Below are 57,671 nucleotides of genomic sequence, written 5' to 3'. Positions count from 1 at the left end.
GTTGCCGCACAGCTCGCTGGAGCACCACCGGCGCCGGTGGCCGCGGGAGGTGTCCAGGTAGACGCGGGTGCAGCCGTCCCCCGCGCAGGCCCGCAGGAGGGCGCGGTCGCCCGGGTCGGTCAGCAGCTCGACGGCGTCGCGGGCGACGGCGGCGAGCAGCGCGCCGCATTCGACGCCGCCGCACAACTCCCGCACGAGGTGACCTTCTTGGTCCCGTACGGCGCACAGACCCGGGGGTGGTCCGGCGGCCAGCGCGTTGACCCGGGCCAGGGCGCTCTCGTCCGGCTCGGTCCCGGACAGCTCCGCCCGTACGAGGGCCTCGACGTCGGCGCGCAGGGCGCGGAAGGCCTCGGCCCAGTCGGCGCCGACCCGGGCCAGCGGCGTCCGGTCGGGCACGAGCCCCGCCCCGGCGAGCCACAGCCTCAGCTCGTCGCCGTCCGGGATGCCCTCGCGCGGGGCGAAGGTGGCCACCAGGTCCAGGCAGACCCGCCCGGAGTCGAACCGCATGTCCGTCACCGCCTCGCGTCGTGGGGCGCCTCCCCAGAGTGCCGGTCCGCCGCCCGCGGGGGAAGCCCCCGAACCGGTACCTCCGGTGGCGGGTGCCGCCCGTTCCGGGCCCGGCCGCGATCCGCCGGACAGCCCTTCAGGCGGCGGGCGGGTCGTCGTGCAGGATGCGCTGGAAGAGGCGGTGGTCGCGCCAGGCGCCGTCGATGTGCAGGTAGCGCGGCGCGAGTCCGTACTGCTCGAAGCCCGCCTTCGCCAGCACCCGCTGCGAGGCCAGGTTGTCGACCAGGGTGCCCGCCTCCACCCGGTGCAGCCGCAGCTCGTCGCGGGCGATCCGGCAGACCTCCTGGGCGCCGGCCGTGGCCAGCCCCCTGCCCCGGCACGTCTCGTCGACCCAGTAGCCGAGCCCGCCGCTGCTCAGCGGCCCGTGCTGGATGTTGCCGAGGTTGATGGTGCCCAGCGGCGTACCACTGGCGGCGTCGACGAACACGTACGGCAGCAGCCGCCCGGCCTCCCGGGACTCCAGCTGCTGCGCGATCCGCTCCCGTTGCCCCCGCTCGGTGTAGAAGGCGTCCGGCCGGACCGGCTCGTACGGCGCCATGTACGCCCGGTTCCGCGCGAACGCCTCGGCCAGCGCGGCGGCGTCGTCCGGCGTGACGCCCCTCATCTCCACCCCGTCAATGATCATCATTCCGGCACGCTAGCCCAGGCCTCCCCCGGCCGTCACCGCCGCGTCGCGCGGGAGCCCGCCGTACTTGTCCTCGCCGCCCGCGTCCAGCGACAGCCGGTAGCCCCGCTTGACCACCGTCTGGATGAGGTTCGGCGCCCCCAGCGCCGCCCGCAGCCGGGCCATCGCCGTCTCCACGGCGTGCTCGTCGCGCCCCGCGCCCGGCAGTGCCCGCAGCAGGTCCGCGCGGGCCACCACCCAGCCGGGCCGCCGGGCGAGGGCCCGCAGCAGGGCCATGCCGGCGGGCGGCACCGCCCGCAGGGCGTCGTCGACGAGCACCGCGTGCCCGCGGATCTCCAGCCGGTGCCCGGCCACCGGCAGCACCCGGGCCCGGCCGGGCAGCTCCCGGCACAGCAGCTGCACCAGCGGGCCCAGCCGGAACCGCTCGGGCTGCACGGTGTCCACGCCGAGCGCCTGGAGCGGCACCGCGGTCACCGGCCCCACGCACGCGGACAGCAGGCCGCCGCGCAGCGCGTCCAGTACGGCCTCCCGCATCCCGCGCTCCTCGGCGCGGGACAGCAGCGAGGCCGCCGCCGGGGCGGAGGTGAAGCTGACGGCGTCGACCCCGCCGACGGCGATCGCGTCCAGCAGCCGGTCCAGCGGCGCGAGGTCCTCCGGGGCCATCCACCGGTACACCGGGACGCCCACCACCTCGGCCCCGCCGGCCCGGAGCGCCTCGACGAAGCCGGGGAGCGGCTCCCCGTGCAGCTGGAGCGCGATCCGCCGGCCGGCGACCCCCGCCGACAGCAGCCGCTCCAGCACCTCGGCGAGCGACTCCGACTGCGGGGACCACTCCTCCACGAGCCCGGCGGCCCGGACGGCACCCTTCACCTTCGGTCCGCGGGCGAGGAGTTCGGTGGAGCGCAGTGTCGCCAGGAGTTCCTCGCCGACCCCCCACCCGTCGGCGGCCTCGATCCATCCGCGGAAGCCGATGGCGGTGGTGGCGACGACCACGTCCGGCGGGCGGGCGACGAGCTCCTTGGTGGCGGCGAGCAGTTCGGTGTCGTCGGCGAGCGGCACGATCCGCAGTGCCGGCGCGTGCAGCACCGCCGCCCCGCGCCGCCGCAGCAGCGCGATCAGCTCGTCCGCCCGCCGGGCGGCGGTGACCCCGACGGTGAAGCCCGCGAGCGGGCCGGTGTTCGTGTCGTCCATCGTGACCTGCCTACTGACGCATGGGGGGCGGTACGGGTGGACCGAGCCTGCCAACTCGGCGTGTCGGACTCGGTTCACCCGTATTTCGCCCCGGTTACACCGACGTGAGCTGCGGTTTCGCGGGGGCCCCGGCGGCCTCTGCGGTGACCGCCGCCGGGCGGCGAAGGTATACCGACCACGTGACCGCGCAGCACAGCGCGTAGAAGCCCAGGAAGGTGACGAAGGCCGCCGTGCCGGATCCGGAGGTGCGGAACGCCTCCCGGAAGGCCAGGTTGATGCCCAGTCCGCCGAGCGCGCCGACCGCGCCGATGAGGCCCATGGAGGCCCCGGAGAGCCGCCGCCCGTACGCCGCGGCGCCCTCGCCGCTCATCCCGCGGGCCAGTGCCTTCGCCTGGAAGATGCCGGGGATCATCTTGTAGGTCGAGCCGTTGCCGAGTCCGCTGAGCACGAACAGGGCCACGAACCCGACGAGGAAGACCGGCAGCGAGGCGCCCTGCGAGGCGAGGACGACCACCCCGGTCGCGGCGGCCATCGCGACGAACGTGCCGAGGGTGATCCGCGCCCCGCCGTAGCGGTCCGCCAGTGCCCCGCCCACCGGCCGGATCAGCGAGCCGAGCAGCGGGCCGACGAAGGTCAGCGAGGCGGCCTGCAGCGGGGTGCGCCCGAACTGGGTCTGCAGGACCAGTCCGAAGGCGAAGCTGTAGCCGATGAAGGAGCCGAACGTCCCGACGTACAGGAACGCCATGATCCAGGTGTGCGCGTCCTTCAGGGCCTCGCGGACCGCGCCGGTGTCGTTGCGCACGGGCGCCAGGTTGTCCATGCGTACGGCCGCCAGTGCGGCGGCGAGCACGACCAGCGGGATGTAGGCGCCGAGCAGCAGCCGCGGGTGGCCGGCTCCGGCGGTGGCGATGACCAGCAGGCCGGCCAGCTGGACGACGGGTACGCCGATGTTGCCGCCGCCGGCGTTCAGGCCGAGCGCCCAGCCCTTCTTCCGCAGCGGGAAGAAGGCGTTGATGTTGGTCATGGAGGACGCGAAGTTGCCGCCGCCCACCCCCGTGAGGGCGGCGACGAGCAGGAAGGTCCCGTACGAGGTCCCCGGTTCCATGACGACGATCGCGGCGACCGTCGGCGCGAGCAGCAGCAGGGCGCTGAAGACGGTCCAGTTCCGGCCGCCGAAGCGGGCGACGGCGAAGGTGTACGGCACGCGGACGAAGGCGCCCACGCACGTCGCGGTCGCGATCAGGAAGAACTTCCCGGCCGGGTCGATGCCGTACTCGGGTCCCATGAAGAGGACCATCACCGACCACAGGGACCAGACGGAGAAGCCGATGTGCTCGGAGAGCACGGAGTACAACAGGTTGCGGCGGGCGATGCGCTCGCCGGTCTCCTTCCAGAAGGTCTCGTCCTCGGGATCCCACCGCTCGATCCACCGGCCCCGCCTGCGCGGTGCGGTCGTACCGGTCATCACACGCCTCCACAGCTGTCGCGTCCGTGGTGACGACCGTAGGAAGGGCGCGTTTCGGCCCCGGTCCCCGCCGGATGACCGCCGGGAAACCTTGCTCTCACCCGCCGCCCGGGCCGTGTGTGAGCGGGGCGGGCAGCCAGCTGTCGGCCGGTGGCGCGAGCCAGCCCCGTTCGGCCGCCAGGGCGGCGGCCGCGGCGTGCAGGGCGTCCAGGCCGGGGTGGGCGAAGCCCTTGCGCCACACCATCGACAGCGGCGACAGCGGGACCGGGTCGGTCAGCGGCAGCTTCACGCAGCCGGGCATGTCCAGGAAGCCGACGGTCGCCAGGACCGGATGGCCGGTCTTGACCATGACCCGGCGGAACTCCTCCTTGCCCATCGCGACCGGCGCGGGCGGGGCCATCAGGATCCCCCGCCCGGCGAACAGTTCCCGTGCGAGCCCGGTCCACTCCAGCGTCCGGGGGTTCCCGGCGCCCGCGTACACGGTCTCCCCGGCCAGCGCGTCCAGCGGTACGGACTCCTGGCCGGCCAGGGCGTGTCCCTCGGGCAGCAGCACGGCGAGGGGCTCGTACCGTACGGGCCGCTGCGCGAGCGGTGCCCGCAGGACGGGGTCGAGGCCGTCGGCGTACCCGAAGGCGACGTCGAGCCGGCCGGCCGCGACCTCGGCGGCGGCGTGGGTGAGGCCGCTCTCGAAGCGGGCCATCAGCTCGCAGTCCGGGGCGAGTTCGCGGGCCCGTTCCAGCACGGTGCGCGCGGTGCCGGGTCCGTCGGTGTTGAGGTCGACGAGGAGCGGCCGGGGCGCGGCGCCGGCCGCCGTACCGGCTCCGAAGGCGCCCGCCAGCTCCGCGTGCGCGGCCAGCACGCGGCGGGCCAGGGGCAGCAGCCGGTGCCCGTCGGCGGTCAGCTCGACGGCGCGGGTGGTACGGACGAACAGGGTGGCCGTCAGGGCCTGTTCGAGCCGCCGTACGTCACGGCTCAGCGCCTGCTGGGCGACGTAGAGGCGGGTGGCGGCACGGGTGAAGTGCAGCTCCTCGGCAACGGCGACGAACCCGCGCAGCAGCCGGGGGTCCACATCACGGGGCATCACCCCCGGAGACTAACAACAGGAACGGGTGAATGGCTCCGGAACAGGTGTTGGACGGCGGCACCCGCCCGCGCCGAGGGTGGTGCCATGCCCCTCATGACCGTCACCGGCAGCACCCTCGTCCTCACCCCCGCGGACACCGGCACCGGCACCGCCTCCGGCACCGGCACCGCCCGGGGCACCGCTCCCGGCACCGCACCCGCCCGCACCCGTGCCGCCGGGCGGGCACCGGGCCCGTACCGCCGGCTGTTCGCGCTGCCCGGCACCCGGGGGTTCACCGCCGGTAACCTCCTCGCCCGCCTGCCGATGGGCATGTTCGGCGTCAGCGCGGTCATGATGATCGCCGGCCAGCGGGGCTCGTACGCCCTGGCCGGCGCGGTCACCGCGACGGGACTGGCGGCCACGGCGGTGGTGGCACCCCTGACGGCCCGCCTGATCGACCGCCACGGCCAGGCCCGGATCGCCGTGCCGGCCACCCTGATCGCGGTCCTGGGCTCCCTGTCCCTGGTCCTGTGCGTCCGCACCGGCGCCCCCGCCTGGACCCTCTTCGCCTCGTACGCCCTGACCGCCACCACTCCCAACATCGGCGGCATGTCCCGCGCGCGCTGGACGCACCTGCTGCGCGGCTCCCCGGCCGCGCACCACACGGCGATGTCCTTCGAACAGGCCGCGGACGAGCTGTGCTTCATGCTCGGCCCGGTCCTGGCGGCCTTCCTGTGCGGGGTGGTCCTCCCGGAGGCGGGCACCCTCGCCGGGGCGGCGCTGCTGCTCACCGGGATGCTCGTCTTCACCTCCTGCCGCGCCACCCAGCCCCCCGTGACGGCGGCGCCGCGACGCGGATCGCCGCTGCGCGCCCTGGGCCCGCTGCTCCCGCTGTTCCTCGTCACGGGCGTGGTCTTCGGCTCGATGGAGGTCGCCTCGATCGCCTACCTCGACCACCAGGGCCTGGGCGCCGCCTCCGGCCTGGTCCTCGCCCTCCAGGCGGCGGGCTCCTGCGCGGCCGGCCTGCTCTACGGCACCGTGCGCGCCCGCTCGCTGAAGGCCTGCGTGTGCACGCTGGCCTTCCTCATGACCCTGCCCTGGGCCGCGGCGGCCACCGGCTCCGTGGCCGCCCTGGCCGGCGCCCTCGTGCTGGCCGGCATGGCCACGGCCCCGACGATGGTCACCGCGATGTCGCAAGTCCACGACCGCACCCCGGAGGGACGCCTCAACGAGGGCATGACCCTGGCGGTGACCGCCATCTTCGCGGGCATCGCGGTCGGCTCGGCGAGCGCGGGCTCGGTCGTGGAGGGCGCGGGCCCGGTCACCGCCTACGCGGTCCCGGCCGCGGCCGCCCTGATCGCCCTGGCGATCGCCCTGACATCCCGACCGACCCGGTGACCGTGGCGGCGCCCCGAGATCCTCAAGGCCCGCCACCCCTCCTCGGACTGACAGCCCGGCCGCACCCCGAGCCGGGACCCGGGCATGACGAAGGCCCCGCAGCCTGGGCTGCGGGGCCTTCGCCCACATGGGATGAGTGGAGATGGCGGGAATCGAACCCGCGTCCAACGGTGCAGAAGCAGGGCTTCTCCGAGCGCAGTCCGCTGCGCTTTTCTCGGCCCCGGAGATCACACGGACAAGTCTCCGACGGGCTCAGTCACTGTTTGGTTTCCCTCCAACCCCCGTGACCGGGGCTAGAGGTTTAGATCCCTAGTTGACGCCAGGATCCGGACCGGGACCACTTCCGGGCTGACGCTCCTCACAGAGGCTTCAGCTCACTGTTATTAGGCAGCGAGGGTGAAGCGGGAGTTATCGCTCTTGGAGTTGGCGATTATTTTTTGCGACATGTGGTTAGCGAGATCATTGCCGCTTCCTCGGCTCGCTTCCCCTGCATCGACATCCGCTGTCGAAACCGATCATCCCCATGTTGTGTTAACAAGCTGCTCCACCCCGGAGGGCGGTGCTGACGCCATGGTACGCGAAGTGGACCACCGCGTGCCAGGAGATTAAACCGTACCGCGCTGCTTGCGGCGGATCGCCGAGATCGCACGGTTCGTCTCGCGGGTGTCCTGCTTCTCCCGCAGCGTCTGCCGCTTGTCGTACTCCTTCTTGCCCTTCGCCAGCGCGATCTCCACCTTCGCCCGGCCGTCCTTGAAGTACAGGGACAGGGGCACGATCGTGTGACCGGACTCGTCGGCCTTGCGCTCCAGCTTGTCGATCTCCTCCCGGTGCATGAGGAGCTTGCGCTTGCGGCGGGCACTGTGGTTGGTCCAGGTGCCCTGGCTGTACTCCGGCACGTGCACGTTGTAGAGCCACGCCTCCCGGCCCTCCACCGACACGAACCCGTCCACCAGCGAGGCCCGGCCCTGGCGCATGGACTTGACCTCGGTACCGGTGAGCACGAGACCGCACTCGTAGGTGTCGAGGATCGCGTAGTCGTGACGCGCCTTCTTGTTCTGGGCGATCAGCTTGCGCCCTTTTTCCTTAGCCATAGTGCGGTCATTTTCGCACTACGGACCCACCCCGAGGCCACCCAATACCGTGACCGCCCGTTCCTCGACCCGGTCGCCCGCCGGTACGTCCGGGGTGATGCCGTCTCCGTCGAGGCTGCGGCCCGCCGGGGTGCGGTACGTGCCCACCGTCAGCTCCGCCACCGACCCGTCCGGGAAGCCGGTCGGCATCTGCACCGAGCCCTTGCCGAAGGTCCTGCTGCCCACCGCCAGCGCCCGGCCCCGGTCCTGGAGCGCGCCCGTCACCAGCTCGGCGGCGCTCATCGTGCCGCCGTCGACGAGGGCCACCAGCGGCCGGGTGGTGTCCCCGCCCGGGGCGGCGTTCAGGACGCGCTGCTCGCCCCGTACGTCGTAGGTCGCCACGAGCCCGCCGTCGAGGAAGGCGGAGGCGGTCGTGACGGCCTCGTCGACCAGCCCGCCCCGGTTGCCGCGCAGGTCGAGCATGACCCCGCCGCCGGGCGGCGCCGCGCGGACGGCCGCCCTGACGCGCTCCCCGGAGCCACGGGTGAAGGAGGTGACCTTGATGACGGTGACGTCGCCGGCGAGCTGCCGCACGGTCACCGGTTCGGTGCGCAGCCGCTGGCGCAGGACCGTCTCGGTGAGGTCGGCGCCGTCCCGGCTGAGGTTCATCACGACGGGGGTACCGGCGGTGCCGCGCAGCAGGGCGACCACGTCGGCGACGGCCAGCCCGGTGACGGGGTGCCCGTCGACGCTCAGCAGCCGGTCCCCGGCGCGCAGGCCCGCCCGGGCGGCGGGGCTGCCGGGCTGGACCTCGTCGAGCGTGATCACTCCGTCGTGGGCGCGCCCGGCCCAGACGCCGACGCCGGTCCAGTGCCCGTCGAGGCCCTCGGCGAAGGCGGCGTACTCGCCCTGGTCGTAGACGGTGCCCCAGCGGTCGCCGCTGCGGCTCACCACTTCCTGCGCCGCCTTCTTGCCGGACTTGCCCTCGGCGACGGCCTCGGCGGCGGCCCGGGCGACCGCCTCGCGGTCGGCGGTGCCCTCCGTACGCGGGGCCCCGGGCGCGGCGGCGTCCGTGCGGGCGGCGGCCGCGGCGCCGTCCTCGGGCACCCAGCAGCCGGTGAACGCGCCGACCGCGACGACGGCGACGAACGTTAACGTCAAAACGGCCCCGCGACGTGGGTCGCGGGGCCGCAGACAGAAGGCGGGAATACTCGGCAAGCCCAGCATGGCGCCGAGTCTAGGACAAGCCCCGCGCCGGTACGGATGGTTGACCGGACCGCTCACGGGGCGCTTGTCACACCTTCAGGTACTTGCGCAGGGCGATGAAGGCCGCCATGGAGGGCATCAGGAGGCCGATGAACAGCACGTACGGGAGCTTGGCCAGCACCGATCCCCAGCCCATGAAGTCGATGAGCTGGATCTTGTCGCGCAGGCCGACGCCGTGGTCGATGACGAAGTACTGGCCGGAGACGAGCATGACGCAGGCGAAGAGCGCGCCGATGAGGCCGGCGACGGCGGCCTCCATGATGAAGGGGACCTGGATGTAAAAGCTGGAGGCACCCACGAGGCGCATGATCCCGGTCTCCCGCCTGCGGCTGAACGCCGAGACGCGCACGGTGTTGACGATCAGCAGCAGCGCCACGATCAGCATGATCGCCATGATGCCCACGGCGGCCATGTTGAGGTAGTTCAGGATCCGGAAGAGGTCGTCGATCGCCTGGCGCTGGTCGTCCACGGTGTGGATGCCGTCCCGCCCCGCGAAGGCCGAGGTGACCACCTTGTACTTCTCCGGGTTCTTCAGCTTGACCCGGAAGGACTCCTGCATCTGGTCGGGGGTGATGGAGGAGGCCAGGGCGGTGTGTCCGTACTGCTCCTGGTAGTGCTTGTACGCCTCGTCCGCCGACTCGTAGGTCACCGACTTGACCAGGGACATCGCCTTGAGTTCGGACTCGATCTGCTTCTTCTGCTCGTCGGTCACGGCGCCCTTGCGGCAGGTGGCGACACCGCCGGCGCCGCCTCCCCCGCTGTTGGCGGCCGCGCCGGCCTCCTGGGCGTCCTGCTTGTTGCAGAGGTAGATCGAGACGTTGGCCTTGTCGTACCAGTAGCCCTTCATCCTGCCCACCTGCTCGCTCATGAGCAGGGAGCCGCCGAACAGGGCCAGGGACAGGGCCACGGAGATGATGACCGCGAAGGTCATGGTGAGATTGCGGCGGAGGCCGACGCCGATCTCGGACATGACGAACTGGGCGCGCATGACTCTCAAGGGCCTTTCAGTGCTGGTAGCCGTAGACGCCGCGCGACTGGTCGCGCACGAGTCGGCCCTGTTCGAGTTCGATGACGCGCTTGCGCATCTGGTCGACGATCTGCTGGTCGTGCGTCGCCATGATCACGGTGGTGCCGGTCCGGTTGATCCGGTCCAGCAGCTTCATGATCCCGACGGAGGTCTGGGGGTCGAGGTTGCCGGTGGGCTCGTCCGCGATGAGCAGGGCCGGGCGGTTGACGAAGGCGCGGGCGATGGCCACGCGCTGCTGCTCACCGCCGGAGAGCTCGCCGGGCATGCGCTCTTCCTTGCCGCCGAGGCCGACCAGCTCCAGGACCTGCGGAACGGCCTTGCGGATCTCGCCCCGGGGCTTGCCGATGACCTCCTGCGCGAAGGCGACGTTCTCGGCCACCGTTTTGTTGGGCAGCAGGCGGAAGTCCTGGAAGACGGTTCCCAACTGGCGCCGCATCTGCGGGACCTTCCAGTTGGAGAGCTTGGCGAGGTCCTTGCCCAGGACGTGCACCTGGCCGTGGCTCGCCCGCTCCTCGCGCAGGATGAGGCGCAGGAACGTGGACTTGCCGGAGCCGGACGAGCCGACCAGGAAGACGAACTCGCCCTTCGCGATGTCGAGGGAGACTTCCCTGAGTGCGGGACGGCTCTGCTTCGGGTAGGACTTGGAGACGCTGTCGAATCGGATCACGGGTGCACCACGGTCGCCGGGAGTAGGTGTGCGTGACCATACGCGAACGGGCGCGAGGTGGGGACCCGGCATCCGGACTTGTCCGCTTTATCCCGTGGTCAGGGGGGTACCGACCGCGATTGCCCGGAGGGGCCGCGCCGAATGTCGGCGAAGCTGGCACAGTGGTAGGGGGAACGGTCCGGTTCCCCACGCCGTTATAGGCAGTGGAAGACGAGGGGACGAGAGGAGGAGCGCATGACATATGACCGGCTCGTGTGCGCGAACTGCGCCGCTCCCGTCAGCCAGGGCCGCTGCCCGGTGTGCCGGGCGAACCGGGAGCGCCTCCAGCAGGAGGGCCCCTTCTCCGGCCTGAACCCCGTGGCGCTCATCGTGCTCATGGTGGTCCTCGTGGCAGCTCTGGTCCTGGTCGCCCAGCAGACCGCCTAGCGGGCGCTCTGCGGGCGGGCGGTGGTCGACGCCGGTGCTCGTCGGTGCCCGCGCCGCGTACCGATCACATGCAGCGGAAGGGCCCGGACACCTCGTGGTGTCCGGGCCCTTCCCGCGTGCCGGGGTGATCCTAGGCGGTCTGCTCCTGCTGCTTGCGCCAGCGGATACCGGCCTCCAGGAAGCCGTCGATCTCACCGTCGAGGACGGCCTGCGGGTTGCCGACCTCGAACTCCGTGCGCAGGTCCTTGACCATCTGGTACGGGTGCAGGACGTAGGAGCGCATCTGGTTGCCCCAGGAGCTGCCGCCGTCCTTGAGGGCGTCCATCTTCGCCTGCTCCTCCTGGCGGCGCCGCTCCAGCAGCTTGGCCTGGAGGACGTTCATGGCGCTGGCCTTGTTCTGGATCTGCGAGCGCTCGTTCTGGCAGGAGACGACGATGCCGGTCGGGATGTGCGTGATGCGCACGGCCGAGTCGGTGGTGTTGACGCCCTGGCCGCCGGGGCCGGAGGCACGGTAGACGTCGACGCGCAGCTCGGACTCGTCGATCTCGACGTGGTCGCTGGTCTCGACGACCGGGAGCACCTCGACGCCCGCGAAGGAGGTCTGGCGGCGGCCCTGGTTGTCGAAGGGCGAGATGCGCACGAGGCGGTGGGTGCCCTGCTCGACGGAGAGGGTGCCGTAGGCGTAGGGGGCCTTGACGACGAAGGTGGTCGACTTGATGCCGGCCTCTTCCGCGTACGAGGTCTCGTAGATCTCCGTGGAGTAGCCGTGCCGCTCGGCCCAGCGCAGGTACATGCGCTGGAGACGCTCGGCGAAGTCGGAGGCGTCGACGCCGCCGGCCTCGGCACGGATGTTGACCAGGGCCTCGCGCTCGGCGTACTCGCCGGAGAGCAGGGTCCGGACCTCCATCTCGTCCAGCGCCTTGCGGACGGACGCCAGCTCGGTCTCGGCCTCGGCCAGGGTGTCCGCGTCGTCCATCTCCTGGGCGAGCTCGAAGAGCACCCCGAGGTCGTCGATGCGGCCGCGCAGGGTCTCGGCCTTGCGGACCTCGGCCTGGAGGTGCGAAAGCTTGCTCGTGATCTTCTGGGCGGCGTCCGGGTCGTCCCACAGGGACGGCGCGGCGGCCTGCTCCTCGAGCACGGCGATATCTGCCCTCAGCTTGTCGAGGTCCAGGACGGCCTCGATCGACCCCATGGTCGAGGAGAGGGACTTCAGCTCTTCGGAAACATCGACGACTGCCACGGGTCCAGCGTAGCCGGTCCCCGGGCAAGCCCGTCCGGGCAGGCCGGATCACCCGTTCTGATGAAGGCTCGTACGGGCGTACGCTCACCGTATGACCGTTCTCCTCGTCAAGCGCCGCCATGTGGACTACATGCGCGTCACGACGACGAGCTGTCAGCCGCCGGACCTCACCCAAGCCTGATCCACCCCGATCCGACTTGGTCCTGTAACGCGGCCCCAGCGGTCCCGGCGCCAACCCTGCCGGCGACCCCGCCCCACCCGCGGCCCCGCCACCTCTGGGGAACAGGACCCCGTGACATCCGAAACGGAGCCGTCATGCCGTCCGCGCACTCCCTCCCCGTCCTGGACCTCTCCCAGGCCGACGACCCGGCCCAGCGGGCCGACTTCCTGAAGCAGCTGCACGCGGCCGCCCGGGACACCGGCTTCCTGCACCTGACCGGGCACGGCGTCACCGCCGCCGAGAGCGCCCGCATCCTGGAGCTGACCCGGGCCTTCTTCGCCCTGCCGGAGGCCGACCGGCTCGCGGTGAGCAATCTGAACTCCCCGCACTTCCGCGGGTACACCCGGATCGGGCACGAGCTGACCGGCGGCGCCTCGGACTGGCGCGACCAGCTGGACGTGGGCGCGGAGCGGCCGGCACCGGTGGTGGGCCCGGACGACCCGGCGTACCTGTGGCTGGAGGGCCCGAACCAGTGGCCCGCGGCCCTCCCCGAGCTCCGTACCGTGGTCCTCGACTGGCAGTCCCGCCTGGCGGCGGTGGCGCACCGGCTGCTCCAGGAGCTGCTCGTCTCGATCGGCGCCCCGGCGGACTTCTTCGACGCGGCCTTCGACCGCCCCCACCTGCACACCAAGCTGATCCGCTACCCCGGATCCGCCCCGTCGGGTGCCGACCAGGGCGTGGGCGCGCACAAGGACTACGGCTTCCTCACCCTCCTGCTCCAGGACTCGGTGGGCGGCCTCCAGGTGGTCCGGGACGGCGCGTACGTGGACGTGCCGCCGATGCCCGGGGCCTTCGTCGTGAACCTGGGCGAGCTGCTGGAGATCGCGACCGAGGGCTACCTGACGGCGACCGACCACCGGGTGGTCAGCCCGCCGGGGGCGGTGGAGCGGTTCTCGGTGCCGTTCTTCTACAACCCGCGGCTGGACGCGGTGGTGGAGACGGTGCCGGGCGAGTACCTGCGTTCGGCGCCGGGCGTCGCCCACGACGCGTCGAACCCGCTGCACGCCGAGTACGGCCGCAACGAGCTGAAGGGCTGGGTCCGCGCCCACCCCGCCGTGGCACGTCGCTGGCACCCGGAACTGGCCGCGGCGTAGGCCCTCCCGGGCGGGGCGGCAGGGTCGGGGCGGTCTCCCCGGGCTCCGCCCGGACCCGCGGCCCCACACGCCGGAGGGGCCGGCATGGCGCTGGTCCGGCGGCAGCGCCCCCGGCTACGGGTGCCGCGGGCCCGACTGCTTGTTGTCCTGGCGGGGCTGCGGCTCGTCGCCCCCGGAGAAGGCCAGCCAGCCGCCCAGCCCGACCGCGGCCGCCACGGCCACGGCGACCGCCGACAGGGTCAGGCGCCGCTTGCGGGCGGCTTCGGCGCGGTGGCGGGCCGAGCCGGGCCGGTGACCGCCGGCCGGCCTCGGGACGCGGGCCGTGCCCAGCGCCCCGCCGGCCAGCTCGTCCGGCCCCGGCACCCGCATCGAGGTGTGGGTGTCCCGGTTGGAGTCGGTCGCCGACCCCGGTACCAGCGGGACCACGCCGCGCCGCCGCACCGGGTCGGCGGACGGCTCCTCCGAGGCCTCCGGCTCCGGCTCCGCGTCGTCCGGCTCGTCCACGTCCAGCGGCGGCATCCCGGCCAGCATCGGCAGCAGGTCCCGCAGCCGGACCGACAGCTCCGAGGCCCGCAGCCGCGAGGCCGGCCCCTTGGCCAGGCACTGCACCATCAGCTGCCACAGCTCGTCGGGGATCCCGGGCAGCGGGACGACCGTCTCCGTCACGTGCCGCCGCAGCACCGCGCCCGGGTGGCCGCCGCCGAAGGGGGTGAACCCGGCCAGCAGCTCGTACAGGACGGTGGCCAGGGCGTATATGTCCACCGCCGCACGCGGGGGCAGTCCCTCGACGATCTCCGGGGCCAGGTAGTCCGGGGTGCCGATGATGCGGGTCGTGGGCGCCGATGCCCGGCCCGCGGAGGCCCGCCGCGGGGAGTCGATCAGCTTGGCGACGCCGAAGTCGGTCAGCAGGGCCGGGTGCGCGCCGCCCGGGCCGAGCGGGCCCTGCATGTCCAGCAGGACGTTCTCCGGCTTGACGTCCCGGTGCACCACGCCCGCCGCGTGCGCCGCGGCCAGCGCGTCGGCCACGTCCGCGACGATCGCCACGGCCGCCTCGGGGGCGAGCCGACGCTCGCGGTCGAGCCGCGTGCGCAGGTCCGTACCGCGGACGAGGTCCATGACGAGGGCGAGGTCGTTGCCGTCCACGACCAGGTCGCGGACGGAGACGACGTGCGGATGCTCCAGGCCGAGCAGGGCGCTGCGCTCCTGGACGAAGCGTCCGACCAGCTCCTGGTCGGACGCGAGGTCCTCGCGCAGCAGTTTCACGGCGACGGGCCCGTCAGGCCCCTCGCCCAGCCACACCGTGCCCGCGCTGCCGCGCCCCAGGATCTGGTGCGCGGTGTACCGGCTGCCGATTTTCCGTGCCACGACTGCTCCCTCAGTGGCTGGCGTACGCCCCAAAGCTACGCGGCCGCGTGGGCTTCGGAGGCCAGCAGGGGGCCCGATTCGCGACGACCTTCACTTCTGGGGACGAAATCACGTCCTGGATGTCGACAAATCCACGAAGTCGGCGTGACTGGGCCCTCCTCAGGGAGCGGACGAGCCGCCCGAGGCGGGTGCGGAGTCGCCGATGCCGGTCACCCAGTCGACGATGTCCGTACCCCAGGTCCACACCTGGTCCCACCAGCCGCGGCCGGTGCCGATCCACTCCTGGAGCGGGGTCAGCTCCCAGACGAGCCAGCCGGCCACGAAGAACACCAGGATCAGCACCAGGCAGCCCTTGAGGCAGCCGAGGCCGGGGATCCGCACCGGGTTGGCGCTGCGGCGGCGCGGCTCGCGCGGCTCGCGCGGGGCCGGCGGCTGCGGCGGGGCCTGCTGCGGCTGCTGCGGCTGCCGGTACTGCGGCTGCTGCTGTTGCGGCTGCTGGTACGGCTGGGGCTGGCGCTGCTGCGGCTGGTAGTGCTGCGGCGGGGGCGGCGGCGCGTACTGCTGCTGCTGCGGCTGCTGCTGCTGCTGCGGCTGGCGGTACTGGGGCTGCTGCGGCTGCTGGTACTGCTGCTGCTGCGGCGGGCCCTGCCGGTACTGCTGCGGCCGGTGCTGCGGCGGCGGGGGCGCCTGGCGCTGCGGACGGCGGCGCAGCGGGTCGTCCTCGGGGGTGAGGTGCTGGATCTGCGTCTGCTCGTTGCGGTCGCGGGCGGCCCGCATCTGCGACTGCCACGGGTGCGGCGCGTCGGGCTGCTGCACGGGCGGCATGACCGAGGTCGGATCGGCCCCGGGGCCCCCGGTGCTCGGGAGCACCGACGTGGCGTCGGCCGCGCCGACCGGCGGCATGACGCTGGTCATGGCGTTCGGGTCGTAGGCACCCGCCGGGGAGCCCGCCCCGGAGGGCAGCACCTGGGTCGGGTCCGCGGCGCCGGGGGTCTCGGGGACCGGGGCCGGCGAGGGGTCGGGGGCGAGGAGGGCGCCGACGCCGAGCGCGGCCTCCACCTCGGCGCCCGTGGAGTGCACGCCGATGCCGGCGGCGACCACGCGCAGGCCGCGGGCCAGGTTCACGGCGCTGGGGCGCTCGTTCGGCTCCTTGCGCAGGCAGCGCTCGACGACCGTCCACAGCGGTTCGGGCACGTTCGAGGGGCGCTGCGGCTCCTCGCTGAGGTGGCGGTGAAGCACTTCGAGGGCGGTGCCGCCGGCGAACGGCGGGCGGCCGGTGAGCAGCTCGTAGAGCAGGATGCCGGCGCCGTAGATGTCGACGGCGGAGGTCTGCGGGCGGCCCTCTGCGGACTCGGGGGCGACGTAGGCCGGGGTGCCGACGAACTCGTGGGTGCGGGTCAGGCCCGGGGAGTCGGCGAGGCGGGCGATGCCGAAGTCGGTCAGCATCGGCTTCATCTGCCCGTCGCGCTCGTCGAGGAGCACGTTGGCCGGCTTGAGGTCGCGGTGCACGACGCCGTCGGCGTGGCTGGCGGCGAGGGCGTCCGCGATCTGGGCGGTCAGCAGGCTCGCGGCGACGGGCGAGAAGGGGCCGTTCGCGCGCAGGTACCGGTGCAGGTCCGGCCCGTCGATCAGGTCCATGACCAGGGCCAGCAGATCGCCCTCGACGACGAGGTCGCGGGTGCGCACGATGTTGGGATGGGTCAGGCGCAGCAGGACCGAGCGCTCCCGCAGGAAGCGCATGACGATGTCGGCGTCCTGGGCCAGCTCCTCCTTGAGGACCTTGATGGCCACGGTCTCGCCGGGCTGGCCCGCCACGGCGGCCTCCGCGCCGGCGGTCTCCCGCTGGCGGGCACGCCAGACGGTGCCCGTGGCGCCGCGCCCGAGCGGCTCCTCGAGCAGGTATTTACTGCCGACTGGCCGCACGTCTCGCGCTCCCCTGCTGTCGTCTGCTGTGGTCGTTCCGTCGAGTGGTTTTTCCGGCCCACTCTAGGGGGTGTCCCCCGGGAAGACGCCGGTCCGCGGAGGTTGGTTGCCGCACATATGTACGGAGGGTGACGTTTTCGGGGTATGCCGGAGGCGATTTTCCCCTTCTTTCCCCCGCTCGTGGTCCGCTTTCGGCCGGGCCCCGGTCCGGCCCGCGGCAGATCAAGATCATTTATTGCCGGGTGCCGGGCGTGTTGTCCGCGACAGGTGCGAGGATGCACCCGTACGGAACGGCACGGGACGGGAGCCGCGCCTTCCGGGCAGACCTGACCGGACGACGCGTCCGTGCCGGGCGGGGGCGATCGGACCGTCGTGTCACGACGATCCCCTGCCGGGCGCACACACCGCGCACCGCGCAGAAGGGACCGCTGACGGCGATGCAGATCCGGCTGACCGTCCTCGGGTCGCGCAGCGGCCACCAGACCGCGACCGCCCCCGCGAGTTGTGACGTGCTCGTCACCGCGCCCGCCGGCACCGCCCTGGCCGCGGTCGCCTCCGGCCTCGCAGCCACCGTCGGCGGCCCCGACACCGGGGGCACGGTCGTGCTGTACGCGGGTTCCGAGCGCCTCGACCTCCAGCGGCGGGTGCTGGGCGAGCCGCCGCTGGTGGACGGCGCGGTGGTGGCACTGCACGCGCCGATGCCGGACGTGCTGCCCGAGGACGGGCTCGGCGCACCCCAGCTGCACGTCGTGGCCGGGCCCGACGCGGGCGGCGTGCACCTGCTGCACGACGGGCAGATCCGCATCGGCCGGTCGGGCGACGCCGACGTACCGCTGGACGACCCCGACGTGTCCCGGATGCACTGCGCGGTGACGGTGATCCGCGACGGCCGGGTCGCCGTCGCCGACCTGGACTCCACCAACGGCACCACCCTCGACGGCACCCCGGTCGGCACCCAGCCCGTCGCCCTGCCCCCGGGGGCCCTGCTGCGGGTCGGCGAGTCCACCCTGCGGCTGGCGCCCGCCGGGGCGCCCGCGCTGCCGGTGACCCCCGACCAGGAGGGCCACCTGGCCCTCGCCGCCCCCACCGGTCCCACCGGGCCCACGGGTGCCTCCCCCGACGGCCCGGAGACGGCCGCGGGCGCCCGCGGCCCGGCCGGCCCCGGCGCCGCGCCGTACGGGACCCCCGGGGCGCCCGCGCCGACCGCCGTCCGCGGCGCGGCGCCGGGCGCCTCCGGCACCGCCGCGGACACCGCCGGGCCGTACGGACCGGCCGGCGCGACCGGTCCGGCCCACCCGGGCGCCCCCGGGCCCGCCGCCGGCGCCCCGGACGGGGCCCGGACCGGATCCGGCCGCCGCAAGGGCCTCGGCGCCTGGGCGCGCAAGTGGGTGCGCGGGGAGGACGTCGTGCACGCCGCCCCGGAGACCGTCGCCACCGCCGCCGCGCCGCACCCCGACGACCCGGCCGCGCTCCTGCTGGCCGCGATGGGTCCCACCGGGCGCCTGTGGTCCCGTACGTCCGCACGGGACGGCGGGGCCGCGCTGCTGGAGGTCGGGCTCGGCGCCGGGAGCCGGGTGTCCCTGCCGGCCGTCGGCGCCCTCGGCGTCGCCGGCCCGCGGGCCCGGCTGGCCGGGGCCGCGCGCTGGGTGGTCGCCCAGCTCGCGGGGCTGCACGCGCCGGGGCAGCTGGAGATCGTGCTCGTCTGCGCCGACCGGGCGCGGCCGCTCGCCGACCGGCGGCGCGACTGGGGCTGGCTGGGCTGGCTGCCCCACGTGCGGCCCGGGCACGGCCAGGACTGCCGCCTGCTCCTCGCGTACGACCGCGACCAGGCCGCCGCCCGCACGGCCGAGCTGACCCGGCGCCTCGACGACGGCCCGCTCGGCACGCACTGGGCGAGCGCCGACCCCGAGCGGGTCCGGGAGGCCGCCGCGGCCTACGCGGGCCCCTACACGCTCCTCGTCCTCGACGGCGATCCCGGGACCGGCGCGCTGCGCGACATCACCGGCCGGCTGGCCTCGCACGGCCCGGCCGCCGGGATCCACGTCCTGGCGCTCGCCGAGGCCCCGGCCGCCACCCCCGCCTCCCCGGTCACCGAGACGTACGAGACCGCCTGCGCGGCCACTCCCGCCTTCCGGGACTGCGGTGCGGTCGCGCTGCTCAGCGGGGACGTGGCCACGGCCGTACGGACGTTCGCGGTCCGCGGCGGCCTGCCGGTCCCCTCCGGGGGCACCGCCGTCTCCGACGCCGTCTCCGCCGCCTGGGCCGAGCGGTTCGCCCGGGCCCTGGCACCCCTGCGGCCCACCGACGGCGCGGTCGGCGGCCCGCGCCGGACCGCGGCCGCCACGCTGCCCGCCATGGCGCGGCTGCTGGACGAACTGGGCCTGGCCCGGGCCACCCCGGCCTCCCTGATGGCCCGCTGGGCGGCCGCCACCGACCAGGGACAGGGCCAGGGCGGCCTCGCCGAGATCGTGCTGGGCAGCGGGCGGCGCGGCCCCGTCGGCACCGAACTGGTCCACGACGGCCCGCACCTGATCGTCGAGGGGCCCGCCGGGAGCGGCCGTACCGAGCTGCTGCGGTCGGTGGCGGCGTCGCTGGCCGCGGGCGCCCGGCCGGACCGCCTCGGGCTGGTCCTCCTCGACGGGGCGGGCGGCGAGCGCGGCGACGGGCTGCTGTCCTGCACCGAACTCCCGCACGTCTCCGCCCACCTGGTCGCCTCCGACCCGCTGCGCATGCGCGAGTTCGCGCAGGCGCTGGGCGCCGAGCTCAAGCGGCGCGCCGAGCTGCTGGACGGCGTGCCCTTCGCCGAGTGGCACGCGCAGCGCGAGGTGTCCGGCCGGATGGTCGCGCCCCGCCGGCCCGCCCCGGGCGAGGTGCGCGGCGACGGCGGCCCGCCCTCCGGTGCGCCGGGCCACGGTGAGCCCGTGCGGACGGGGACGCTCCGGCTGCGCGCCTCCGCCACCCGTACGGATCCGGTCGGGCCGAGCCCGCTGCCGCGCCTGGTGGTACTGGTGGACGACCTCGACGCGCTGGTCGCGCCCGGTCTGGGCAGCGCCGGCCGCGCCGCCGGTTCGGTGGTCCGGGCTCTGGAGGCGGTGGCCCGCGACGGTGCCCGCCTCGGCGTGCACCTGGTGGCGAGCACGTCCCGCCCGGACCGCACGGCCGACACGGGCCCGGCCCGGCTGGCGGCCCTGCGGGTGGAACTCGAAGCACCCGACCAACCGGGGCCCGGCCGGGGCGTGCTCCGCTTCGCGGACGGCCGGACGGTGCCGTTCCAGGCGGGCCGGGTCACGGGGCGGATCCCGCGGACGGCGACCCTGCGGCCGACGGTGGTCCCGGTGGAGTGGGAGCGGATGGGCGACCCGCCGGCCCGCCGGCCCGTGCGCGAGCTGGGCAACGGCCCGACCGACCTCGCGCTGCTGGCCAGCGCCCTGGACCGGGCCGCGCACCTGGTCTCGGCGATACCCGTGCTGTTCCCGCCGGCGCCCTGACGGGGCGGCAGGTCCCGGCGCCCGTCCCCCCGACGCGGTATTGCGGGGCCGCGCGGGTCGGCGTAGACCTTGTGGTCCGGGACACACCACGGGTATCGGGGGCAGAGCCATGCGCGAGCACGGAACGGGCCGTACGCAGCTGAAGTGGGCGACGCTGGCCGTCGCGGGCGCGCTGGCGCTCACCGCCTGCGGGGGCGACGCCGGCGAGGAGCCTGCGGCGCCGCAGGGCGGCACGGCCGCGCCCGGGGTGGAGTTACCGAAACTGGACGGGGAGAAGCTCCAGGTCGCGGCGGTCTGGACGGGCCCCGAGCAGGAGAACTTCACCAAGGTCCTCAAGGAGTTCGAGAAGCGGACGGGCGCCACGGTCACCTTCGTGCCGGCCCAGGACCCGATCGTCACCTTCCTCGGCACGAAGATCGCCGGCGGGGCTCCGCCGGACGTCGCGCTGCTGCCGCAGGTCGGGGCGCTGGTCTCAGCGGTCCAGAACAAGTGGGCGCAGCCGGTGGGCCCGGAGGCGCAGGCGCAGCTCGACAAGAACTACTCGGCCGGCTGGAAGGCGCTGGGCGCGGTCGACGGCACCCAGTACGGCGTCTACTACAAGGCCGCCAACAAGTCGCTGATCTGGTACAACGCGAAGGCCTTCGAGGCGGCGGGCGTCAAGCCGCCCACCACCTGGAAGGAGCTGATCGCCGCGGCCGACACCCTGTCGGCGTCGGGCACCCCGGCGGTCTCGGTGGCGGGCGCGGACGGCTGGACCCTGACGGACTGGTTCGAGAACATCTACCTCTCCCAGGCGGGCCCGGAGAAGTACGACCAGCTGGCCAAGCACCGGATCAAGTGGACCGACGACAGCGTCAAGCAGGCCCTGACCACGCTCGCCGAGCTGTTCGGGCGCAAGGACTTCCTCGCGGGCGGTACGAGCGGGGCGCTGGCCACCGAGTTCCCGAAATCGGTGACGCAGACCTTCACGGGCGGCGACCGGCCGGCCGCCGCGATGGTCTTCGAGGGCGACTTCGTCGGGGTGAACATCGCGCAGACCGAGGCGAAGATCGGCGAGGACGCCCTGGTCTTCCCCTTCCCGGCGGTCGGCGCGAAGGCGCCGGTGGTCTCGGGCGGTGACGTGGCCGTCGCCCTGAAGCCGTCGAAGGGCGCGCAGGCGCTCATGACCTTCCTGGCGTCCGCGGACGCGGCGCAGATCCAGGCCCGCGAGGGCGGTTTCGTCTCCCCGAACAAGGCGGTCGACCCGGCGGCGTACCCGAACGACATCCAGCGGGGCATCGCCAAGGCGCTGATCGCGGCGGGCGACGACTTCCGCTTCGACATGTCCGACCAGGCACCGGCGGCCTTCGGCGGAACCCCGGGCGCGGGCGAGTGGAAGGCGCTGCAGGACTTCCTGGCGAACCCGTCCGACGTGGCGGGCACCCAGGCGAAACTGGAGGCGGACGCGGCCAAGGCCTACGGGAACTGAGCCGGTGACGGCCCCCGCCGCGCGCGGGCTCTCCGCCGAGGCCCGGCGCCGCCGTCTGGTGGCGGCGGCGTTCCTCCTGCCGGCCCTCGTGCTGCTCGGCGCGCTCGTCGTGCACCCGATCGGCTACTCGCTCTACCGCAGCTTCTTCGACCGCTCCGGCGACGTGTTCGTCGGCGCCGGCAACTACCGGGAGATCCTCACCGACGACGGCATCCGCACCGCCCTGAAGAACACGGCGGTGTGGGTGGTGCTCGCCCCGGTCACGGCGACCGCGCTCGGGCTGATCTTCGCGGTGCTCACCGAACGGGTGCGCTGGGGAACGGCGTTCAAACTGCTCGTCTTCATGCCGATGGCGATCTCGATGCTGGCGGCCGGCATCATCTTCCGGCTCGTCTACGACCACGACCCCGACCGGGGCGTCGCCAACGCGGTCTGGGTCGGCGTCCACGACACCTTCGCGCAGTCCTCGGCCTTCCCCAAGGCCCGTCCGGGCCGGGACTCGCCGCTGGCCGACGCCGGCGGGGGCGCCTTCGTGACCCGCGAGCCGGCCCGCGCGGGCAGCCCGGTGCTGCTCCCGCTGGTCGGCGTGGCTCCCGAGGCGCTGCCGGAGGGCACCCGTACGGCGGGCACCGCGGAGCCGGAGCCGGGGAAGGTGACGGGCACCGTCTGGCAGGACTTCACCCGCGGCGGGGGCGGCGCGACGAACGTGGTCGACAGAAGCGAGCAGGGCTTCTCCGGGATGCGGATCGAGGCGGTCAAGGACGGCCGTGTGGTGGACGCGGCGACGGCCCGCGCCGACGGCACCTTCACCCTGTCCGCGAAGGCCGACGGGGCGCTGCTGCGGCTGCCCGCGGCCAACTTCCGGGAGGCGTACGGCGGGGTGGAGTGGCTGGGTCCGGCGCTCGTCACGCCCGCGGTCATCGGCGCGTACGTATGGATGTGGGCGGGCTTCGCGATGGTGCTGATCGGGGCCGGGCTGGCGGCCGTACCGCGCGAGCTGCTGGAGGCGGCGCGGGTGGACGGGGCGAACGAGTGGCAGGTGTTCCGGCGGATCACCGTCCCGCTGCTGGCGCCCCTGCTGGCGGTCGTGCTCGTCACGCTCGTCATCAACGTCATGAAGATCTTCGACCTGGTCTTCGTGATCGCACCGGGCGCGGTCCAGGACGACGCGAACGTCCTCGCGCTCCAGCTGTACCGGACGTCCTTCGGCACCGACGCCGATCCGGGTCTGGGCAGCGCCATCGCCGTCCTGCTGCTGGTGCTGGTGGTGCCGGTGATGCTGGTGAACATCCGCCGTCTGCGCAAGGAGGGGGCCCGATGAGCCGTTCCGACGCGGCGCCGGACGACCGGGCGCGGCGGCCCCGGCGGGGGCCGGGCAGGGCATCACGGGCCGCGGGCCGTCTGGCCGGCGGGGCCGTGCGCGTGTTCCTGGTCGTGGCGGCGCTCTTCTGGCTGCTGCCCGCCCTCGGGCTGCTGATCTCCTCCCTCGTCGCCCCGACCGACCTGAACGACGGCGGCTGGTGGCAGGTCTTCGGCGCGCCCTCGCGGCTGACCGCCGACAACTACGAGCGGCTGCTGGCCAACGACACCATCACCGGCTCCCTGCTCAACACCTTCGCCATCGCGGTGCCCGCCACCCTGCTCGTGCTGGCCCTCGGCGCGTTCGCCGGATACGCCTTCGCCTGGCTGGAGTTCCCCGGCCGGGACTGGCTGTTCCTCGTCGTCGTCGGGCTGCTCGTCGTGCCCGTGCAGGTGGCGCTGATCCCGGTGTCGGAACTCTTCGGCACCATCGGCCTGTTCGAGACCACGGCGGGCGTGGTGCTCTTCCACACCGCCTTCGGGCTGCCCTTCGCCGTCTTCCTGCTGCGCAACTTCTTCGCGGAGATCCCGCGCGAACTGCTGGAGGCGGCCCGCCTCGACGGCGCTGGGGAACTGCGCCTGTTCACAAGGGTGGTGCTGCCGCTGGGCGGCCCGGCGATCGCCTCGCTCGGCATCTTCCAGTTCCTGTGGGTGTGGAACGACATGCTGGTGGCGCTCGTCTTCGCCGACTCGGCCAACCCGCCGATCACGGTCGCGCTCCAGCAGCAGGTGCGGCAGTTCGGGAACAACATCGACGTACTGGCGCCCGGCGCGTTCCTGTCGATGGTGGTCCCGCTCGTCGTCTTCTTCGCGTTCCAGCGGCAGTTCGTCACGGGGGTGATGGCCGGCGCGGTCAAGTGAGCCGTCTCCGGTGCACCTGACGTGCGGCGTTGACGCTGCGTAACCCGAATGCCGCGTACGCCGTAACCCGATCGCCACGCCGGGGGTTCCTGGGCCATATGCCCGCGCCGACCCCTGGATGTGCCGTGCCCCGGTTCAGCGTCATCGTGCCCGCGTACAAGGTCCAGGCCTACCTCCAGGAGAGTCTGGACTCGGTCCTGAGCCAGTCCTGCCCGGACCTCGAACTGATCGCCGTCGACGACGCCTCCCCCGACGCCTGCGGCGCGATCATCGACGAGTACGCGGCGCGCGACCCCCGGGTGACCGCGGTGCACCTGGCGCACAACCTGGGTCTGGGTCCGGCCCGGAACGCGGGCCTGGCCCGGGCCACCGGCGACTACCTGATCTTCCTCGACGGCGACGACACCCTCACCCCCGGCGCCCTGCAGGCGATCTCCGACCGGCTGAAGGCCACCGGCTCCCCCGACGTCCTCGTCTACGACTACGCGCGCGCCTACTGGTCGGGGGACGTCGTCCGCAACCGGCTCTCCCACCGGCTGTCCGAGGAGGGCCCGGCCAGTTTCCGGCTCGCCGACCGGCCCGCCCTGCTCGCCCTGCTGATGGTGGTGTGGAACAAGGCGTACCGCCGCGAGTACGTCGAGCGCGAGGGCCTCGCCTTCCCGCCCGGGCTCTACGAGGACACCCCCTGGACCTACCCGGCGCTGCTGGCCGCGGAGTCCGTCGCCGTCCTGGACCGCGTCTGCGTGCACTACCGCCAGCGGCGGACCGGCTCGATCCTGACCACCCGCACCTCCCGCCACCTGGAGATCTTCGACCAGTACGACCGGGTCTTCGGGTACCTCGCCGGGCGGCCGGAGCTGGAGCGCTGGCGCTCCACCCTGCACCGCCGGATGGCCGAGCACTTCTGCGCCGTCCACGCCGACCCGCGCCGCCTCCCGCGCGCCGCCCGGGCCGAGTTCTTCGCCCGCGCCTCCGCCCTGCTGCGCCGCTACCGCGCCCCGGGCGGGCGGAGTTCGCCGCCGCTGTCCCTGTCGCGCACCGACCGGATCCGGCACGCCCTGATGCGGATGGGCACCCGGCGCACCTACCGCCTGCTGTCGGTGCTGCGCCGGGCGGGTCTGGCCCTGGGCCGGGCCGCCACGGCCCTGGGGCGGGGCCTGCGCGAGACCTCGCTGCGGCTGCACTACCGGATCCAGCGGCTGCTGCCGCTGCGCCCGGAGCTCGCGGTCTTCTCCGCGTACTGGCACGGCGGTTACGCCTGCAACCCGGCGGCGATCGAGGCGAAGCTGCGGGAGCTGGCGCCCCGGATGCGGACGGCGTGGATCTGCGACCCGGCACACGCCTGGACCCTCCCCCGCCAGACGGTGGCGCTGCGCCCCGGTTCGGCGGCGTACTGGAGCGCGCTGGCCCGGGCCGGGTACCTCGTCACGAACGTCAACTTCGACCGCGCCCTGGTCAAGCGGCGCGGCCAGGTGCTCCTGCAGACGCAGCACGGCACCCCGCTCAAGCGGGTCGGTCTCGACCTCCGGGACCGGCCGGCGGCGACTCCGACGGCGGACTTCGCGGGCCTGCTGCGCGGCGCCGACCAGTGGGACTACCTGCTCTCCGCGAACCGGCACTCCACGCTGGTGTGGGAGAAGGCGGTCCCGTCCTCGTACACGACCCTGGAGTACGGCTACCCGCGCAACGACGTCTTCCACCGGGCGACCCGCTCGGAGGTGCTGGAGCTGCGCGAGCGGCTGGGCATTGCGGCGGGCTCGACGGCGATCCTGTACGCGCCCACCCACCGCGACTACCGCCGCAGCCGGCCGGACCACCTGGACTTCGAGCGGTTCCTGCAGGAGCTGGGCCCGCGCTTCACGGTGCTGGTCCGCACGCACCTGACGTACGCGGACGCCGGCCGCACGTGGGAGCCGCACCCGCGGCTCGTGGACGTCTCCGCGCACCCGTCGGTGGAGGAGCTGTGCCTCGCCTCCGACGCGCTGGTCACGGACTACTCGTCGCTGATGTTCGACTACGCGGCGCTGGACCGGCCGATCGTGATCCACGCCGACGACTGGGAGGCGTACGAGGCCGCCCGGGGCACGTACTTCGACCTGCGGTCGTGTCCGCCGGGCGCGGTCGCCCGCACCCAGGACGAGTTGGTGGACATCTTCACCACGGGCCACTGGCAGGGCTCCCGCTCGGCGCAGCTGCGCTCGGCCTTCCGCGCCCGCTTCTGCTCCTACGACGACGGGCACGCGGCGGAGCGCGTGGTCCGCCGGGTCTTCCTGGGCGACCCGGTCCCGACCCCGCCCGTCGTCCCCCTCCCGGACCGCGCCCCCGCCCCCTCGGCCCCCGCCCCGTCCCCGGAGCCGGCACTGGCGCGCGTCTGGCCGTAGGCGGGGCCGGTGTCGGGCCACGGACCCGTCAGGTGGCGGCGGAGGCCGATTTCAGGCCGGCCACCACCTGGTGGGCCAGGGTGTCCAGGTGGGTGGGGGTCACCGCGTCGCGGACGACGACCTGGCGCCAGTAGAGGGGGCCGATCAGCAGGTCCAGGGCGTGGTCGGGGCTGATGTCCGCCGGGAGTTCGCCGCGGGCGACGGCGTCCGAGACGATGCCCTGGGCCATGCGGTGCTGGCCGTCCAGGAGGGCGCCGCGGACCGCGTCCGCGATCTCGGGGTTGCGGGAGGCCTCGACCAGGAGGTCCGGGATCACCGCGGAGGCCACCGGGTGCCGCAGCACGTGCGACATGACCTCCAGCAGGGCGCGTACGTCCCCGTACAGCGAGCCCGTCTCCGGCACGGGCAGGCCGTCCACGGCGAAGGCGCCGACCAGGTCGAGCACCAGGTGCAGCTTGGACTTCCACCGCCGGTAGACGGCGGTCTTGCCGACCCCGGCACGTCGCGCGATGCCCTCGATCGACATCCGGGAGAACCCGACCGCGGCCAGCTCCTCCAGCACCGCGTTGCGGATCGCCTCCGTCACGTCCTCGCGCAGGACGGCGGCGCCGGCGGGAGCGCGGCGGGCGGAGGCGGCGGAGGTGGCGGGATCCGTGGTCATGCACAGAGCATAGCCGCGGCACGTCACGACGATACGGTTGCGTTCCGACGGCACGCGCCCTAACCTCGCCGTAGCGACGATACGGACCCGTCCCGACCCACGTCGAAAGCGAACCCAGTGACCACCGCGACCGCATCCAAGACAGCGCCCGCCGCCTCCGCGGACCTCGCGCAGCTGGCCGCCGCCCACGGCCTCACGCTCAGCGGCGCCCGCCCGACGCTCCCCCGCTACATCGCGCAGCTCTGGCAGCGCCGCCACTTCGTGTCCGCGTACGCGAACGCCCGCATGCAGGCCACGTACAGCACCGCGAAACTCGGCCAGGTCTGGCACCTGGTGACCCCGCTGCTCAACGCGGCGGTCTACTACTTCATCTTCGGCATCGTGCTGAAGGCCAGCCACGGCGTGCCGGACTACGTCCCCTTCCTGATCACCGGCATCTTCGTCTGGGACTTCATCAGCAGCTCCGTCAACACCGGCACCCGCGCCGTCCACAGCAACCTCGGCCTGGTCCGCGCCCTGCACTTCCCCCGCGCGAGCCTGCCCATCTCCACCGTCGTGCAGCTCTTCCAGCAGCTGCTCGTCTCCATGGCCGCCCTGGTGATCCTGCTGCTCGCCTTCGGCCAGCGGCCCGGCGCCGCCTGGCTCCTGGCCGTACCGGCGCTCCTGCTGACGGCCCTCTTCGCCGCCGGCTGCGCCATGGTCATGGCCCGCATCGGCAGCAGGAGCCCCGACGTCAGCCAGCTGATGCCGTTCGTCCTGCGGACGTGGATGTACTCCTCGGGCGTCATGTGGTCCATCGACCAGATGATCGGCAAGAACGACCTCCCGCACTGGGTCCTGACGGCCCTCAAGGCCAACCCCCCGGCCGTCTACATCGACCTCATGCGCTTCGCACTGATCGACAGCTTCCCCGCGCACGCACTGCCGCACCACGCGTGGCTGCTGGCCGCCGGCTGGGCGCTCCTCGCGGGCGTGGGCGGGTTCATCTACTTCTGGAGGGCAGAGGAGGCGTACGGACGTGGCTGACGACACCCGGGTACCCACCGTGATCGCGGACGGGGTACACGTCATCTACCAGGTGCACGGCACCGGAGCCCGCAAGGGCGGCGCCACCGCCGCCCTCAGCCGGATCTTCTCCCGCGGGGCCACCCCCGGGATGCGGGAGGTGCACGCGGTCAAGGGCGTCTCGTTCACCGCCTACGAGGGCGAGGCCATCGGCCTCATCGGCTCCAACGGTTCGGGCAAGTCCACGCTGCTGAAGGCCGTCGCCGGCCTCCAGCCGGTGGCCCGCGGCCGGATCTTCTCGCACGGCCAGCCCTCCCTGCTCGGCGTGAACGCCGCCCTGATGAACGACCTGACGGGCGAACGCAACGTCATCCTCGGCGGCCTCGCCATGGGCATGTCCCGGCAGCAGGTCCGCGAGCGCTACCAGGACATCGTCGACTTCTCCGGCATCAACGAGAAGGGCGACTTCATCTCCCTGCCGATGCGGACGTACTCCTCCGGCATGGGCGCCCGCCTGCGGTTCTCCATCGCCGCCGCCAAGGACCACGACGTCCTGATGATCGACGAGGCGCTCGCCACGGGCGACGCCGCCTTCCAGCGGCGCAGCCAGGCCCGCATCGAGGAACTCCGCGAACGCGCCGGCACCGTCTTCCTGGTCAGCCACGCCATCAACACGGTCCGCGAGACCTGCGACCGCGCGATCTGGCTGGACTCGGGCGTCCTGCGCATGGACGGCCCGGCGGACGAGGTCTGCGCCGCCTACGAGAAGTCGACCCGCTGACGCCCCGCCGGCGTGCGAGGCGCCCTCCCGGCCCCGCCGGCGTCTGAGGCGCGGGGGCCCGGGGGCGGAGCCCCCGCAACGGCACCGCACCCGCGGACAGGACGGAACACGAACGGGCCGGGCCCGGGACCACTTCGGTCCCGGGCCCGGCCCGTTCGGCTACGCAGGGACGATCAGCTGTGCGCGCGCAGCAGGCTGCGCATCGTCCGCATCGCCACCGACAGGTTCGCCAGGTCGAAGTCGTCCGAGCCCCGGATCTCCTCCAGGGTCGTCCGGGCCCGCCCGATGATCGCCGCGTTCTTCTCCTCCCACGCCTTGAAGCGCTCCTCGGGAGTCGAGGCGCCGTTGCCCACGGACAGGACGTCCGCCGTCAGGGCCGCGTGCGCCGCGAACAGGTCCTCACGGATGGACGCGCGGGCCATGGACTGCCAGCGGTCGGCCCGCGGCAGCTCGATGATCCGGTCCATCAGCTGCGTGATGTCCAGGCGGTCGGCGAGGTCGTAGTACACCTCGGCCACACCCAGCGGGTCCACGCCCGTCCGGTCCGCGATCGCGACGATGTCCAGCGTCGGGAAGGCCGAGGAGAATCCGGCGACCTTCGCCGCCAGCTCCTGCGGCACGCCCTCGCCGGTCAGCTCGTCCATGACCAGCTGGTACCACTCCAGGTCCGCACCGCGCACCAGCTTCGGCAGCTCCGCCCACACCCCGGCGACCCGCTCCCCGAAGAAGGCGATGGTCTCGGTGATCTGCAGCGGCTGCGGCCGGTTGTTCAGCAGCCAGCGGGTACCGCGCTCGACCAGGCGGCGCGAGTGCAGGCGCACCCGGGTCTGGACGTCCGCGGCCACCTTGTTGTCGAGCGCCTCCACGGCGTCCCACACGTCGGCGAGGCCGAAGATCTCGCGGGCCGCCAGCTGCGCCCGGACGATCTCCTCCGTCGAGGCCCCGGTCTCCTCCCGCAGACGGTGCAGGAAGGTCGAACCACCGGTGTTGACGGTGTCGTTGACGAGGATCGTCGTGATGATCTCGCGGCGCAGCGCGTGCGCGTCGATCTGCTCGGAGAACTTGTCGCCCAGGGCCGCCGGGAAGTACGCGAACAGCAGACGGCGCAGGTACGGGTCGTCCGGCAGCTCGGTGGCGATCAGCTCGTCCGCCGTCGTGATCTTCGTGTAGGCGAACAGGACCGCGAGCTCCGGCTGGGTCAGGCCCTTGCCGTTGTTGAGCAGTTCGCGGATCTGCCGGTCGGTGGGCAGGAACTCCAGCTCGCGGTTGAGCAGTCCGGCGCCCTCCAGGCGGCGCATGAACCGCTGCTGGGCGTGGAGCAGGCTGGGCGCCTGCGCCGAGCCGTTGGCCAGCGCGGTGTTCTGCGCGTAGTTGTTGCGCAGCACCAGACGGCCGACCTCGTCGGTCATCTGCGCGAGCAGCTTGTTGCGCTGCTTGACGGTCATGTCGCCGTCGGCGACGACCGCGTTGAGCAGGATCTTGATGTTCACCTCGTGGTCGGAGGTGTCCACGCCGGCGCTGTTGTCGATGGCGTCGGTGTTGACCTTGCCGCCCTCGCCGCCGGCGCCGCTGCGGGCGAACTCGATGCGGCCGAGCTGGGTCAGGCCCAGGTTGCCGCCCTCGCCGATGACCTGCGCCCGCACGTCGGAGCCGTTGACGCGGATGGCGTCGTTGGCCTTGTCGCCGACGTCGGCGTGGGTCTCGGAGGTCGCCTTGACGTAGGTGCCGATGCCGCCGTTCCACACCAGGTCCACGGGGGCCTTGAGGATGGCCTGCATCAGGTCGGCCGGGGTCATCTTGGTGACGCCGGCCTCGATGCCGAGGGCCGCGCGCATCTGCGCGGTGACCGGGACGGCCTTGGCCGAGCGCGGGTGGATGCCGCCGCCCGCCGAGATCAGCGAGGTGTCGTAGTCCGCCCACGAGGAACGCGGCAGCTCGAACAGGCGCCGCCGCTCGGCGTACGAGGTCGCCGCGTCCGGGGTCGGGTCGATGAAGATGTGCCGGTGGTCGAAGGCGGCCACCAGGCGGATGTGCTCGGAGAGCAGCATGCCGTTGCCGAAGACGTCACCGGACATGTCGCCGACGCCGACGACGGTGAAGTCCTGGGTCTGCGTGTCGTGGCCCAGCTCGCGGAAGTGCCGCTTGACGGACTCCCACGCGCCGCGGGCGGTGATGCCCATGCCCTTGTGGTCGTAGCCGGCCGAGCCGCCGGACGCGAAGGCGTCACCGAGCCAGAAGCCATACGACTCCGCCACGCCGTTGGCGATGTCGGAGAACGTCGCGGTGCCCTTGTCGGCGGCGACCACGAGGTAGGTGTCGTCCTCGTCGTGACGGACCACGCTGCGCGGCGGGACGACCTCACCGGCGACCATGTTGTCGGTGATGTCGAGCAGCGCCGAGATGAAGATCTTGTACGAGGCGATGCCCTCGGCGAGCCAGGCGTCGCGGTCCACCGACGGGTCGGGGAGGTTCTTTGCGACGAAGCCGCCCTTGGCGCCGACCGGCACGATGACGGTGTTCTTGACCATCTGCGCCTTGACCAGGCCGAGGATCTCCGTACGGAAGTCCTCGCGGCGGTCGGACCAGCGCAGGCCGCCTCGGGCGACCTTGCCGAAGCGCAGGTGGACGCCCTCGACGCGCGGGGAGTACACCCAGATCTCGAACGCCGGGCGCGGCGCCGGCAGGTCCGGGATGGCCTGCGGGTCGAACTTCATCGACACGTAGGCGTGCTGCTCGCCCTGGGAGTCGAGCTGGAAGAAGTTGGTGCGCAGGGTCGCCTTGATGAGGGTGAGGAAGGCCCGCAGGATGCGGTCCTCGTCGAGCGAGGCGACCTGGTCCAGGGCCCCGTCGAGCTCCTCCAGCATGGCGTCCACGAGCTCGCTGCCGGCGGCCTGGCGGACGGGCGACATCCGGGCCTCGAAGAGCGAGACCAGCAGCCGGGTGGTGTGGACGTTGTTGCGGAGGGTGTCCTCCATGTAGTCCTGGCTGAAGGTGGAGCCGGCCTGGCGCAGGTACTTGGCGTACGCGCGCAGGACGACGGCCTGCCGCCAGGTCAGGCCGGCGCTGAGCACGAGGGTGTTGAAGTTGTCGTTCTCGGCCTGGCCGTTCCAGACGGCCGCGAAGGCGTCCTGGAAGCGCTCGCGCGCGTCGTCGCCGAGGTCGCCCGCCGAGAGCCGCAGACCGAAGTCGTAGATCCAGGCGTTGGTGCGGTCCGCGCAGCGCAGCTCGTACGGGCGCTCGTCGGTGACCTCGACGCCGAGGCGCTGCAGGACCGGCAGGACGGCGGACAGGGAGACCTGCTCACCGGCGCGGTAGATCTTGAAGCGGCGTTCGCCGGGGCCGGCGCCGACGGGCTCGTACAGCGACAGGGCGAAGTCCTTGTCGCTGCCGCGCAGCTTCTCCAGGTGCACGAGGTCGGCGACGGCGGCGCGCGGCGAGTGGTCGGCCTTGTAGCCCTCGGAGAAGGCGGAGCCGTAGCGGCGCAGCAGCTCGGCGGCGCGCTCCTCGCCGAGTTCGGCGTTGAGGGCCTGGTCGAAGCCGTCGGCCCAGGAGCGGGCGGCCTCGACGAGACGGCCCTCGATGCGCTCGACGTCGCCGTCGGTCAGCACGGGCAGCTCGGTGCCCTGCGGGACGCGGATGACGAAGTGGATGCGGGAGAGGATCGACTCGGTGTTCCAGGCGGTGAAGTCGACGCTGATGCCGCCGAGTTCCTCGCGCAGGATGTCCATCAGGCGCAGCCGCACACCGGTGGTGAAGCGGTCGCGGGGCAGGTAGACCAGCGCGGAGTAGTAGCGCCCGTACTCGTCCTGGCGCAGGTACAGCCGCAGCCGGCGGCGTTCCTGGAGGTAGAGGACCGAGGTGACGATGGACTGGAGCTGGTCGACCGGGGTCTGGAACAGCTCGTCGCGCGGGTAGGTCTCCAGGATCTGCGTCAGGTCGCGGCCGTCGTGGCTGGCCGGGGAGAAGCCGGCGCGCTCCAGGACCTCGGCGACCTTGCGGCGGATGACCGGTACGCGGCGCACGGACTCGGTGTACGCGGCGGAGGAGAACAGACCCAGGAAGCGGCGCTCGCCGATGACGTTGCCGTCGGCGTCGAACTTCTTGACGCCCACGTAGTCGAGGTACGAGGGGCGGTGCACGGTGGAGCGGCTGTTGGCCTTGGTCAGCACCAGCAGGCGGTGCTCGCGGGCCTTGGCGCGGGCGTCGGCCGGCAGCCGGTTGAAGGACGGCGAGACGGGGTGGCCGTCGTCCTTGCCGCTGTGGTGCGGGTCGGAGCGCAGGATGCCGAGGCCGGTGCCGGGCACGGCGGCCAGGGAGTCGCCGTCGACCAGGTTGTACTCGCGGTAGCCGAGGAAGGTGAAGTGGTCGTCGGCGAGCCAGCGCAGCAGCTCACGGGCTTCTTCGAGCTCGTACTCGCGCAGGTCCGGGGCGGTGGGCTCGTCGGGCAGGCCGTCGGCGATGCGCAGCGCGGCGTCGCGCATCTTCTCCCAGTCCTCGACGGACTCGCGGACGTCGGACAGGACGCGCTGCAGGTCGGCGGTGATCTGCTTGAGGTCGGCGCGGTCGGTCTCGCGGTCGATCTCGACGTGGATCCAGGACTCGACGAGGGAGTCGTGGGGGCGCGCGGTGCGGGGCCCGTGGGCGTCGCAGTCGGGGCCGAGGATCTCGATCAGCTTGCCGGTGATGTCACGGCGGACGACGACCTGCGGGTGGATCACGACGTGGATGCCGCGGCCCTGGCGGGACAGCTCGTTCGTGACGGAGTCCACGAGGAAGGGCATGTCGTCGGTGACGACCTCGACGACGGAGTGGCTGGAGGTCCAGCCGTTCTCCTCCACCGTGGGGGTGTGCACGCGTACGTTCGCGGTGCCCTGCGGCCGGTTCTCGGCCAGCCGGTAGTGGGAGAGCGCGGCTCCGAACACGTCGACCGGGTCCCGGTCCGTGAGGTCCTCGGGCGCCGTGTGCAGGTAGTAGCGCTGGAGGTAGGAGAGGACCGCGTCCCGGTCCGGCCGCTCTCCCTGCTCGGACCCAGTCGGAAGTAGCCCCCCGGCCGGGCTGTGCTCAGCTACCCGGGCCGCCCGTGCGAGCAGCTCGGCCTTTGCTTCGTCCAGCTTGGTCTGCATGTCCTCTGGCTCCTGTCGCGCGCCATTGCGTGACGTAGGTGAAGGAAGGAATGACATAGCGCCGCGAGGCGGGGTGTCCGTTCCGAATCGACGCTATGCCGTCGTGAGAGCCGACCGGGAGGGAATGAGCCAAGATCGGCCGGCGCTCCCGGTGGCGGGGATCAGCGATGGCCCGGGCACTGTCGTACGCCGGGCGCAGGCCGGAGGCTCCAGTGCCCCCGAGGGATATCGCGCTGATCACGGGTACAAGGCTATCCCGACCTACCCCCAAGTCGTCATTCGCTGCATCTGTACAAATCTTGGGGTGGAACTTTGACACTCTGGCCAGCGACGCGGCGGGCCGTCCGTGCAGCGGCCCGGCCAGTCGCTATTCGGCCAGCTCGCGAGCTGTCAGAACGGCCTCGGCCAGGGTGTCCACGACCGGCACTCCGGCTGATTCCAGACTGCGGCGGCTGTGCGAACCGCCCGTGTAGAGGACGGCGCGGGCGCCGACGTGCGCGGCGGCGAGGGCGTCGTCCACCGCGTCTCCGATGAGGACCGTACGGTCGGCGGTCACCCCCGTCGCGTCGAGGGCCTGCAGGTGGCGTACGAGATGTCCGGCCTTGGAGGTGTGGGAGGGGCCGGTCCGGCCGTCGACGCGCAGGAAGTGCCCGTCGATGCCGTGGGACCGCACCAGCGGCACGAGTCGGTCGTGGGGCGCGAGGGAGAGCAGGGACTGGGTGAGCCCGTCGCGCTGCCAGTCCCGCAGCAGTTCCCGGGCCCCGTCGGCGAGCCCGGAGTCCGCGGCGGCGGCCCAGTAGTGGCGGTGGAAGGTCTCGTCCATGACGAGCCACTCCTCCTCGGTGGGCAGCCGTCCCATAAGGCGTTCGTAGAACTTCGGCACCGGTACGACGTACAGCTCGCGGTACGTCTCCAGGGTGATCGGCGCGAAGCCGAGCTCGGCGAAGGAGGCGTTCGTCGCGATGATCACGGCGTCGATGTCGTGGAGGAGCGTGCCGTTCCAGTCCCACACGATGTGGTTCGCGAGCGTCATTTCAGCAGCCCCGGGATCTCCTGCACGCCGAACCACAGGAGCTCGTGGTCCTCGGCGCCGTCGACGGTGACCTGCGCGTCCTCGTCCCCGCCGTCGGCGGCGGCCAGGGCCTGCGCGGCGGCGGCGACGTCCTCACCGGCGTCGTCGGCGTCCACGTGCACCGCGGCGGCCACGGTGAGGCGCACGGCGGCGGCGAGGTCCACCCGGCCGATGGCGGTCTCGTCGGCCCCGGGGGCGGCGGTGGCGGCCTTGTCGTCCACGTCGAGGGCGACGACGACCCGCCGGCGGGGCGCGCCGGGGTCGGCGGCGAGCATCCGCAGGGAGGCGGCCGCGGCCCGGCCCAGGGCGGCGTACTCCAGCTCCTCCATGTCGTCGGAGACGTACCACTCGCGGAGCCCGGGGGTGACGGCGTACGCCCGCAGCGGGGCGGGTCCCAGCTCACCCGCCTGGTGCACCTCGGCGAGCGCGGGGAGGGTCAGGGGGACGTACACACGCATGGCCGGCTGCTTTCGGTCGTCGGAAACGCCCCCAGGATACGACTCGGAGGGGGCCGGCAGGGGTTCGCCGGGGTGACGGCCGCCGTACCCCATCGGGCTGCCGGAACGTTCCGGGTCCCCGTCCACCCGACGCCCCCGGCGCCGGGGCCGACTGGCGCGGGGGCGGCGGTGCGGGCACTCGGATAGGTGAACCGCACGGGCGGCGGGGCGGGGCGCGGCGGTGGTTGCGGAGCGTGTTCGCCGACCGTAGAAGGTCCCCATCAAGTTACCGCCCGGTACCGCTCCGGGCCCGGCCTGTTCGGGGGCAGATCGCGATGGACACCACGACGCGCGGCACGATCGGCAGCAACGGCGGCCGCCGCCCCGCGGGCCGCTCCGCAACCCGGCCCGCCGGCCGGCGCGACCAGCGCCGCCCGGCGCCTCCCACACCACCCACGGGGCCGGCCGGGGCGCGGGGACCGGCGCGCCCGCCGCACGTCGGCCCGCACCACTGGTTCGCCGAACGTCTGCTGGCGGTGATCAGCGGTACGCGCCCGGTCCATTCGCTCCTGGGCCACACCGTCGGCCCCGCCTACCAGCAGCTGGTCACGCTGGCACCCGAGGCTCCCCTGCGCGAACGCCTCCGCCCGGTCGTGCGCCGGTGCGGCCGCTTCGTCCCCGGCCCGGGTGTCATCGAGGCCTTCGCCCGCATCGCCACCGGCGACCGCGTCACGGCCATGGCCTTCCGCCTCGAACAGGGCCCGGACCTGCGCTGGCGCTGCGCGGCCATCGAAATCCAGGGCCCATGCCCCTGAATCCCGGGCCGGCAGCACCGTCTCAGCCCCGTCGGCGTTCGAGGCGCGGGGCCCGGGGGCAGCGCCCCCGCTGCGGCGCCGCGGCGTGCAGCGCACGGGCCCCCGGCACCGAACCGCCACCCCGGCGGGGAGCCGGGCAGCGGGAGCCGGGCAGCGGAAGCGGGGCAGCCGGAGCCGGGCAGCCCGAGCCGGGCAGCGGGAGCGCGACGGCCGGGGCCGGACACCCTCAAGGTGCCCGGCCCCGGCCGGCCGCTGAGACCACCAGCGGGTTACTTCTTGCGGCGACGACCGCCCGCGGCCTTCTGGGCCTTGCGCCGCTCGGCCCGGGTCATCCCGTCACCGTCACCGGCGGCGTCGCTGTCGAAGTCGCCCTCGATCACGCCGCCCTCGCCGTCGACCGTCGGGGCGGAGAAGTGCAGCCGGTCGGGACGCTGCGGCGCGTCCAGCCCCTTCGCCCGGATCTCCGGACGCGCGGCCGGCACCGGCTCCTTCGTCAGCGACGGCGCGGCGTCCTGCACCGGCAGCTCCTCGACCTGCTGCTCGACCTGGACCTCCAGGTTGAACAGGTAGCCGACGGACTCCTCCTTGATGCCTTCCTGCATGGCGTTGAACATGTCGAAGCCCTCGCGCTGGTACTCGACCAGCGGGTCCTTCTGGGCCATCGCCCGCAGGCCGATGCCCTCCTGCAGGTAGTCCATCTCGTAGAGGTGCTCACGCCACTTGCGGTCCAGCACCGACAGGACCACGCGCCGCTCCAGCTCGCGCATGATCTCGGAGCCGAGGGCCGCCTCGCGGGCCTCGTACTGCTCGTGGATGTCGTCCTTGACGGACTCCGCGATGAACTCGGCGGTGATGCCCGCGCGGTCGCCCGCGGCCTCCTCCAGCTCCTCGATGGTGACCTTCACCGGGTAGAGCTGCCGGAAGGCGCTCCACAGGCGCTCCAGGTCCCACTCCTCGGCGAAGCCCTCGACCGTCTCGGCCGCGATGTACGCGTCGATCGTGTCGTCCATCATGTGGCGGACCTGCTCCTGGAGGTCCTCGCCCTCCAGGACGCGGCGGCGCTCGCCGTAGATGACCTCGCGCTGGTTGTTGAGGACCTCGTCGTACTTCAGGACGTTCTTGCGCGTCTCGAAGTTCTGGGTCTCGACCTGCGACTGGGCCGACGCGATCGCACGCGTCACCATCTTGTTCTCGATCGGCACGTCGTCCGGCACGTTGGCCATCGCCATGACGCGCTCGACCATCTGCGCCTTGAACAGGCGCATCAGGTCGTCGCCGAGCGACAGGTAGAAGCGGGACTCGCCCGGGTCGCCCTGTCGGCCGGAGCGGCCGCGCAGCTGGTTGTCGATACGGCGCGACTCGTGGCGCTCGGTGCCCAGCACGTACAGCCCGCCGAGCCCCTTGACCTCCTCGAACTCCGCCTTCACGGCCGCCTCGGCCCGGGTGAGCGCCTCGGGCAGGGCGTGCGCCCACTCCTCGATGTGCTCCTCGGGGTCCAGGCCGCGCTGGCGCAGCTCCGCCTCGGCGAGGTCGTCAGGGTTGCCGCCGAGCTTGATGTCGGTACCACGGCCGGCCATGTTCGTGGCGACGGTGACCGCGCCGCGGCGGCCGGCCTGGGCGACGATCGTCGCCTCGCGGTCGTGCTGCTTGGCGTTGAGCACCTCGTGCGGGATGCCGCGCTTGGAGAGCTGCTGGGAGAGGTACTCGGACTTCTCGACCGACGTCGTACCGACGAGGATCGGCTGGCCCGTCTCGTGCTTCTCCGCGATGTCGTCGACGACGGCGGCGAACTTCGCGACCTCGGTCCGGTAGATCAGGTCGGGCTGGTCCTTGCGGACCATCGCGCGGTTGGTCGGGATCGGGACCACACCGAGCTTGTAGATCTGGTGGAACTCGGCGGCCTCGGTCATGGCCGTACCGGTCATGCCCGACAGCTTCGAGTACAGGCGGAAGAAGTTCTGCAGGGTGATCGTGGCGAGGGTCTGGTTCTCGTCCTTGATGTCCACCCCTTCCTTCGCCTCGATCGCCTGGTGCATGCCCTCGTTGTAGCGGCGGCCGGCGAGGATGCGGCCGGTGTGCTCGTCGACGATCATGACTTCGCCGTCGATGACGACGTAGTCCTTGTCCTTCTTGAACAGTTCCTTCGCCTTGATGGCGTTGTTCAGGTAGCCGACGAGCGGGGTGTTCACCGACTCGTAGAGGTTCTCGATGCCGAGCCAGTCCTCGACCTTGGCGACACCGGCCTCGTGGATGCCGACGGTGCGCTTCTTCTCGTCGACCTCGTAGTCGCCGGTCTCCTCGATGCCCTTCAGCGGCTGGCCGGCCTCGCCCTTGGTCAGGCGGGTGACCAGCTTGGCGAAGTCCGCGTACCACTTCGTGGCCTGGTCCGCGGGACCGGAGATGATCAGCGGGGTGCGGGCCTCGTCGACGAGGATGGAGTCGACCTCGTCGACCACGGCGAAGTTGTGCCCGCGCTGGACCAGCTCGTCCTGCGACCACGCCATGTTGTCGCGCAGGTAGTCGAAGCCGAACTCGTTGTTCGTGCCGTACGTGATGTCGCAGTTGTACTGCTCGCGCCGCTGCGCCGGCGACATGTTCGCCAGGATGCAGCCGATGGACAGGCCCAGGAACTTGTGGACGCGGCCCATCATCTCGGAGTCGCGCTCGGCCAGGTAGTCGTTCACCGTGATCAGGTGGACGCCCTTGCCGGACAGCGCGTTCAGGTACGCGGGGAGCGTGCCGACGAGGGTCTTGCCCTCACCGGTCTTCATCTCGGCGACGTAGCCGAGGTGCAGCGCCGCGCCACCCATGATCTGGACGTCGTAGTGGCGCTGGCCGAGGACGCGCTTGGCCGCCTCGCGCACCGTCGCGAAGGCCTCGGGCAGCAGGTCGTCCAGGCTCTCACCGTCCTGGTAGCGCTGCTTGTACTCGTCCGTGAGCGCCCGCAACTCGGCGTCGGAGAGGTTGACGAAGTCCTCTTCGATGGAGTTGACCTGGTCCGCGATGCGGTGCAGTTTGCGCAGGATCTTGCCTTCGCCTGCACGCATGAGCTTGTTGAAGACGGACACCGAGGTTTGTCTCCTTGCCGGTCGGGCCTGGGCACTGTACGTACACGGGCACGGCAGGTGGGCCCCACCGCAACGGCCATCGTAAGCGAGGACTCGGCCGCGTCGGGAGGTCCGCCGTTCCCAGAGGGCACGGGTGCCCGTATGGAGAACGTACGGAGGACACCGAAGGTGCCGCATCGCCCGGGCGGATTCCCGAAAAGTGTTGGCCCGCGGCGCCGCGGCCGCAGCAGAATCCGCGCATGGAACCCACCACCCTGACCACCGGGCGCCTCGTGCTCAGACCCTTCGTCCCCGAGGACGCCGCCGAGGTGTACGCCGCCTGCCAGGACCCCGAGATCCAGCGCTGGACCGAGGTCCCCTCCCCCTATACGCACGCCCACGCGGACACCTGGGTGCACGAGACGGTGCCGGCCGGCTGGCGCGGGGACACCGCGTACAGCTTCGCGGTCCGGCTCGGGGCGGGCGGCCCGCTGGTCGCGGCCGTGGGCGTGCACCCGCGCGGCGAGTCCGTGTTCGAGGTCGGCTTCTGGGCGGTGAAGGAGCACCGGGGCCGCGGCTACATGACCGAGGCGGTGGACGCCGCCGCCCGCTGGGCCTTCACCGAGCTGGGCGCCGGCCGCGTGGAATGGCGGGCCGAGCCGGACAACACCGGCTCCCGTGCCGTCGCCGACCGGGCCGGCTTCCGGATCGAGGGGGTCCTGCGCGCCGGGATCACCCACCGCGGCACCCTGCGCGACTGCCGGGTCGGCGCCCTGCTCCCCTCCGACCTGGGGCTGCCCTCGCAGCTGCCGTACCTGCCGTCGCCCACCGCGTAGGCGCGCGGGGCCCGCTGTCAGTGGCACCCCCTAAGCTCGGCGCATGACCCTGCCGCCGCCTACCGTGTCCCTGTCCGCCGACGAGGCCCGCCGGATCGCCCTGCGCGCGCAGGGCTTCCTCGGAGCGCCCGACCGGCGCGGCGGGGTCCGCGGGGTCCTGCGCCACCTGGGCGCCGTCCAGCTCGACACCATCTCGGTGCTGGCACGGTCGCACGAGCTGATCCCCTACGCCCGGCTCGGCGCGGTCGGCCGGGACACCGTGGAGCGGGCGTACTGGACCGAGCGCCACGCCTTCGAGTACTGGTCGCACGCGGCCTGCATCCTGCCCATCGAGGAATGGCCGCATTTCGCCTTCCGCCGCCGGGCCAACCGGGCGCGCGGCCACCGCTGGCACGTCCTCCGGGACAAGCAGCACTCGACCCGGGCGGTCCTGGACCGGCTGCGGACGGACGGCCCGCTGACCTCCACCGAACTGGGCGGCGCCAAGAACGGCGGCGAGTGGTTCGAATGGTCCGAGACCAAGATCGCCGTGGAGTGGCTGCTCGACACCGGCGAGGTGGTGTGCAGCGAGCGCCGCGGCTGGAAGCGGGTCTACGACCTCCCCGAGCGGGCCGTGCCCGGGGCGCTGCTCCACGACGACCTGGACGACCGAGAGTGCCTGCGCCGCCTGGTGGCCCTGGCCGGCCGGTCCCTCGGCGTCGGCACCCGCGCCGACATCGCGGACTACCACCGGCTCAAGGGGGAGCAGTTCGACGCGGTGGTCGAGGACGCGGGACTGGTACCGGTCGAGGTCGAGGGCTGGGCCAAGCCCGCCTGGGCCGACCCGGCTGCGCTCGCGACGCCTCCCCGGGGCCGCCACCGCACGACGCTGCTGTCGCCCTTCGACTCCCTGGTCTGGGACCGTCCGCGCACCGAGCGGATCTTCGGCTTCACGCACCGCCTGGAGGCGTACGTCCCCAAGCCCCGGCGGATACACGGGTACTTCGCGATGCCGCTGCTGTCGGGCGGCCGACTGCAGGGCCGGGTCGACCCGGCCCGCGAGGGCCGCACGCTGGTCGCCCGGCAGCTCTCGCTGACGTCCCCCGCGGCCGCGGCCCCGATGGCGCGGGCCCTGCGGGAGGCGGCGGAGTGGGTCGGCTGCGACGCGGTGCGCGTGGAGCGCGCGCAGACCGCCTCCGAGGCCGCCGCGGTGACGGCCGAGCTGACGGCGCTGGGGAGCTGAGGCCGGGCCCCCCTCCCACGAGGGGGTGCGGTCAGCGGATCTCCAGGATCTTCTCGCGCATCGCGTAGACCACGGCCTCCATCCTGGAGTGCAGCTGCAGCTTCTCCAGGATGTTGCGGACGTGGTTCTTGACCGTGTTCTCGGAGATGAACAACTCCTTCGCGATGTCGCGGTTGTTCATCCCGGTGGCGACCAGCTTGAGGACCTCCAGCTCCCGGTCCGTCAGCCTCGGCGCCGGCACCAGCCGCCGCTCGTCCGTCCGCTGGATCATCGACTTGAACTCGGTGAGGAGCTTCGACGCCATGGACGGGCTGATCTGCGACTGGCCGTCGGCCACCGCCCGGATCGCCGTGGCCACCTCGTCGGTGGAGATCTCCTTCAGGAGGTACCCGGTCGCGCCCGCCTTGATCGCGTCGTAGAGGTCCGCCTCCTCGTCGCTGATCGTCAGCATGATGATCTTCGCGGAGGGCGCCACCTCCTTGATCGAGGTGCAGGCCTCGATGCCGCCGCGCCGGGGCATCCGCACGTCCATGAGCACGATGTCCGGCAGCAGGTCGGCCGCCTTGTCCACCGCCTCCGCGCCGTCACCGGCCTCGCCGACGACCTGGATGTCCTCCTCCTGCGCGAGGACGATCTCCAGTCCCCGGCGGAAGAGCGCGTGGTCGTCGACCACGAGCACCCGGATCGGCTCCCCGGCCGGCGGGCCGGCGGTCTCCTCCGAGGGGTCCGCCCCGCGGCAGGCCGCGCCGTTGTCCGCGCGTACCGGACCGAAGCTGTCCGCCATCGTCCCTCCCCCTGCATGTGCTGAGCTGCCGGGCCAACCGGACGCGTTCCCCGACCGGTTGACTGCCCGCCATGATTCCATGCCCGCACCACGGCGCGGGGGATGCCGGCGGACCTCCTGGCGCATACCCGTCATACAGGTGCCCCCGCGGAGACGCCGGAGCGTCCCGCGGGGGCAGCGAACGGACTGCTCAGCCGCCGAGCGCGCCACCCGCGCCGCCGGGCGGCTCCTCCGAGCTGGAGGCCCCGTCGGGGTTCACGTGGATGACGCCGTAGTCGTAGGCGTGACGCCGGTAGACGACACTGGGCAACTTCGTCTCGGAGTCGACGAACAGATAGAAGTCGTGGCCGACCAGCTCCATCTCGTACAGGGCCTGGTCGAGCGACATGGGCGCGGCCGAGTGGGTCTTCTCGCGGACGATGAGCGGGCCCTCGCCCTGCACCTCGATGGATCCGATCCGGGTGATCGGAACCCCGTCCGCCTTCTCCTCGGTGACCACCTGGCCGCTGCCGTTGAGCGACGCGACGCCCGGCACGACGTCGGGGACCTCTGCCGCCGGGATCCGGCCGTTGCCGCGGCGGGTGAAGCGCTTGTCGTGCTGCTTGCGCAGCCGGGCCTCCAGCTTGTCCTGGGCGAGGTCCAGCGCCGCGTACGGGTCGGCGGCGGCCGCCTCGGCCCGGATCACCGGGCCCCGCGAATGCAGGGTGATCTCCACGCGGTCGGAACGGTCGGCCTGGCGCGGGTTGTGCTCCTTGGACACCTCGACGTCCAAGCTGATCACCTTGGCGTCGAGCTTCTGGATCCGCTCCGGATTCAGCTTCTCGGCCACGTGCTTGCGGAACCGCTCGGGCACCTCGGTCTTGCGGCCCTTGACGACGATGTCCACGCAGAACTCCGTTCCCGGATAGCTCCGCCCGACGGGGCGAAGCGTCTCCCTTTCGCACCAGACTCCGGTGAAGGCCGGAGCCTCGGACTTGGCGACTTTCACCTCCTCCTCCCCCATCGGCAAGATCAGAACCCCACCGATTTCGGAGTCGAGAGAACAGCCTCCTGAGTTCCTTACAACCGAACATATCTCTGTATGACGGTTGTCGGCACCCGCTACTGGCCCGTACTTCCAGTCCAGTGGCCGTTCCCTCGTACTACCTGCAACGATGGGCCTTCCCCTCCAGTTCCAAATCTATTCACGGGATTTTCCCCGTGGGGACGTTGCAGGTCACCGCTCCTTGACGCGGGGAGTCCGCGCGAAGGAGCCCGCGGGCGCGGCCACCACCGCCGCCCGCAGCACCCCGCCCGGCCTCCGGCCCGCGCCTGCCCCGGATCCGCCCCCGTATCCCGCCGTGTATCCGGCCAGGCCCGCCGCGCGCACCGCCCGGGCCGCCTCGGCCAGCGTCGCCCCCGTGGTGACCACGTCGTCCACCAGTACGATCCCGGCCCCGCGCGTCAGCCGCGCCCCGTCCCGCCGCACCGCCAGCGCCCCCGCCAGGTTCTCCCGGCGCTGCCGGGCCCCCAGACCCGCCTGGTCCGCCACCGCCCGGCGCAGCCCCAGTACGGGCGCCACGCGCGCGGGCACCCCGGCCCGCCGCAGCCGTCCCGCCGCGGCCAGGGCGATCCTGCGGACCGGATCGTGCCCGCGCGCCCGCACCTGCCGCCGCGCCGACGGGACCGGCACCAGCGCCACCTCGCCCCGCCCGGGACCCGGCCCGCCCGCCAGGACGGCCGCCGCCAGCGCGCCGCCCAGCACCCCGGACAGCGGGAGCGCCCCGCGCTCCTTGTGGGCCAGCAGGACGGCGCGTACGGCCCCCTCGTAGACGGCGGCAGCCCGGACCACCGGCAGGCCGCCGAACCGCGGAGACGGGCTCACCAGCCCCGCCGCGGCCCCACTGAGCGCGCCCCCGCAGTCGGCGCACACCAGCACGCGGGCCGCGCCGCACCCGGCGCAGTCCGCCGGCAGGACCAGCCCGGCGAGCTCCTGCCACCACCCCCGCATGGCACCCACCCTGACGGCCCGGCCCCCGGCCCGCCACCCCTGTGGACGAAGGCCGCCCCGGCCCGCCCCGCAGGGCGCCGCGGGGCGCAGCCGCCACCCGGCCCCCGCCGCCGCGCCTCAGCCCGGACGGACCTCAGCCCGGATAGACCGGAGACCGGCCGCCCGCGACCACCGTGCGCCACTGCGCCCCCGGCGGCAGCCACACGATCCCGTCCTCCGAGAACGCCACCACCGGCTTCGGCTTCGACTCGTCCTCCGCGGCCGCGACCGCGACCTCGGACAGGCCCGTCGCCCCCGGCAGGCTCGCCGCGACCATCGAGCCGTCCGCGAGCATGTAGCGGGCCTGCTGCACCCCGCCCCTCTCGCGGCCCACCACCAGCAGCCGGCCCCGCGGCGCCCAGCTCATCGCCGTCACGTCCGCCATCTGCGGGGCCGCCGGACGCAGCTCGCGCACCGACACGGCGGAGACGTCGCCCTTCGCGTCGGGCCGCTCGATCCGCCCGATGTAGAGGCTCTTGCCGTTCGCCTCCTCCAGCAGCAGCGCGATCCGCGCACCGTCCGCCGAGGCCTTCAACGAGGCGATCCGCCGCCCGTCGAGGCCCGCCACCTGCACCCGCTCGGGCATCCCGGTACCGCCCGGCACCCGCCAGAGCCCCGGGTGCTGCGGATCCCGGTCGGCGACCCACAGGTCTCCCGAGGCGTCCCAGCTCGGCGCCGTCAGCGTCTCCGCCTTGCCGCCCCTGCCGATCGGCACCTGCGCCGGCATCGGCCCGCCCCCGGACATCGACACCACGTACAGCCCGTGCCCGTCCTCGGAGACCACGGCCGCGCGCCGCTCGTCGTGCGACACCGCCGCCGAACTCACCTTGAACGGCGGCTGCGTCGACAACGGCCCCGGCACCGGCTCGGTGTGGGTCTGCTGGTCGTCGCTGCTCACGTCGAGCTTCATCCGCACCAGCCGCTTGTCGTTGTCGACGAAGTACTGGAAGTCGGGGATCTTGGGCCGGTTGGCGATCGCGTCCGCGCTCACCGAGGTCACCGAGCACAGCGACGACGTCTTGTCGTCGGAGGAGCGCAGCAGTTCGACCTGGTCGAGCCGCGATCCCGTCAGGTCCTTGACGGTGTAGAGGAGTTGGGTGGCCATCTTCTTGCACTGCGGCTGCGCGATGTTGCCCACCTTGTCGTTGAGCGGCACGCGCAGCGTGTTCTGGCCGTCGTACGAGAGGGACTTGGTGCCCGTACGCAGTTCCGTACCGGTGGGGAAGCTGGACTCCACGACCGGCGCGAGCCACCGCGACGGCCCGGCGAGCAGCGACTGCACGGTCTGCGTGGTCGGGTCCATCCGCGAGTCGGGGTCGGTGCGCTGGCGGACGTAGACCGGGTCGGCGACGAGCGTGCCGCCCGCGAAGTAGTACTTGTTCACCGGCATGTAGATGCGCTGGAAGTCCGATTCGCTGAGCACGAGACCGCTCGGCGGGGTCGAGATGCGCCACTGCTTGTCCTCGTCCTGGACGAGCTGCAGCTGCTCCTCGTAGTCCCCGGCACCGGTCTGCGGCTGGTACGCGCTGTGCTCGTCGACGGTCGCGAGCTTCTTGCCGGTCACCTTCCAGCGGGGCCCCTCGGGGTCCTTCTCACCGCGCACCGCGACCCGGCTGAGGCCCGAGGACAGCACGGTGACGGCGGAGCCGGGCTTCCAGGACTTCGCGGCGGCCGGCGTCAGGTACTTGCGGGCGGTCTCCAGCTGCGGGTCGTCGCTGGTCATCGCCTCCAGGAAGCCGTCGACGATCTCGGCCGGAGTGGCCTTGTCCGCGGGCGGCACACCGAAGACCCGCACCTGCGAGTCCACGCCCTGCGAGGCCTGCACCGCGCGGATCTCGCCGCTGTCGGGCATCGAGGCGCAGCCGGCCAGCAGCAGCCCGGCCGTTCCGAAGGCGTACGCCCGGACGATGCGCCGGCGCGGCCCCCTCACCCGTGCGCTCCCCCACCGCGCGTCCACGGGCTCACCGTCCATCGGCTCGATCCTCCTGTTGTGCCTGCTCGGCGGGGCGGGCCACGACCCGGGCCCCGTTGCCCGGCAGGGCCGTCGGGTCGGCGGGCACCGACGTCGCACCCGCGACCGGCGACCGCGGCGGTATGGGCGAGCGGTCCCCGGCCTCGGCCGTCTGCCGCTCCGCCGCACCGTCCGAGGCGGCGGCCGCGGCGGCCGCGGCGTCCGCGGCGGCCCTGGCCCGGTTCGCCCGGGAGTCCTCGGGCTCCAGCGGGATGGGCGAGCCCCGCAACGGCTCGTCGGCCGTGCGCGGCAGCGTCAGCCGGAACTGGGAGCCCCCGCCCGGCTCGCCCCACGCCTGCAGCCAGCCGCCGTGCAGCCGGGCGTCCTCGACGGCGATGGACAGGCCCAGGCCCGTCCCGCCGGTCGTGCGCGCCCGCGCCGGGTCGGCCCGCCAGAAGCGGTTGAAGACGCGGGTCGCCTCGCCGGGCTTGAGCCCGACGCCGTAGTCCCGCACGGCGACGGCCACGGCCCCGCCCGCGGACGCCAGCCGCACCACCACGTCACGGCCCTCGCCGTGCTCCACGGCGTTGACGACGAGGTTGCGCAGCACCCGCTCGACGCGCCGCGAGTCGGCCTCGGCGATCACCGGCTGGGAATCGCCGAGCACCCGGATCCGGGTGCCCTTGTGCTCCGCGAGCGGCTCCGCCCCGTCGATGACGCGGCGCACCACCTCGCGCAGGTCGATCGGCTCGGCCTCCAGGGCCGCCGCACCGGCGTCGAAGCGGCTGATCTCCAGCAGGTCGGCGAGGAGCGACTCGAAGCGGTCGAGCTGCCCGGCCAGCAGCTCCGCGGAGCGCGCGGTCACCGGATCGAAGTCGACGCGGGCGTCGTGGATGACGTCCGCGGCCATCCGTACGGTCGTCAGCGGGGTCCGCAGCTCGTGGCTGACGTCCGAAACGAACCGGCGCTGCATCCGGGACAGCTCCTCCAGCTGCTGGATCTTGTTCTGGAGGTTCTGCGCCATCTTGTTGAAGGCCTCGCCGAGACGGGCGATGTCGTCCTCGCCGGTGACCTTCATCCGCTCCTGGAGCCGCCCCGCCGACAGCCGCTCGGCGATCCCCGCAGCCATCCGCACGGGACTCACCACCTGGCGCACCACCAGCCAGGCGATACCGCTCAGCAGGACGACCACGAACAGCCCGGCGGTGGCGATGGTGGACTTCACCAGGTTGAGGGACTCCTCCTCCTGGGTCAGCGGGAAGAGGTAGTACAGGTCGTACGGGTCACCGTTGATGTCGGTCAGCCGCTTGCCCACGACCAGCGCGGGCTCCGGCTCCTTCTGGTCGGCCCCGCTCGTGTAGCGGATCTCGGAGAAGGTCTTGAACGTACCCGTGGCGCGGTTGACGGCCCGGCGCAGACCGATCGGCACACTGGCGGTCGGGTCCACGTTCCCGGAGGCGCGGGCGCCCCGGACGCCCTGCGCGCCGGGCTGGGGCTGCTCCCCGGTGCCCGCCCCGAGCGCGACCACCTCGAAGGCGGTCTGCCCGCCACTGGCCAGCTGCTTGACCAGCGAGTTCATCCACGTACTGGCGTCACGGCCGACCTTGTTGTCGGTCGCGTCGGGCCCGTCCACCGTCGCCGGCGTATTGGCCTTCTCCTGCGCCACCGCGAACCCGCCCGCGGCCTGGCTCTGCGCGGCCTCCTCCTTGGCGTCGAGGAGACCCTTGCTGACCTGCGCGATGACGACGAAGCCCAGGGCCAGGACCACGGACAGCGAGATCAGCAGGGTGGCGGCGACCACCCGGAGCTGGATGTTGCGCCGCCACAACCGGACGGCCGGAAGCAGCGGCCGGCGCACGAAACGTACGAACAGCCGCAGCATGCGGCCCGCCGGCGCCCCGTCACGGAGCAGCCTGCCGGTCCACAGGCGGGAACCGCCCCGGACCCTGCCCGAGGTGCCGGACTGCACGTCAGCTGGGTCCGGCCTTGTAGCCGACACCGCGCACCGTCACGACGATCTCGGGGCGCTCCGGGTCCTTCTCGACCTTGGAGCGCAGGCGCTGGACGTGCACGTTCACCAGACGGGTGTCCGCCGCGTGCCGGTAGCCCCAGACCTGCTCCAGCAGCACCTCACGGGTGAACACCTGCCAGGGCTTGCGCGCGAGCGCGACCAGCAGGTCGAACTCGAGCGGGGTCAGGGCGATGGACACGCCCTCCCGCTTGACCGAGTGCCCGGCCACGTCGATGACCAGGTCACCGATGGCCAGCTGCTCGGGTGCGGGCTCCTCCGACCGGCGCAGACGGGCCCGGATACGGGCCACCAGCTCCTTCGGCTTGAACGGCTTGACGATGTAGTCGTCGGCCCCGGACTCCAGGCCCACGACCACGTCCACCGTGTCGCTCTTGGCGGTCAGCATGACGATCGGCACGCCGGACTCGGCCCGGATCAGCCTGCACACCTCTATGCCGTCCCGTCCGGGCAGCATGAGGTCCAGCAGCACCAGGTCGGGCTTCGCCTCCCGGAAGGCAGCGAGTGCCTTGTCACCGTCCGCTACGAACGACGGCTCAAAACCTTCTCCCCGCAGCACAATGCCGAGCATCTCGGCCAGCGCGGTGTCGTCGTCGACGACGAGGACGCGTCCCTTCATGTTTGACATCATCCCATTAGCCAATCGTTACCCGGCGGTGAGCTGCCCCACAGCCAAAAGGGCTGGAAATCGCCCCTCGGACCTGCGTGGGGATCGGCTCGACCGGTCTGACCCGGATCCGGGCGACAATTGAAGGTACGGGCTACCGGGGATCCGGGGGGACGGCTGGTCCGTTCGGGGTCCTCACGTGGCACGATGGCAGCGACCAGCGCCCCCGCCGCAGCAGGTGGATGTGAAGGAGCGACGATGAACGACTCTCCGGGCTGGGCTACGCCCGGATCCTCTCCGTCCGACGGCGACCGGCAGGGAACCCCCGCCAGGCCTGGCCACCGACGGCGGCGCGCAGCAGCCCGATCAGCCCACCGGCGACCCCAAGTGGTCCGCCGAGCAGCCCCCGCCCGGCCAGTGGTCGAGCCCCGGCGCGACACCCCCCGCAGACCCCACGCCCCCTCCGGCGCAGCCCTCCGCGGGCTGGGGACAGCAGGCCGGCGCCCCGTACGGCGGCCAGTACTCCTACCCCGGCGGCCCGGGCCAGTGGGCCCGCACCGCCGCCGCCAAGCCCGGAGTGATCCCGCTGCGCCCCCTCGGCCTCGGCGAGATCCTCGACGGCTCCGTCGCCACCATGCGCACGCACTGGCGCTCCGTCGTACCGATCACCCTGGTCGTCGCCACGGTCATCCAGGTGATCGGCGTGCTCGTGCAGAAGTTCATGCTGAGCGACCTGCCCCTGTCCTCGGCCGAGGACATGACCGCGGAAGAGGCCGTCGACAGCCTCGGCAGCACGCTCGCCGTCTCGGTGGTCAACCAGTTCATCCAGGTCCTCGGAACCATCGTGGTCACCGCCATGCTCACGATGATCTTCAGCCGCGCCATCCTGGGCCGGCACTCCTCGGTCTCCGAGGCCTGGCGCGACGCCCGCCCCCAGCTGCTGCGCCTGGCCGGCCTGACCCTGCTCCTGGCCCTCGGCATCATCCTGCTCGGCGCCGTACTGGTCCTGCCGGGAGCCCTCGCGGGCAACATCGGCCTCGCCGTCGTCGGCGTCATCGCCTGGCTGCCGCTGATCATCTGGCTCGGCATCAAGTTCAGCCTGGCCTCCCCCGCGCTGATGCTGGAGAAGAGCACCGTCATCAAGGCCTTCGCGCGCTCCTCGAAGCTCGTCGGCGGCTCCTGGTGGCGCATCTTCGGCATCACGGTCCTCACCAGCCTGATCGCCTTCATGGTCGCGCTGATGGTCGTGGCACCGTTCCAGATGATCGGCCTCTTCGCCTTCGGCGGCGGCATCGACTCCCTGGAGGACGGCAGCGCGTCGTCCGCCTGGGGACCGCTGATCTTCTCCGGCATCGGCCTGATCATCGCCCAGACGATCATCATGCCCATCCAGTCCGGCGTCACCGTCCTGCTCTACGTCGACCAGCGCATCCGCCGCGAGGGCCTCGACCTGGAACTCGCCCGGGCGGCCGGCATCGAGAACTACGGCACGACCGGAGGCTGACCCACCGATGATGAGCACGGGGGGCCTCATCACCCGCGCCGCGGCACTCCTGCCCGGCGCGGAGACACCACCGGTGACGACACCGCGCGCACCCGCCCAGGAGGCGGCCGAACGCGAACTGTCCAAGCCGATGTACCACGAGAACGACCCGAGCCTGGTGGACCGCGCCCTGCGCGCGTTCTTCGAGTGGCTCGACGACCTGTTCGGCGCCGCCTCCGGGGCCGCCCCCGGAGGCGCCGTGGGTCTGGTCGCCATCCTCCTCCTGGTCGTCCTGGCCGTCGCCGCCCTGTGGTGGCGCCTCGGCTCCCCCCGCCGCGCCGCCACCTCCGCGAACACCCTGTTCGACGACGGCGTCCGCAGCGCGGCCGACCACCGCACCGCCGCCGAGGCCCACGCCGCCGCCGGCCGCTGGACCGAGGCCGTCCAGGAACGCATGCGCGCCGTGGTCCGCTCCCTGGAGGAACGCACCCTCCTGGACCCCCGCCCCGGCCGCACCGCCGACGAGGCCGCCGCCGAAGCCGCCGCCTCCCTGCCGGCCCACGCCGCCGACCTCCGCGCCGCCGCCCGCACCTTCGACGACGTCACCTACGGCGGCCGCACCGCGGACCGCGACACCTACGCCCGGCTGCGCACCCTCGACCTCGCTCTGGACCGCACGAAGCCGCTCCTGACAGGACCCGCCGCATGACCGGCCCCACCTCCCCCGGCGCCGCCTCCCCCGACCCGACCGGCTCCCTACCGGACGCCACCGGCAACTCCGGCGGGTCCGACTCCCCCCAGAACACCCCCTCCGCCGCCGACCCCGCCCCGGCCGACTCCCCGCCGAACGCCACCAGCGCCCCCGGCGGGTCCGGCCGGGCAGGCTCCCCCCAGAGCGCCCCCGCCGCCGGCGCCCCCGACCGGGTCGACTCCCCGCCGAACGCCACCGGCGAGTCCGGCAGCGCCGGCGGGTCCGACTCCCGCCGGAACGCCCCCGCCGCCGACGACCCGTACCCCGCCGGTTCCCTGCCGGACGCCATCAACGGGTCCGGCGGGTCCGGCCGGGCGGGCTCCCCTCGGAGTGCCCCCGCCGCCGGTGGCTCCGACCCGGCCGGCTTCCCGCCGGACCCCAGCGGCGTCACCGACACCTCCGGCGGGGCCGGGTGGGTGTCGGGGCGCTCCCCGCAGGGCGCCGAACGCACCACCGCCGCACCGTCCGGGCCGGAGCACCGTTCGGCGCCCGAGGAGACGCCCCGGCGCGCGCCCGGCCCCACCGCGACCGCCCCGGCGCCCGCCGAAGCCCCGCCCTACGGCCGAGCCCCCGGCACGGGAACCCGCCGCCGAGCCATCCGCCGTACCGCCGCCATCGTCGCCGTCCTGGCCGTCGGCGCCGTCGTCCTCGCGGCCCTCAACTCCGGCACGCGCCACGGCCACCTCGACCCCCGCTCCGCCGACCCCACCGGCAGCCGCGCCGTCGCCGAGCTCCTCCAGGAACGCGGCGTGGCGACCCGCGTCGTCACCACCGCCCGCGAGGCCGCCGCGGCGACCGGCCCCCGCACCACCCTCCTCGTCACCGACCCGGACCGCCTCGGCGCCACCCAGCGCAGCGCCATCCGCTCGGCCATCGACCTCTCCGGCGGCCGCACCGTCCTCCTCGCCCCCGGCGACCACAGCCTCACCGATCTGTCCCCGGGAGTCCGCACCGAGGGCTCCGCCGGGACCGACGACCTCGACCCCCGCTGCGCCCTGCCCGCCGCCACCTCGGCCGGCCGGGCCGGCACCGGCGGCGACCTCCGTTACTCCACCACCCTCCCCGGAGCCACCGCCTGCTACCCCAGCGGCGGACACCCCACCCTGCTCGTCCTCCCCACCGGCCCCACCGGCGGCGACACCGTCCTCCTCGGCTCCGAGACGATCCTCCTCAACGAGAGCCTCGCCGAGCAGGGCAACGCCTCCCTCGCCCTCCAACTCCTCGGCTCCCGCCGCGACGTCGTCTGGTACCTGCCGTCCCTCGCGGACTCCGACCCCGGCACCGGCCCCGACGAGGACAAGTCCCTCCTCGAACTCGTTCCCGCCGGCTGGTCCTGGGCCCTGCTCCAGCTCTTCCTCGCCGCCGTCCTCGCCGCCCTCTGGCGCGCCCGCCGGCTCGGCCCCCTCGTCACCGAGCGGCTCCCCGTCGCCGTCCGCGCCTCCGAGGCCACCGAGGGCCGCGCCCGCCTCTACCGCAAGGCCGGCGCCCGCGACCGCGCGGCGACCGTCCTGCGGGCCGCCACCCGCGAACGCCTGGCCGCGCTGGTCGGCGTACCGCCCACCCGCGCCCACGACCCGGCCGCCCTGGTCCCGGCCGTCTCCGCCCGCCTGACCGGCGAGCCGCGGGACGCGACCGCCCTCCTCTTCGGCACCACCCCCTCCGACGACGCGGCGCTCGTCGCGCTCGCCGACCACCTCGACGCCCTCGAAAGAGAGGTCCGCACGTCATGACGTACCCGGCCACCGAGTCCACGGGCGCGGCCGCGTCCGCGGACAGCGCCCGCGCTTCCCTCGAAGCGCTCCGCACCGAGATCGGCAAGGCCGTGGTCGGTCAGGACTCCGCCGTCACCGGCCTCGTCGTCGCACTGCTGTGCCGCGGCCACGTCCTCCTCGAAGGCGTCCCCGGCGTCGCCAAGACCCTCCTCGTGCGGGCCCTCGCCGCCTCCCTCGAACTCGACACCAAGCGCGTCCAGTTCACCCCGGACCTGATGCCCAGCGACGTCACCGGCTCGCTCGTCTACGACGCCCGCACCGCCGAGTTCTCCTTCCAGGACGGCCCGGTCTTCACCAACCTCCTCCTCGCGGACGAGATCAACCGCACGCCCCCGAAGACCCAGTCCTCCCTCCTCGAAGCGATGGAGGAGCGCCAGGTCACCGTCGACGGCACGCCCCGGCGGCTCCCCGAGCCGTTCCTCGTCGCCGCCACCATGAACCCGGTCGAGTACGAGGGCACCTACCCGCTCCCCGAAGCCCAGCTGGACCGCTTCCTCCTCAAGCTCACCGTGCCCCTCCCCTCCCGCGAGGACGAGATCGGCGTACTGAACCGCCACGCCGCCGGCTTCGACCCCCGCGACCTGAAGGCCGCAGGCATCCGCCCGGTCGCCGGCCCGGTCCAGCTCAGGGCCGCCCGCGAGGCCGTCGCCCGCGTCTCGGTCTCCCCCGAGATCGCCGCCTACGTCGTCGACATCTGCCGCGCCACCCGCGAATCGCCGTCACTGGTCCTCGGCGTCTCTCCGCGCGGTGCGACGGCGCTCCTCGCGACCTCCCGCGCCTGGGCCTGGCTCACCGGCCGCGACTACGTCACCCCCGACGACGTCAAGGCCCTCTCCCTCCCGACGCTGCGTCATCGCGTGCAGCTGCGCCCGGAGGCGGAGATGGAGGGCGTCACGGCCGACGCCGTCATCACGGCGATCCTCTCCCACGTCCCCGTCCCGCGCTGATGGCCCTCACCGGACGCGCCGCCCTGCTGGCGGCCCTCGGCAGCATTCCGGTCGGTGTCCTGGAGCCGAGCTGGGCGGGCATGCTCGCGGTCAACGGCCCGATCGCGCTGGCGTGCGCGGTCGACTACGCCCTGGCCGCGCCGGTACGCAGCCTCGTGCTGGCCCGCTCCGGCGACACCGCCATCCGCCTGGGCGAGTCCGCGGACGTCCACCTCACCGTCACCAACCCGGGCCGCCGCACGCTCCGGGCCCGCGTCCGCGACGCCTGGCCCCCGAGCAGCTGGACCCCGGGCACGGAAACGGCCGCGTCCCGCCACGAGCTGGTCGTCCCGGCGGGCGAGCGCCGCCGCCTGACGACCCGGCTGCGTCCGACCCGCCGCGGTGACCGGCGCGCGGACCGGGTCACTGTCCGCAGCTACGGCCCGCTCGGCCTGTGGGCCCGTCAGGGCGCCCACCCCGTCCCGTGGACGGTCAGGGTCCTGCCCCCGTTCACCAGCCGCAAGCACCTGCCGTCCCGGCTGGCCCGGCTGCGTGAACTGGACGGCCGCACCAGCCTCCTGACCCGCGGTGAGGGCACCGAGTTCGACAGCCTGCGCGACTACGTCCCCGGCGACGACACCCGTTCCATCGACTGGCGGGCCACGGCCCGTCAGCACAAGGTGGCCGTCCGCACCTGGCGCCCGGAACGCGACCGGCACATCCTGATCTGCCTCGACACCGGCCGTACCTCGGCGGGCCGCGTCGGTGACGCCCCCCGCCTCGACGCCGCCATGGACGCGGCCCTGCTGCTGGCGGCCCTGGCCACCCGCGCCGGCGACCGGGTGGACCTCCTGGCCCACGACCGCCGCCCCCGCGCCCAGGTCCAGGGCCGGGCGGCGGCCGACGTGCTGCCGTCCTTCGTGAACGCGATGGCCACCCTCGAACCGGAACTGGTCGAGACGGACTCCCGCACGCTGGTGTCCACCATCCTCCGCAACGCCCCGCGCCGGTCCCTGGTGGTCCTCCTGACGAGCCTGGACGCCGCCCCCGTCGAGGAGGGCCTGCTCCCACTCCTCCCCCGCCTCACCCAGCGCCACACGGTCCTGCTGGCCTCGGTGGCCGACCCCCGCGTGGCGGCCATGGCCGGCTCCCGCGGCACGGTGGACGCGGTCTACGAAGCCGCGGCCGCCACCCAGACCCGGGCCCAGCGCCGCCGCACGTCCGACCAGCTCACCCGCCACGGTGTCCACGTGGTCGACGCCACCCCGGACACCCTGGCCCCCGCCCTGGCCGACGCCTACCTCTCCCTCAAAGCCGCCGGCCGCCTCTAGCTCGGCTCCGCTCGGGTCGACGGCCTGGCTGGATACGCTGGCCCGGTAGCCACCAGGAGGACACCATGGCCGACCTCACCCCCGAGCAGCTGCGCCGCATGCACGACTTCGCCGAGCAGCTCGCGGAACTGGCCGAGCGGCAGGAGGACCAGTGGAAGGTGCAGACCACCGACGGTCAGATCTTCCTCACGATGATGAGCCCCACGGCGCCCCACGGGCTCAACGTGGTGCGGTTGCGTCGTCAGATCGAGGCCCAGACACCCGAGGTCATGGCCCTCAACGACACGAACATGGGTGATCCTCAAACCGGCCTGACCAAGGTCCCCGATCTCATGGTCATCGCCGAGGAGGACACCGACGACACCGCCAAGGTCGTCAACGCCCGCGACGTCCTACTGGTGGTCGAGGTGGTCTCGCGCACGAACTCACTGACCGACATCCGCGACAAGCTGCACGACTACCCCAGGATGGGAGTGCCGCTGTACGTCGTCGTGGATCCCCGTAAGGACAAGAAGTCCGTGACGGTACACAGCGACCCGTCACTGGGACCCGACGGCACGCACTACCGGAAGACGGTCCCCTACGCGTTCGGCGACACCGTCACCGCAGGCCGCTGGACGCTGGACACGAGCAGCCTGACGAGCTATCCCGCTGACTGGTGACATCGGATGTCCGTTGTATCGTCCACGCGGCCGGCCCGTGAACGCAGAAAAGCCCCGCACCAGAAGGTGCGGGGCTTTCCCACAATGATTGTTCGGCGGCGTCCTACTCTCCCACAGGGTCCCCCCTGCAGTACCATCGGCGCTGAAAGGCTTAGCTTCCGGGTTCGGAATGTAACCGGGCGTTTCCCTAACGCTATGACCACCGAAACACTATGAAATTTGAACGCTGGTGTGTAATCACAGCTGTTCGTTATTTCAGAACTAACACAGTGGACGCGAGCAACTGAGGACAAGCCCTCGGCCTATTAGTACCAGTCAGCTTCACCCGTTACCGGGCTTCCACATCTGGCCTATCAACCCAGTCGTCTACTGGGAGCCTTACCCTCTCAAGGAGGTGGGAATACTCATCTTGAAGCAGGCTTCCCGCTTAGATGCTTTCAGCGGTTATCCCTCCCGAACGTAGCCAACCAGCCATGCCCTTGGCAGGACAACTGGCACACCAGAGGTTCGTCCGTCCCGGTCCTCTCGTACTAGGGACAGCCCTTCTCAATATTCCTACGCGCACAGCGGATAGGGACCGAACTGTCTCACGACGTTCTAAACCCAGCTCGCGTACCGCTTTAATGGGCGAACAGCCCAACCCTTGGGACCGACTCCAGCCCCAGGATGCGACGAGCCGACATCGAGGTGCCAAACCATCCCGTCGATATGGACTCTTGGGGAAGATCAGCCTGTTATCCCCGGGGTACCTTTTATCCGTTGAGCGACGGCGCTTCCACAAGCCACCGCCGGATCACTAGTCCCGACTTTCGTCCCTGCTCGACCCGTCGGTCTCACAGTCAAGCTCCCTTGTGCACTTACACTCAACACCTGATTGCCAACCAGGCTGAGGGAACCTTTGGGCGCCTCCGTTACCCTTTGGGAGGCAACCGCCCCAGTTAAACTACCCATCAGACACTGTCCCTGATCCGGATCACGGACCGAGGTTAGACATCCAGCACGACCAGAGTGGTATTTCAACGGCGACTCCACCCCAACTGGCGTTGGGGCTTCAAAGTCTCCCACCTATCCTACACAAGCCGAACCGAACACCAATATCAAACTGTAGTAAAGGTCCCGGGGTCTTTCCGTCCTGCTGCGCGAAACGAGCATCTTTACTCGTAGTGCAATTTCACCGGGCCTATGGTTGAGACAGTCGAGAAGTCGTTACGCCATTCGTGCAGGTCGGAACTTACCCGACAAGGAATTTCGCTACCTTAGGATGGTTATAGTTACCACCGCCGTTTACTGGCGCTTAAGTTCTCAGCTTCGCAACCCCGAAAGGTCACTAACCGGTCCCCTTAACGTTCCAGCACCGGGCAGGCGTCAGTCCGTATACATCGCCTTACGGCTTCGCACGGACCTGTGTTTTTAGTAAACAGTCGCTTCTCGCTGGTCTCTGCGGCCACCCCCAGCTCACGGAGCAAGTCCGATCACCAGTGATGGCCCCCCTTCTCCCGAAGTTACGGGGGCATTTTGCCGAGTTCCTTAACCATAGTTCACCCGAACGCCTCGGTATTCTCTACCTGACCACCTGAGTCGGTTTAGGGTACGGGCCGCCATGAAACTCGCTAGAGGCTTTTCTCGACAGCATAGGATCATCCACTTCACCACAATCGGCTCGGCATCAGGTCTCAGCCTTGTATGAGGGACGGATTTGCCTACCCCTCGGCCTACACCCTTACCCCGGGACAACCACCGCCCGGGCTGGACTACCTTCCTGCGTCACCCCATCGCTTACCTACTACAAGTCTGGTTCGTCGGCTCCACCACTTTCCTTTCCCCGAAGGGTCCGGAACGGCTTCACGGACTTAGCATCGCCTGATTCGATATTGGGCGTTTCAAAGCGGGTACCGGAATATCAACCGGTTGTCCATCGACTACGCCTGTCGGCCTCGCCTTAGGTCCCGACTTACCCTGGGCAGATCAGCTTGACCCAGGAACCCTTAGTCAATCGGCGCACACGTTTCTCACGTGTGTATCGCTACTCATGCCTGCATTCTCACTCGTGAACCGTCCACAACTAGCTTCCGCTGCTGCTTCACCCGGCACACGACGCTCCCCTACCCATCACAGCAGGCGTTGGCCCTATTGCTGCAATGACACGACTTCGGCGGTACGCTTGAGCCCCGCTACATTGTCGG

Annotated in this window: 42 protein-coding genes, 2 rRNA genes and 1 other RNA gene (2 of these 45 cut by a window edge); 19 read left to right on the top strand and 26 right to left on the bottom strand. The window is 72.5% G+C overall.

Translation table 11 applies throughout. From position 1 onward, the window contains the following. The 5 genes from AC2RP6_RS24620 to AC2RP6_RS24600 form a co-directional block, all read right to left on the bottom strand. Positions 1-507, bottom strand: the 5' portion of a protein-coding gene (locus AC2RP6_RS24620; RefSeq protein ID WP_486448165.1) for a CGNR zinc finger domain-containing protein. The gene continues 54 nt to the left of window position 1, outside the view; the window shows 507 of its 561 coding nt (coding positions 1-507); its start codon is at positions 505-507; its stop codon lies beyond the left edge, outside the window. A 136-nt stretch (positions 508-643) separates the two neighbouring features. After that, a complete protein-coding gene (locus AC2RP6_RS24615; RefSeq protein WP_486450436.1) occupies positions 644-1,192 on the bottom strand; it encodes a GNAT family N-acetyltransferase in 549 nt (182 codons plus the stop codon). Between the two features lie 12 nt (positions 1,193-1,204). Then, positions 1,205-2,383 carry a uroporphyrinogen-III synthase gene (locus AC2RP6_RS24610; protein WP_486448164.1) on the bottom strand — a complete coding sequence of 393 codons (1,179 nt, stop codon included), beginning with the start codon at positions 2,381-2,383 and terminating at the stop codon, positions 1,205-1,207. 94 nt (positions 2,384-2,477) lie between these two features. Next, complete coding sequence (locus tag AC2RP6_RS24605; RefSeq protein WP_486448163.1) at positions 2,478-3,848, bottom strand: MFS transporter; 1,371 nt, start codon at positions 3,846-3,848, stop codon at positions 2,478-2,480. Between the two features lie 97 nt (positions 3,849-3,945). Continuing rightward, complete coding sequence (locus AC2RP6_RS24600; protein WP_486448162.1) at positions 3,946-4,929, bottom strand: LysR family transcriptional regulator; 984 nt, start codon at positions 4,927-4,929, stop codon at positions 3,946-3,948. A 96-nt stretch (positions 4,930-5,025) separates the two neighbouring features. Here AC2RP6_RS24600 and AC2RP6_RS24595 point away from each other — a divergent pair, with 96 nt between their 5' ends. Continuing rightward, on the top strand, positions 5,026-6,309 hold the full coding sequence (locus AC2RP6_RS24595; RefSeq protein WP_486450435.1) for an MFS transporter: 1,284 nt from the start codon (positions 5,026-5,028) through the stop codon (positions 6,307-6,309). A 134-nt stretch (positions 6,310-6,443) separates the two neighbouring features. Here the strand turns inward: AC2RP6_RS24595 and ssrA are convergent. From ssrA to ftsE, 5 genes are all read right to left on the bottom strand, one after another. Beyond that, positions 6,444-6,832: a transfer-messenger RNA gene (ssrA, locus tag AC2RP6_RS24590) on the bottom strand. A gap of 82 nt (positions 6,833-6,914) precedes the next feature. Then, on the bottom strand, positions 6,915-7,400 hold the full coding sequence (gene smpB / locus AC2RP6_RS24585) for an SsrA-binding protein SmpB (RefSeq protein ID WP_030028291.1): 486 nt from the start codon (positions 7,398-7,400) through the stop codon (positions 6,915-6,917). 18 nt (positions 7,401-7,418) lie between these two features. Next, positions 7,419-8,606 carry a S41 family peptidase gene (locus AC2RP6_RS24580; protein WP_486448161.1) on the bottom strand — a complete coding sequence of 396 codons (1,188 nt, stop codon included), beginning with the start codon at positions 8,604-8,606 and terminating at the stop codon, positions 7,419-7,421. 67 nt (positions 8,607-8,673) lie between these two features. Further along, on the bottom strand, positions 8,674-9,633 hold the full coding sequence (gene ftsX, locus AC2RP6_RS24575; RefSeq protein WP_486448160.1) for a permease-like cell division protein FtsX: 960 nt from the start codon (positions 9,631-9,633) through the stop codon (positions 8,674-8,676). Between the two features lie 16 nt (positions 9,634-9,649). Continuing rightward, a complete protein-coding gene (gene ftsE / locus AC2RP6_RS24570; RefSeq protein WP_030011324.1) occupies positions 9,650-10,339 on the bottom strand; it encodes a cell division ATP-binding protein FtsE in 690 nt (229 codons plus the stop codon). Between the two features lie 234 nt (positions 10,340-10,573). Between ftsE and AC2RP6_RS24565 the strand changes: the two genes are divergently transcribed. After that, positions 10,574-10,765, top strand: coding sequence for a hypothetical protein (locus tag AC2RP6_RS24565; protein WP_030662818.1), 192 nt, complete (start codon positions 10,574-10,576; stop codon positions 10,763-10,765). Positions 10,766-10,895: 130 nt separating this feature from the next. On the opposite strand, the gene prfB is transcribed toward AC2RP6_RS24565, so the two are convergent. Beyond that, positions 10,896-12,005 (bottom strand): peptide chain release factor 2, encoded by a 1,110-nt coding sequence (prfB, locus tag AC2RP6_RS24560; protein ID WP_486448159.1) that lies wholly within the window; start codon positions 12,003-12,005, stop codon positions 10,896-10,898. Between the two features lie 315 nt (positions 12,006-12,320). Here prfB and AC2RP6_RS24555 point away from each other — a divergent pair, with 315 nt between their 5' ends. Further along, positions 12,321-13,319: an isopenicillin N synthase family dioxygenase gene (locus AC2RP6_RS24555; RefSeq protein ID WP_486448158.1), complete on the top strand. Its 999-nt coding sequence runs from the start codon at positions 12,321-12,323 to the stop codon at positions 13,317-13,319. Between the two features lie 114 nt (positions 13,320-13,433). On the opposite strand, the gene AC2RP6_RS24550 is transcribed toward AC2RP6_RS24555, so the two are convergent. Both AC2RP6_RS24550 and AC2RP6_RS24545 read right to left on the bottom strand, forming a co-directional pair. Continuing rightward, positions 13,434-14,684 (bottom strand): serine/threonine-protein kinase, encoded by a 1,251-nt coding sequence (locus AC2RP6_RS24550; protein ID WP_486448157.1) that lies wholly within the window; start codon positions 14,682-14,684, stop codon positions 13,434-13,436. A gap of 159 nt (positions 14,685-14,843) precedes the next feature. Beyond that, entirely contained in the window at positions 14,844-16,607 is a 1,764-nt protein-coding gene (locus AC2RP6_RS24545; RefSeq protein WP_486448156.1) for a serine/threonine-protein kinase, read from the bottom strand. 437 nt (positions 16,608-17,044) lie between these two features. Between AC2RP6_RS24545 and AC2RP6_RS24540 the strand changes: the two genes are divergently transcribed. The 5 genes from AC2RP6_RS24540 (at position 17,045) to AC2RP6_RS24520 (ending at position 26,164) form a co-directional block, all read left to right on the top strand. Next, the gene (locus AC2RP6_RS24540; RefSeq protein WP_486448155.1) at positions 17,045-20,095 is read left to right on the top strand and encodes an FHA domain-containing protein; all 3,051 of its coding nucleotides are present in this window, start codon (positions 17,045-17,047) and stop codon (positions 20,093-20,095) included. A gap of 109 nt (positions 20,096-20,204) precedes the next feature. Next, the gene (locus AC2RP6_RS24535; RefSeq protein WP_486448154.1) at positions 20,205-21,563 is read left to right on the top strand and encodes an ABC transporter substrate-binding protein; all 1,359 of its coding nucleotides are present in this window, start codon (positions 20,205-20,207) and stop codon (positions 21,561-21,563) included. Between the two features lie 4 nt (positions 21,564-21,567). Beyond that, positions 21,568-22,884, top strand: a complete 1,317-nt coding sequence (locus tag AC2RP6_RS24530; protein ID WP_486448153.1) for a carbohydrate ABC transporter permease — start codon at positions 21,568-21,570, stop codon at positions 22,882-22,884. Beyond that, positions 22,881-23,783, top strand: a complete 903-nt coding sequence (locus AC2RP6_RS24525; protein WP_486448152.1) for a carbohydrate ABC transporter permease — start codon at positions 22,881-22,883, stop codon at positions 23,781-23,783. Before AC2RP6_RS24530 ends, AC2RP6_RS24525 begins: the two co-directional genes overlap by 4 nt. Positions 23,784-23,908: 125 nt before the next feature. Continuing rightward, positions 23,909-26,164: a bifunctional glycosyltransferase/CDP-glycerol:glycerophosphate glycerophosphotransferase gene (locus AC2RP6_RS24520; protein ID WP_486448151.1), complete on the top strand. Its 2,256-nt coding sequence runs from the start codon at positions 23,909-23,911 to the stop codon at positions 26,162-26,164. A gap of 28 nt (positions 26,165-26,192) precedes the next feature. Here AC2RP6_RS24520 and AC2RP6_RS24515 read toward each other — a convergent pair whose 3' ends face one another. Continuing rightward, positions 26,193-26,825 (bottom strand): TetR/AcrR family transcriptional regulator, encoded by a 633-nt coding sequence (locus AC2RP6_RS24515; protein ID WP_486448150.1) that lies wholly within the window; start codon positions 26,823-26,825, stop codon positions 26,193-26,195. A gap of 117 nt (positions 26,826-26,942) precedes the next feature. Between AC2RP6_RS24515 and AC2RP6_RS24510 the strand changes: the two genes are divergently transcribed. Together AC2RP6_RS24510 and AC2RP6_RS24505 are read left to right on the top strand one after the other, a co-directional pair. Continuing rightward, a complete protein-coding gene (locus tag AC2RP6_RS24510) occupies positions 26,943-27,851 on the top strand; it encodes an ABC transporter permease (protein ID WP_486448149.1) in 909 nt (302 codons plus the stop codon). After that, positions 27,844-28,611, top strand: a complete 768-nt coding sequence (locus AC2RP6_RS24505; protein WP_486448148.1) for an ABC transporter ATP-binding protein — start codon at positions 27,844-27,846, stop codon at positions 28,609-28,611. Before AC2RP6_RS24510 ends, AC2RP6_RS24505 begins: the two co-directional genes overlap by 8 nt. A gap of 173 nt (positions 28,612-28,784) precedes the next feature. Here the strand turns inward: AC2RP6_RS24505 and AC2RP6_RS24500 are convergent, their stop codons facing one another. The 3 genes from AC2RP6_RS24500 to AC2RP6_RS24490 all read right to left on the bottom strand — a co-directional run bounded on the left by AC2RP6_RS24500 (position 28,785) and on the right by AC2RP6_RS24490 (position 35,264). After that, positions 28,785-33,734, bottom strand: a complete 4,950-nt coding sequence (locus AC2RP6_RS24500) for an NAD-glutamate dehydrogenase (protein ID WP_486448147.1) — start codon at positions 33,732-33,734, stop codon at positions 28,785-28,787. Between the two features lie 367 nt (positions 33,735-34,101). Next, positions 34,102-34,767: an HAD family hydrolase gene (locus AC2RP6_RS24495; RefSeq protein WP_486448146.1), complete on the bottom strand. Its 666-nt coding sequence runs from the start codon at positions 34,765-34,767 to the stop codon at positions 34,102-34,104. After that, positions 34,764-35,264 carry a DUF6912 family protein gene (locus AC2RP6_RS24490; RefSeq protein WP_486448145.1) on the bottom strand — a complete coding sequence of 167 codons (501 nt, stop codon included), beginning with the start codon at positions 35,262-35,264 and terminating at the stop codon, positions 34,764-34,766. Before AC2RP6_RS24490 ends, AC2RP6_RS24495 begins: the two co-directional genes overlap by 4 nt. A 314-nt stretch (positions 35,265-35,578) precedes the next feature. Between AC2RP6_RS24490 and AC2RP6_RS24485 the strand changes: the two genes are divergently transcribed. After that, positions 35,579-36,058 carry an Rv3235 family protein gene (locus AC2RP6_RS24485; protein WP_486448144.1) on the top strand — a complete coding sequence of 160 codons (480 nt, stop codon included), beginning with the start codon at positions 35,579-35,581 and terminating at the stop codon, positions 36,056-36,058. Positions 36,059-36,327: 269 nt separating this feature from the next. On the opposite strand, the gene secA is transcribed toward AC2RP6_RS24485, so the two are convergent. Continuing rightward, positions 36,328-39,126 (bottom strand): preprotein translocase subunit SecA, encoded by a 2,799-nt coding sequence (secA, locus tag AC2RP6_RS24480; RefSeq protein ID WP_486448143.1) that lies wholly within the window; start codon positions 39,124-39,126, stop codon positions 36,328-36,330. Between the two features lie 239 nt (positions 39,127-39,365). Between secA and AC2RP6_RS24475 the strand changes: the two genes are divergently transcribed. Both AC2RP6_RS24475 and AC2RP6_RS24470 read left to right on the top strand, forming a co-directional pair. After that, positions 39,366-39,941, top strand: a complete 576-nt coding sequence (locus tag AC2RP6_RS24475) for a GNAT family N-acetyltransferase (RefSeq protein ID WP_486448142.1) — start codon at positions 39,366-39,368, stop codon at positions 39,939-39,941. A 43-nt stretch (positions 39,942-39,984) separates the two neighbouring features. Then, a complete protein-coding gene (locus AC2RP6_RS24470; protein ID WP_486448141.1) occupies positions 39,985-41,163 on the top strand; it encodes a winged helix-turn-helix domain-containing protein in 1,179 nt (392 codons plus the stop codon). 31 nt (positions 41,164-41,194) lie between these two features. On the opposite strand, the gene AC2RP6_RS24465 is transcribed toward AC2RP6_RS24470, so the two are convergent. From AC2RP6_RS24465 to mtrA, 6 genes are all read right to left on the bottom strand, one after another. Beyond that, the gene (locus tag AC2RP6_RS24465) at positions 41,195-41,947 is read right to left on the bottom strand and encodes a response regulator (protein WP_486448140.1); all 753 of its coding nucleotides are present in this window, start codon (positions 41,945-41,947) and stop codon (positions 41,195-41,197) included. 190 nt (positions 41,948-42,137) lie between these two features. Further along, complete coding sequence (hpf, locus tag AC2RP6_RS24460; protein WP_486450434.1) at positions 42,138-42,833, bottom strand: ribosome hibernation-promoting factor, HPF/YfiA family; 696 nt, start codon at positions 42,831-42,833, stop codon at positions 42,138-42,140. Between the two features lie 330 nt (positions 42,834-43,163). After that, positions 43,164-43,937, bottom strand: coding sequence for a ComF family protein (locus AC2RP6_RS24455; protein WP_486448139.1), 774 nt, complete (start codon positions 43,935-43,937; stop codon positions 43,164-43,166). A 133-nt stretch (positions 43,938-44,070) separates the two neighbouring features. Next, a complete protein-coding gene (locus AC2RP6_RS24450; protein WP_486448138.1) occupies positions 44,071-45,948 on the bottom strand; it encodes an LpqB family beta-propeller domain-containing protein in 1,878 nt (625 codons plus the stop codon). Further along, positions 45,938-47,809, bottom strand: a complete 1,872-nt coding sequence (gene mtrB, locus AC2RP6_RS24445; RefSeq protein ID WP_486450433.1) for an MtrAB system histidine kinase MtrB — start codon at positions 47,807-47,809, stop codon at positions 45,938-45,940. The genes AC2RP6_RS24450 and mtrB overlap by 11 nt, the downstream gene beginning before the upstream one ends. Positions 47,810-47,897: 88 nt before the next feature. Continuing rightward, on the bottom strand, positions 47,898-48,587 hold the full coding sequence (mtrA, locus tag AC2RP6_RS24440) for a two-component system response regulator MtrA (RefSeq protein WP_486448137.1): 690 nt from the start codon (positions 48,585-48,587) through the stop codon (positions 47,898-47,900). Between the two features lie 553 nt (positions 48,588-49,140). Between mtrA and AC2RP6_RS24435 the strand changes: the two genes are divergently transcribed. The 6 genes from AC2RP6_RS24435 to AC2RP6_RS24410 all read left to right on the top strand — a co-directional run bounded on the left by AC2RP6_RS24435 (position 49,141) and on the right by AC2RP6_RS24410 (position 55,488). Further along, positions 49,141-50,067 (top strand): DUF7847 domain-containing protein, encoded by a 927-nt coding sequence (locus AC2RP6_RS24435; RefSeq protein ID WP_486448136.1) that lies wholly within the window; start codon positions 49,141-49,143, stop codon positions 50,065-50,067. A gap of 7 nt (positions 50,068-50,074) precedes the next feature. Next, a complete protein-coding gene (locus AC2RP6_RS24430) occupies positions 50,075-50,755 on the top strand; it encodes a DUF4129 domain-containing protein (RefSeq protein ID WP_486448135.1) in 681 nt (226 codons plus the stop codon). 458 nt (positions 50,756-51,213) lie between these two features. After that, entirely contained in the window at positions 51,214-52,527 is a 1,314-nt protein-coding gene (locus AC2RP6_RS24425; RefSeq protein WP_486450432.1) for a DUF4350 domain-containing protein, read from the top strand. After that, positions 52,524-53,516, top strand: coding sequence for an AAA family ATPase (locus AC2RP6_RS24420; RefSeq protein ID WP_486448134.1), 993 nt, complete (start codon positions 52,524-52,526; stop codon positions 53,514-53,516). The genes AC2RP6_RS24425 and AC2RP6_RS24420 overlap by 4 nt, the downstream gene beginning before the upstream one ends. Then, positions 53,516-54,826: a DUF58 domain-containing protein gene (locus AC2RP6_RS24415; protein WP_486448133.1), complete on the top strand. Its 1,311-nt coding sequence runs from the start codon at positions 53,516-53,518 to the stop codon at positions 54,824-54,826. The genes AC2RP6_RS24420 and AC2RP6_RS24415 overlap by 1 nt, the downstream gene beginning before the upstream one ends. Before the next feature lie 65 nt (positions 54,827-54,891). Next, positions 54,892-55,488, top strand: coding sequence for a Uma2 family endonuclease (locus tag AC2RP6_RS24410; protein WP_486448132.1), 597 nt, complete (start codon positions 54,892-54,894; stop codon positions 55,486-55,488). A gap of 90 nt (positions 55,489-55,578) precedes the next feature. On the opposite strand, the gene rrf is transcribed toward AC2RP6_RS24410, so the two are convergent. Next, a 5S ribosomal RNA gene (gene rrf / locus AC2RP6_RS24405) occupies positions 55,579-55,695 on the bottom strand. Positions 55,696-55,773: 78 nt separating this feature from the next. Next, positions 55,774-57,671, bottom strand: a 23S ribosomal RNA gene (locus AC2RP6_RS24400); it runs 1,222 nt beyond the window's last position.

This window comes from Streptomyces sp. WAC03905 (genome assembly GCF_057371075.1).
This window is presented reverse-complemented; position numbering and strand designations above follow the sequence as displayed.

Excerpts from the sequence above, each read along its gene's own strand:
- mtrB (WP_486450433.1), bottom strand. The coding sequence starts at position 47,809 with ATGCTGCGGCTGTTCGTACGTTTCGTGCGCCGGCCGCTGCTTCCGGCC.
- AC2RP6_RS24580 (WP_486448161.1), bottom strand. The coding sequence starts at position 8,606 with ATGCTGGGCTTGCCGAGTATTCCCGCCTTCTGTCTGCGGCCCCGCGAC.
- AC2RP6_RS24540 (WP_486448155.1), top strand. The coding sequence starts at position 17,045 with ATGCAGATCCGGCTGACCGTCCTCGGGTCGCGCAGCGGCCACCAGACC.
- AC2RP6_RS24410 (WP_486448132.1), top strand. The coding sequence starts at position 54,892 with ATGGCCGACCTCACCCCCGAGCAGCTGCGCCGCATGCACGACTTCGCC.
- AC2RP6_RS24475 (WP_486448142.1), top strand. The coding sequence starts at position 39,366 with ATGGAACCCACCACCCTGACCACCGGGCGCCTCGTGCTCAGACCCTTC.
- AC2RP6_RS24535 (WP_486448154.1), top strand. The coding sequence starts at position 20,205 with ATGCGCGAGCACGGAACGGGCCGTACGCAGCTGAAGTGGGCGACGCTG.
- AC2RP6_RS24565 (WP_030662818.1), top strand. The coding sequence starts at position 10,574 with ATGACATATGACCGGCTCGTGTGCGCGAACTGCGCCGCTCCCGTCAGC.
- AC2RP6_RS24415 (WP_486448133.1), top strand. The coding sequence starts at position 53,516 with ATGGCCCTCACCGGACGCGCCGCCCTGCTGGCGGCCCTCGGCAGCATT.
- mtrA (WP_486448137.1), bottom strand. The coding sequence starts at position 48,587 with ATGATGTCAAACATGAAGGGACGCGTCCTCGTCGTCGACGACGACACC.
- AC2RP6_RS24500 (WP_486448147.1), bottom strand. The coding sequence starts at position 33,734 with ATGCAGACCAAGCTGGACGAAGCAAAGGCCGAGCTGCTCGCACGGGCG.
- AC2RP6_RS24515 (WP_486448150.1), bottom strand. The coding sequence starts at position 26,825 with ATGACCACGGATCCCGCCACCTCCGCCGCCTCCGCCCGCCGCGCTCCC.
- AC2RP6_RS24420 (WP_486448134.1), top strand. The coding sequence starts at position 52,524 with ATGACGTACCCGGCCACCGAGTCCACGGGCGCGGCCGCGTCCGCGGAC.
- AC2RP6_RS24455 (WP_486448139.1), bottom strand. The coding sequence starts at position 43,937 with ATGCGGGGGTGGTGGCAGGAGCTCGCCGGGCTGGTCCTGCCGGCGGAC.
- AC2RP6_RS24430 (WP_486448135.1), top strand. The coding sequence starts at position 50,075 with ATGATGAGCACGGGGGGCCTCATCACCCGCGCCGCGGCACTCCTGCCC.
- AC2RP6_RS24465 (WP_486448140.1), bottom strand. The coding sequence starts at position 41,947 with ATGGCGGACAGCTTCGGTCCGGTACGCGCGGACAACGGCGCGGCCTGC.
- AC2RP6_RS24555 (WP_486448158.1), top strand. The coding sequence starts at position 12,321 with ATGCCGTCCGCGCACTCCCTCCCCGTCCTGGACCTCTCCCAGGCCGAC.
- AC2RP6_RS24495 (WP_486448146.1), bottom strand. The coding sequence starts at position 34,767 with ATGACGCTCGCGAACCACATCGTGTGGGACTGGAACGGCACGCTCCTC.
- AC2RP6_RS24600 (WP_486448162.1), bottom strand. The coding sequence starts at position 4,929 with ATGCCCCGTGATGTGGACCCCCGGCTGCTGCGCGGGTTCGTCGCCGTT.
- AC2RP6_RS24485 (WP_486448144.1), top strand. The coding sequence starts at position 35,579 with ATGGACACCACGACGCGCGGCACGATCGGCAGCAACGGCGGCCGCCGC.
- AC2RP6_RS24470 (WP_486448141.1), top strand. The coding sequence starts at position 39,985 with ATGACCCTGCCGCCGCCTACCGTGTCCCTGTCCGCCGACGAGGCCCGC.
- AC2RP6_RS24525 (WP_486448152.1), top strand. The coding sequence starts at position 22,881 with ATGAGCCGTTCCGACGCGGCGCCGGACGACCGGGCGCGGCGGCCCCGG.
- AC2RP6_RS24595 (WP_486450435.1), top strand. The coding sequence starts at position 5,026 with ATGACCGTCACCGGCAGCACCCTCGTCCTCACCCCCGCGGACACCGGC.
- smpB (WP_030028291.1), bottom strand. The coding sequence starts at position 7,400 with ATGGCTAAGGAAAAAGGGCGCAAGCTGATCGCCCAGAACAAGAAGGCG.
- AC2RP6_RS24605 (WP_486448163.1), bottom strand. The coding sequence starts at position 3,848 with ATGACCGGTACGACCGCACCGCGCAGGCGGGGCCGGTGGATCGAGCGG.
- AC2RP6_RS24450 (WP_486448138.1), bottom strand. The coding sequence starts at position 45,948 with ATGGACGGTGAGCCCGTGGACGCGCGGTGGGGGAGCGCACGGGTGAGG.
- AC2RP6_RS24490 (WP_486448145.1), bottom strand. The coding sequence starts at position 35,264 with ATGCGTGTGTACGTCCCCCTGACCCTCCCCGCGCTCGCCGAGGTGCAC.
- ftsX (WP_486448160.1), bottom strand. The coding sequence starts at position 9,633 with ATGCGCGCCCAGTTCGTCATGTCCGAGATCGGCGTCGGCCTCCGCCGC.
- AC2RP6_RS24615 (WP_486450436.1), bottom strand. The coding sequence starts at position 1,192 with ATGATCATTGACGGGGTGGAGATGAGGGGCGTCACGCCGGACGACGCC.
- AC2RP6_RS24610 (WP_486448164.1), bottom strand. The coding sequence starts at position 2,383 with ATGGACGACACGAACACCGGCCCGCTCGCGGGCTTCACCGTCGGGGTC.